Origin of the sequence: Mesorhizobium sp. B2-3-7 (assembly GCF_006442695.1) — a bacterium.
In the GTDB taxonomy this organism is placed as follows: Bacteria; Pseudomonadota; Alphaproteobacteria; order Rhizobiales; family Rhizobiaceae; genus Mesorhizobium.
On record NZ_VFVV01000001.1, the window covers coordinates 387,790 to 445,460 of the forward strand.

At 64.1% G+C, this 57,671-nt stretch carries 48 protein-coding genes, 1 tRNA gene and 1 pseudogene (2 of these 50 only partly in view); 26 read left to right on the top strand and 24 right to left on the bottom strand.

The window, feature by feature from the left end; genetic code table 11:
- A protein-coding gene (locus FJ940_RS02010; RefSeq protein WP_140563895.1) for a MurR/RpiR family transcriptional regulator crosses the window boundary here: on the bottom strand, window positions 1–913 show its 5' portion. 32 nt of this gene lie to the left of the window's left edge; the window shows 913 of its 945 coding nt (coding positions 1–913); its start codon is at window positions 911–913; the stop codon falls past the left edge of the window.
- Window positions 914–1,240: 327 nt separating this feature from the next.
- On the opposite strand from FJ940_RS02010, the gene FJ940_RS02015 reads away from it, so the two are divergent.
- The 5 genes from FJ940_RS02015 (at window position 1,241) to FJ940_RS02035 (ending at window position 7,102) form a co-directional block, all read left to right on the top strand.
- Window positions 1,241–2,074: an ABC transporter ATP-binding protein gene (locus FJ940_RS02015; RefSeq protein ID WP_140554767.1), complete on the top strand. Its 834-nt coding sequence runs from the start codon at window positions 1,241–1,243 to the stop codon at window positions 2,072–2,074.
- On the top strand, window positions 2,071–2,925 hold the full coding sequence (locus tag FJ940_RS02020; RefSeq protein ID WP_140492076.1) for an ABC transporter permease: 855 nt from the start codon (window positions 2,071–2,073) through the stop codon (window positions 2,923–2,925). Before FJ940_RS02015 ends, FJ940_RS02020 begins: the two co-directional genes overlap by 4 nt.
- Window positions 2,926–3,014: 89 nt before the next feature.
- Window positions 3,015–4,187, top strand: a complete 1,173-nt coding sequence (locus FJ940_RS02025; RefSeq protein ID WP_140514055.1) for an ABC transporter substrate-binding protein — start codon at window positions 3,015–3,017, stop codon at window positions 4,185–4,187.
- 172 nt (window positions 4,188–4,359) lie between these two features.
- Complete coding sequence (locus FJ940_RS02030; RefSeq protein ID WP_140492069.1) at window positions 4,360–5,451, top strand: Gfo/Idh/MocA family oxidoreductase; 1,092 nt, start codon at window positions 4,360–4,362, stop codon at window positions 5,449–5,451.
- 214 nt (window positions 5,452–5,665) lie between these two features.
- A complete protein-coding gene (locus FJ940_RS02035; protein ID WP_140655031.1) occupies window positions 5,666–7,102 on the top strand; it encodes an amidase in 1,437 nt (478 codons plus the stop codon).
- A 239-nt stretch (window positions 7,103–7,341) separates the two neighbouring features.
- Here the strand turns inward: FJ940_RS02035 and FJ940_RS02045 are convergent, their stop codons facing one another.
- Entirely contained in the window at window positions 7,342–8,586 is a 1,245-nt protein-coding gene (locus FJ940_RS02045; RefSeq protein ID WP_140655034.1) for a Xaa-Pro peptidase family protein, read from the bottom strand.
- A gap of 149 nt (window positions 8,587–8,735) precedes the next feature.
- Window positions 8,736–9,308, bottom strand: coding sequence for an invasion associated locus B family protein (locus FJ940_RS02050; protein WP_224646169.1), 573 nt, complete (start codon window positions 9,306–9,308; stop codon window positions 8,736–8,738).
- 275 nt (window positions 9,309–9,583) lie between these two features.
- On the opposite strand from FJ940_RS02050, the gene FJ940_RS02055 reads away from it, so the two are divergent.
- The 6 genes from FJ940_RS02055 to FJ940_RS02080 all read left to right on the top strand — a co-directional run bounded on the left by FJ940_RS02055 (window position 9,584) and on the right by FJ940_RS02080 (window position 25,633).
- Window positions 9,584–22,033, top strand: a complete 12,450-nt coding sequence (locus tag FJ940_RS02055) for a hypothetical protein (protein ID WP_246670967.1) — start codon at window positions 9,584–9,586, stop codon at window positions 22,031–22,033.
- 205 nt (window positions 22,034–22,238) lie between these two features.
- Complete coding sequence (locus FJ940_RS02060; protein WP_140655037.1) at window positions 22,239–22,751, top strand: tail fiber protein; 513 nt, start codon at window positions 22,239–22,241, stop codon at window positions 22,749–22,751.
- 12 nt (window positions 22,752–22,763) lie between these two features.
- Entirely contained in the window at window positions 22,764–23,267 is a 504-nt protein-coding gene (locus tag FJ940_RS02065) for a tail fiber protein (protein WP_140655040.1), read from the top strand.
- A 14-nt stretch (window positions 23,268–23,281) separates the two neighbouring features.
- Window positions 23,282–23,809 (top strand): tail fiber protein, encoded by a 528-nt coding sequence (locus FJ940_RS02070; protein WP_140655043.1) that lies wholly within the window; start codon window positions 23,282–23,284, stop codon window positions 23,807–23,809.
- Window positions 23,810–23,837: 28 nt separating this feature from the next.
- Window positions 23,838–25,079 (top strand): hypothetical protein, encoded by a 1,242-nt coding sequence (locus FJ940_RS02075; protein WP_181171732.1) that lies wholly within the window; start codon window positions 23,838–23,840, stop codon window positions 25,077–25,079.
- 11 nt (window positions 25,080–25,090) lie between these two features.
- Entirely contained in the window at window positions 25,091–25,633 is a 543-nt protein-coding gene (locus tag FJ940_RS02080; RefSeq protein ID WP_181168545.1) for a GNAT family N-acetyltransferase, read from the top strand.
- Window positions 25,634–25,779: 146 nt separating this feature from the next.
- Here FJ940_RS02080 and FJ940_RS02085 read toward each other — a convergent pair whose 3' ends face one another.
- Window positions 25,780–26,055 (bottom strand): hypothetical protein, encoded by a 276-nt coding sequence (locus FJ940_RS02085; protein WP_140492044.1) that lies wholly within the window; start codon window positions 26,053–26,055, stop codon window positions 25,780–25,782.
- A 498-nt stretch (window positions 26,056–26,553) separates the two neighbouring features.
- On the opposite strand from FJ940_RS02085, the gene FJ940_RS02090 reads away from it, so the two are divergent.
- Complete coding sequence (locus FJ940_RS02090) at window positions 26,554–27,351, top strand: SapC family protein (RefSeq protein ID WP_140655046.1); 798 nt, start codon at window positions 26,554–26,556, stop codon at window positions 27,349–27,351.
- Between the two features lie 51 nt (window positions 27,352–27,402).
- On the opposite strand, the gene FJ940_RS02095 is transcribed toward FJ940_RS02090, so the two are convergent.
- From FJ940_RS02095 to FJ940_RS02130, 8 genes are all read right to left on the bottom strand, one after another.
- Complete coding sequence (locus tag FJ940_RS02095) at window positions 27,403–27,966, bottom strand: type 1 glutamine amidotransferase domain-containing protein (RefSeq protein ID WP_140514067.1); 564 nt, start codon at window positions 27,964–27,966, stop codon at window positions 27,403–27,405.
- A 297-nt stretch (window positions 27,967–28,263) separates the two neighbouring features.
- Window positions 28,264–29,097, bottom strand: coding sequence for a transporter substrate-binding domain-containing protein (locus FJ940_RS02100; protein WP_140514068.1), 834 nt, complete (start codon window positions 29,095–29,097; stop codon window positions 28,264–28,266).
- Window positions 29,098–29,117: 20 nt separating this feature from the next.
- Complete coding sequence (locus FJ940_RS02105; RefSeq protein WP_140492032.1) at window positions 29,118–29,777, bottom strand: amino acid ABC transporter permease; 660 nt, start codon at window positions 29,775–29,777, stop codon at window positions 29,118–29,120.
- Window positions 29,774–30,418, bottom strand: coding sequence for an amino acid ABC transporter permease (locus tag FJ940_RS02110; protein WP_140514069.1), 645 nt, complete (start codon window positions 30,416–30,418; stop codon window positions 29,774–29,776). Before FJ940_RS02110 ends, FJ940_RS02105 begins: the two co-directional genes overlap by 4 nt.
- Complete coding sequence (locus FJ940_RS02115) at window positions 30,415–31,176, bottom strand: amino acid ABC transporter ATP-binding protein (protein ID WP_263483292.1); 762 nt, start codon at window positions 31,174–31,176, stop codon at window positions 30,415–30,417. The genes FJ940_RS02110 and FJ940_RS02115 overlap by 4 nt, the downstream gene beginning before the upstream one ends.
- A 39-nt stretch (window positions 31,177–31,215) precedes the next feature.
- Window positions 31,216–32,385: an FAD-binding oxidoreductase gene (locus FJ940_RS02120; RefSeq protein ID WP_140514070.1), complete on the bottom strand. Its 1,170-nt coding sequence runs from the start codon at window positions 32,383–32,385 to the stop codon at window positions 31,216–31,218.
- Window positions 32,386–32,447: 62 nt separating this feature from the next.
- Window positions 32,448–33,746, bottom strand: coding sequence for an aspartate aminotransferase family protein (locus FJ940_RS02125; RefSeq protein WP_246670966.1), 1,299 nt, complete (start codon window positions 33,744–33,746; stop codon window positions 32,448–32,450).
- Between the two features lie 86 nt (window positions 33,747–33,832).
- Complete coding sequence (locus FJ940_RS02130) at window positions 33,833–35,494, bottom strand: aldehyde dehydrogenase family protein (protein ID WP_210242421.1); 1,662 nt, start codon at window positions 35,492–35,494, stop codon at window positions 33,833–33,835.
- 177 nt (window positions 35,495–35,671) lie between these two features.
- Between FJ940_RS02130 and FJ940_RS02135 the strand changes: the two genes are divergently transcribed.
- Entirely contained in the window at window positions 35,672–36,514 is an 843-nt protein-coding gene (locus FJ940_RS02135) for an IclR family transcriptional regulator (protein ID WP_140559189.1), read from the top strand.
- A gap of 197 nt (window positions 36,515–36,711) precedes the next feature.
- Here FJ940_RS02135 and FJ940_RS02140 read toward each other — a convergent pair whose 3' ends face one another.
- Complete coding sequence (locus FJ940_RS02140; RefSeq protein WP_140492012.1) at window positions 36,712–37,473, bottom strand: IclR family transcriptional regulator C-terminal domain-containing protein; 762 nt, start codon at window positions 37,471–37,473, stop codon at window positions 36,712–36,714.
- Window positions 37,474–37,596: 123 nt separating this feature from the next.
- On the opposite strand from FJ940_RS02140, the gene FJ940_RS02145 reads away from it, so the two are divergent.
- The 3 genes from FJ940_RS02145 to pcaF are packed head-to-tail and all read left to right on the top strand — an operon-like array spanning window position 37,597 to window position 40,196.
- Entirely contained in the window at window positions 37,597–38,319 is a 723-nt protein-coding gene (locus tag FJ940_RS02145; protein WP_140559188.1) for a 3-oxoacid CoA-transferase subunit A, read from the top strand.
- Window positions 38,316–38,987 (top strand): 3-oxoacid CoA-transferase subunit B, encoded by a 672-nt coding sequence (locus tag FJ940_RS02150; protein WP_140580235.1) that lies wholly within the window; start codon window positions 38,316–38,318, stop codon window positions 38,985–38,987. Before FJ940_RS02145 ends, FJ940_RS02150 begins: the two co-directional genes overlap by 4 nt.
- Window positions 38,988–40,196 carry a 3-oxoadipyl-CoA thiolase gene (gene pcaF, locus FJ940_RS02155; protein ID WP_140655055.1) on the top strand — a complete coding sequence of 403 codons (1,209 nt, stop codon included), beginning with the start codon at window positions 38,988–38,990 and terminating at the stop codon, window positions 40,194–40,196.
- A 242-nt stretch (window positions 40,197–40,438) separates the two neighbouring features.
- Here the strand turns inward: pcaF and FJ940_RS02160 are convergent.
- Window positions 40,439–40,513: transfer RNA gene (locus FJ940_RS02160), tRNA-Gly, on the bottom strand.
- A gap of 217 nt (window positions 40,514–40,730) precedes the next feature.
- Between FJ940_RS02160 and FJ940_RS02165 the strand changes: the two genes are divergently transcribed.
- The 4 genes from FJ940_RS02165 (at window position 40,731) to FJ940_RS02180 (ending at window position 43,402) form a co-directional block, all read left to right on the top strand.
- Window positions 40,731–41,228: a prolyl-tRNA synthetase associated domain-containing protein gene (locus FJ940_RS02165; protein WP_140655058.1), complete on the top strand. Its 498-nt coding sequence runs from the start codon at window positions 40,731–40,733 to the stop codon at window positions 41,226–41,228.
- A 78-nt stretch (window positions 41,229–41,306) separates the two neighbouring features.
- Window positions 41,307–42,299 (top strand): thioredoxin, encoded by a 993-nt coding sequence (trxA, locus tag FJ940_RS02170; protein WP_140563882.1) that lies wholly within the window; start codon window positions 41,307–41,309, stop codon window positions 42,297–42,299.
- Between the two features lie 163 nt (window positions 42,300–42,462).
- Window positions 42,463–43,134: an LON peptidase substrate-binding domain-containing protein gene (locus FJ940_RS02175; RefSeq protein WP_140514078.1), complete on the top strand. Its 672-nt coding sequence runs from the start codon at window positions 42,463–42,465 to the stop codon at window positions 43,132–43,134.
- A 19-nt stretch (window positions 43,135–43,153) separates the two neighbouring features.
- A complete protein-coding gene (locus FJ940_RS02180; protein ID WP_140514079.1) occupies window positions 43,154–43,402 on the top strand; it encodes a Trm112 family protein in 249 nt (82 codons plus the stop codon).
- A 380-nt stretch (window positions 43,403–43,782) separates the two neighbouring features.
- On the opposite strand, the gene FJ940_RS02190 is transcribed toward FJ940_RS02180, so the two are convergent.
- Genes FJ940_RS02190 through FJ940_RS28655 form a run of 3 tightly spaced genes read right to left on the bottom strand, consistent with a single transcriptional unit; the run spans window position 43,783 to window position 49,644 of the window.
- Window positions 43,783–47,139 (bottom strand): error-prone DNA polymerase, encoded by a 3,357-nt coding sequence (locus FJ940_RS02190; RefSeq protein ID WP_140655061.1) that lies wholly within the window; start codon window positions 47,137–47,139, stop codon window positions 43,783–43,785.
- Window positions 47,136–48,611 (bottom strand): DUF6504 family protein, encoded by a 1,476-nt coding sequence (locus FJ940_RS02195; RefSeq protein WP_140554750.1) that lies wholly within the window; start codon window positions 48,609–48,611, stop codon window positions 47,136–47,138. The genes FJ940_RS02190 and FJ940_RS02195 overlap by 4 nt, the downstream gene beginning before the upstream one ends.
- Window positions 48,553–49,644, bottom strand: a complete 1,092-nt coding sequence (locus FJ940_RS28655) for a hypothetical protein (protein WP_140655064.1) — start codon at window positions 49,642–49,644, stop codon at window positions 48,553–48,555. Before FJ940_RS28655 ends, FJ940_RS02195 begins: the two co-directional genes overlap by 59 nt.
- Window positions 49,645–49,892: 248 nt before the next feature.
- Here FJ940_RS28655 and FJ940_RS02210 point away from each other — a divergent pair, with 248 nt between their 5' ends.
- Window positions 49,893–50,315 carry a metallopeptidase family protein gene (locus tag FJ940_RS02210; RefSeq protein WP_140491980.1) on the top strand — a complete coding sequence of 141 codons (423 nt, stop codon included), beginning with the start codon at window positions 49,893–49,895 and terminating at the stop codon, window positions 50,313–50,315.
- Between the two features lie 19 nt (window positions 50,316–50,334).
- Here FJ940_RS02210 and FJ940_RS02215 read toward each other — a convergent pair whose 3' ends face one another.
- A complete protein-coding gene (locus FJ940_RS02215; protein ID WP_140524507.1) occupies window positions 50,335–50,964 on the bottom strand; it encodes a TetR/AcrR family transcriptional regulator in 630 nt (209 codons plus the stop codon).
- 170 nt (window positions 50,965–51,134) lie between these two features.
- On the opposite strand from FJ940_RS02215, the gene FJ940_RS02220 reads away from it, so the two are divergent.
- Window positions 51,135–51,812, top strand: a complete 678-nt coding sequence (locus FJ940_RS02220; RefSeq protein ID WP_210239597.1) for a hypothetical protein — start codon at window positions 51,135–51,137, stop codon at window positions 51,810–51,812.
- Here the strand turns inward: FJ940_RS02220 and FJ940_RS02225 are convergent.
- Window positions 51,799–52,005: a DUF1737 domain-containing protein gene (locus FJ940_RS02225; RefSeq protein WP_140493464.1), complete on the bottom strand. Its 207-nt coding sequence runs from the start codon at window positions 52,003–52,005 to the stop codon at window positions 51,799–51,801. The genes FJ940_RS02220 and FJ940_RS02225 overlap by 14 nt on opposite strands.
- A gap of 55 nt (window positions 52,006–52,060) precedes the next feature.
- Window positions 52,061–52,957, bottom strand: a complete 897-nt coding sequence (locus FJ940_RS02230) for a CoA ester lyase (protein WP_140580240.1) — start codon at window positions 52,955–52,957, stop codon at window positions 52,061–52,063.
- A 63-nt stretch (window positions 52,958–53,020) separates the two neighbouring features.
- On the opposite strand from FJ940_RS02230, the pseudogene FJ940_RS02235 reads away from it, so the two are divergent.
- Together FJ940_RS02235 and FJ940_RS02240 are read left to right on the top strand one after the other, a co-directional pair.
- Window positions 53,021–53,143, top strand: a pseudogene (locus FJ940_RS02235) (ATP-binding protein); the annotation flags it as partial.
- Window positions 53,144–53,171: 28 nt separating this feature from the next.
- The gene (locus FJ940_RS02240) at window positions 53,172–54,338 is read left to right on the top strand and encodes an FAD-binding oxidoreductase (protein WP_140625340.1); all 1,167 of its coding nucleotides are present in this window, start codon (window positions 53,172–53,174) and stop codon (window positions 54,336–54,338) included.
- 60 nt (window positions 54,339–54,398) lie between these two features.
- Here FJ940_RS02240 and FJ940_RS02245 read toward each other — a convergent pair whose 3' ends face one another.
- From FJ940_RS02245 to FJ940_RS02260, 4 genes are all read right to left on the bottom strand, one after another.
- Window positions 54,399–54,902 (bottom strand): SRPBCC domain-containing protein, encoded by a 504-nt coding sequence (locus tag FJ940_RS02245; protein ID WP_140580242.1) that lies wholly within the window; start codon window positions 54,900–54,902, stop codon window positions 54,399–54,401.
- A gap of 42 nt (window positions 54,903–54,944) precedes the next feature.
- Window positions 54,945–55,391: an SRPBCC family protein gene (locus tag FJ940_RS02250; RefSeq protein ID WP_140580243.1), complete on the bottom strand. Its 447-nt coding sequence runs from the start codon at window positions 55,389–55,391 to the stop codon at window positions 54,945–54,947.
- A complete protein-coding gene (locus tag FJ940_RS02255) occupies window positions 55,391–55,702 on the bottom strand; it encodes a metalloregulator ArsR/SmtB family transcription factor (protein ID WP_210241463.1) in 312 nt (103 codons plus the stop codon). Before FJ940_RS02255 ends, FJ940_RS02250 begins: the two co-directional genes overlap by 1 nt.
- 90 nt (window positions 55,703–55,792) lie before the next feature.
- Entirely contained in the window at window positions 55,793–56,212 is a 420-nt protein-coding gene (locus FJ940_RS02260; RefSeq protein ID WP_140491962.1) for a GNAT family N-acetyltransferase, read from the bottom strand.
- A gap of 154 nt (window positions 56,213–56,366) precedes the next feature.
- Between FJ940_RS02260 and leuD the strand changes: the two genes are divergently transcribed.
- Entirely contained in the window at window positions 56,367–56,972 is a 606-nt protein-coding gene (gene leuD, locus FJ940_RS02265; protein ID WP_140491959.1) for a 3-isopropylmalate dehydratase small subunit, read from the top strand.
- A 69-nt stretch (window positions 56,973–57,041) separates the two neighbouring features.
- Window positions 57,042–57,671 carry the 5' portion of a hypothetical protein gene (locus FJ940_RS02270; protein WP_140655067.1) on the top strand. It continues 282 nt past the right edge of the window, so the window shows 630 of its 912 coding nt (coding positions 1–630); its start codon is at window positions 57,042–57,044; its stop codon lies off the right edge, out of view.

Consider the following 57,671-nt stretch of genomic DNA (forward strand, 5'->3'; position numbering starts at 1 on the left):
TGCGGTGGATCTGGGCATTGTATTTGATGCGGCGGACCGTCTCGCGGGCCGAGCCGTCGAGCTTGTAGGCGGCAGCCACCGCCATGAGGTCGATCATGGCCAAAAAGGCGAAGCGCGATGCCGTCGGCTTCAGCGTATCGGGATATTCCGGCACCGCTACGGTCAGCCTGACGTCGCCGACGCGCGCGAGCTCGGTGTCGGGCGCCGTCACGCAGATGGCATTGGCGCGGTAGTGCTTGGCGAGTTCGACCGCCTCGATCACCTCGCGCGTGCGCCCCGTCGCCGAAATGGCGATCACCAGGTCGCCGGGCTTCAAGGTCGAGGCGGTCATGCGCATGAGATAAGGGTCGCATTGCGCGCTGATCGATATGCCGTAGCGAAACAGCCGGTACTGCGTTTCCTGCGCCAGCGCCGAGGAACTGCCGCCCAGTCCGAACACCGTAACCTGGCGCGCCTTGGCGATCAGCTCGGCGGCCTTCTGCAGCTGGACCGGATCGAGCTGCCGCTCGGCCTCCTGCAGCGCCCGCCGCGCTTCGCCGAACACCGCGTTCCAGAACGGCATGCCGGTGTCGTTCTCCCTGGCTGGCGAAGTGTCCAGATAGAGCGCGCCGACGACGAGGCTCTGCGCCAGCTTCAGCTTGAAATCACGCACGCCCTCGCAGCCGATGGCGCGGCAGAAGCGGGTCACCGTCGGTTCGCTGACGCCGGCACGCTGGGCAAGGGCGGCGTTGGAGGCATCGACCGCGTATTTGACGTCGTCGAGCACGACATCGGCGACGCGGCGCTCGGCCGGACGCAGCTCGGCATAGGTATCCTTGACCAGCGAGATGATGTCGGGAATGCGCCGCACAGGCTCACCCCCGTCCGCCTCGCCATCCGTCATCAGGTTTTCCCGGCTGTCAGCTTCGGTCATGAAGTGGCCTTCCCTGGTCCCTTGTCGACCTCTTACCATGCTTGCACGCTGTCGTTCCATGTGCACGGCCCCGCTGCAACTGCTGCGTGCCGTTGCGGCATGTCACCCGGCTTTGCCCATCTGCAACGCCCGCCTTGTTGTGCCACTTTTCCCGAGTATGTAGGAAAGCAACACGCATTTCAAGATAAAGAAAAGACAATGAAAGCAGACATATAGTGGAATAGGCGGCTCTCAACGACGGAACGATCGCGCTCTTCGCTTGACACCAAAGTAGGATAGTTACACACTGACTTTGGCAGTCGATTGGACGCACTCTCCGAGGGGCGGATGAACGCGGGCGAAACAACAGCGCCGAAGCTTGGTGTGCAGGCAGCGACCAAGATCTATCACACCGCATCCGGCGACCTCCTGGCGCTGGACCGCTGCAGCCTCGACGTCCACGCCAATGAAATCGTTTCGATCGTCGGCCCGTCCGGCTGCGGCAAGACCACGCTTTTGTGGTCGATGTCGGGCTTGCACAGCCTGACCGGCGGCGAGATCCGGCTCGACGGCGTCAAGATCACCGGGCCGCATCCCGACATCGGCATCGTGTTCCAGGAAGCGAACCTGCTGCCTTGGCGCAATCTCGATGCCAACATCCGCTTTCCCTTCGAGATCAAGGGCGAGAAACCAGACCGCGCATGGATCGCGCATCTGCTCCACCGCGTCGGGCTCGACGGTTTCGGCGGCAAGTTCCCGCGCGAGCTTTCGGGCGGCATGCAGCAGCGCGCCGCGATCGTGCGGGCGCTGGCGCCAAAACCCTCCGTGCTTTTGATGGACGAGCCGTTCGGCGCGCTCGACAGTTTTACCCGCGAGGAGATGAACCGTCTCGTCGAGGAGATCTGGCTCGACACCAAGACCACCATCGTCTTCATCACCCACAGCATTGAGGAAGCAATCTTTCTCTCCGACCGCGTGGTGGTGCTGAGCGCGCGGCCCGGCCGCGTCGCCAGGGAGTATCGCGTGCCGTTCGCGCGACCGCGCTCGCTGGAGATCATGGCGACGAAAGAGGTTTTCGACCTCACCAACCGGATCAAGATGGACATCGTCGGCGAGCGCGCCAGGCCCAAGGCACCGGAGCAGGAACGCGTCGGCGCCGAGATCGTGAGGATCAGGCCGTGAGCGACGCCATCCCGGAATTCTCGAAATCGAAATCGGGTGCCAAGTCCGGCGATGGGCAGGACGTCAGCCTGACCAATCTCTCGGCCTTCGCCAGCGGCCCCGGCATCAAGTCGGGCAAGGAGGTGGCGGCGATCATAGCTGTCGCCGTGATCATCATCGGCGGCATCGAATTGGCGCTGCGCCTGTTCCATGTGCCGCTCTATATCATGCCGCCGCCAAGCTCGATCGCCTATGCGCTGTTCGACGAGTTCCCGCTTATTGCGCCGCATCTCGGCTATACGCTGGTCGAGCTGGTTTCCGGCTTCGCCATCGGAGCCGTCGTCGGCCTGGTGCTGGCCGCCGTCATCACCCAGTTTCCCTTCGCCGAAAAGATCGTCGCGCCCTACATCCTGCTTCTCGTCACCACGCCGATGCTGGCGCTGGTGCCGCTTTTGATCCTTCGCTTTGGTTTCGGCTACACGCCGCGCATCATCGCGGTGGCGCTGGCCGCCGGGCCGATGGTGATGATAAACGCAGCCACCGGCTTTCGCCGCGTCGACAGCGCCAAGATCGCGCTGGCGCGCTCCTACGGCGCCAGCACCTTGCAGATATTCTGGAAGATCCGCGCGCCGATGGCGCTGCCTATGATCCTGGTCGGGCTGATGATCGGCGCCATCTTCGGCCTGCTGACCGCAGTCGGCGCGGAGATGGTCGGCGGCGGCTTCGGCCTCGGCAACCGGCTCACCACCTATTCGTCGATGATCCAGATGCCGCAATTCTTCGCCGTGGTGCTGATCCTGTCGACGCTCGGCATCCTGATTTACGTGCTGTTCTTCCTGATCGGCAAGAAATGGGCGAGCTGGGAGGCTTGAGCACGAGATCATGAACGCCCCGGAGCGGGCGAGGAGCGGGCGAAAGGCCATCGATCAACAAGAAGGTCAATCAACAAAAGGGGAATGCCATGACCGACCAGAACTCATTCCAGACGGCGACAAGAACGGGCATCAGCCGCCGCACCTTCCTGCAGGTGACGGCAGCCGGCGTCGTGACCGCCACCGCGCTCGGTGCATCGGGCTTGAAGGCCAGGGCGGCGGCCTATGAAAAATTCACCTGGATCTCGCCGCGCGGCACGCTCGAAGTGCTCGACGACTATCCTTATTGGGCAGCCAAGAAGGCAGGCTATTTCGACGGGCTCAGCACCGACATGCAGCCAGGCCCGTCGGACGGCACGGCGACGGTGAAGTTCGTCGATGTCGGCCAGGCCGATATGGGCTTTCCCTCGCCCGGCGTGTTCTCCTTCGCCATCCAGAACGGCATGAAGCTGAAGTCGGTGTTCCACATGGGCGCGCGCGACACGTTCTCCATCGCCTTCCGCAAGGGCGAGGGTACGAACGACTTGAAGAAGCTCGAAGGCAAGACCATCCTGCTCGGCTCCGCCGCCTGGCAGTCGATCACCGATCCGCTGCTCGCCGCGCAAGGCGTCGACATCAAGAAGGTCAAGTATGTCGAGGCCGGCTGGCCGACGTGGGGCACCGCGCTCGCCGGCGGCCAGGGCGACGCTGCCTTGTCGTGGGAGGGGCTGCGCGCCGAATGGATCGCCAAGGGCCTCGACTTCGAATACTGGCTCGGCGTGAAGAATTCCAAGCTGCCGGCCAACACCTTCGTCGTGCGCGCCGCCGATCTCGAAGATCCCGACAAGAAGGCGTTCCTGGAAAAATATCTGCGCGGCTGGGCGATGGGGCTGGAGTTCGGCTACCAGAACCCACGCGCGGCGGTCGAAGCGGTGTTCGAGCAGTTCCCGACATTGGCCAAGAACCTCGGCCCCGAGCTCGGCACCACCTCGATCCTGCAGCAGATCAACGTCTTCCGCGGCGACATGGACAAGCGCGGCGGCTGGGGCTCGCACGACATGGCGAGCTGGCAAGGCTTCTTCGACGAGATCCACAAGATCGGCCAGATCACCAATCCGGTGAAGGCCGAGGATGTCTGCACCAACGAGCTGATTCCGGCCGCCAACGACTTCGACAAGGCCAAGGTCAAGGCCGATGCCGACAGCGTCAAGCTGACGGAGGGCTTTGCCGCGCTCGATGTCGAGAAGATCAAGGCGCATCTGTTCGATTCGGCGGTGAAGTAAGAGCTGCAAAAAGAGGTCGTTCATTGCCCTGTCTTGGCTCCTTTCCTCTCCCTCCGGACAGGGTAGAGGAAAGGGCAGGCGGATGAGGGGCGGCGCCAACCTGAAGTGATTGTTCTGGATGCCCAGGCGCGGCAGCAGCTCGCCAGGTCCTATCAAAAATTGGGAGGCTGAATTGGCCGACAAAATAAAAGTGCTGGTTGTGGGTCTCGGCAATATGGGCGCCTCGCATGCCAGCGCCTATCACCGCTCGGACGGCTTCGAGATCGTCGGCATCATGAGCCGCTCGATCAAGAGCAACAAGAAGATTCCAGCCGAATTGTCCGGCTATCCGCTTTACGAGGATTTCGATCAGGCGCTCGCGGTGACCAGGCCGGACGCCGTGTCGATCAACAGCTGGCCCAACACCCATGCCGAATACGCGCTGAAGGCGATAGCGGCCAACTGCCACGTGTTCATGGAAAAGCCGCTCGCCACCAACATCGAGGATGCCGAAAAGGTCGTCGCGGCAGCGCGGGCGAAGAACCGCAAGCTGGTGCTTGGCTACATCCTGCGCGTCCACCCGTCCTGGATAAAATTCATCGAGGTCGGCAAGACGCTGGGCAAGCCGCTGGTGATGCGCCTCAACCTCAACCAGCAGAGCAGCGGCAGCGCCTGGCACTGGCACAAGAACCTGATCGATTCGCTGATCCCGATCGTTGATTGCGGCGTGCACTATGTCGACGTCATGTGCCAGCTCACGGGCGCCAGGCCGGTGCGCGTGCACGGCATCGGCGCGAAGCTCTGGGCGGAAGCCGACAAGCAGAATTACGGCCATCTCCACGTCACCTTCGATGACGGTTCGGTCGGCTGGTACGAGGCAGGCTGGGGGCCGATGATGAGCGAGACGGCCTATTTCGTGAAGGACGTGGTGGGGCCGAAGGGCGCGGTGTCGATCGTCGCCGGCCAGCAGGCGAGCAGCGCAGCGGAAGCGGCGGAGGTGTCGAACTCGGCCGACATCGACCGCCACACCAAGACCGACGCGCTGAAGATCCATTATGCGGCGGTCGACGCCGACAAGAACTTTGCGAAACCCGACGAGATCGTCAGCATGGAAGACGAGCCCGGCCACCAGGAGCTCTGCGACCGCGAGCAGGCCTTCTTCCTGCGCGCCATCCGCGAGGATCTCGATTTGACCGAGCAGATGGACGCCGCCGTCAACAGCCTGCGCATCGTGCTCGCCGCGGAACAGAGCATCGAATTGGGGCGCACCGTCGAGCTGGCGTGAGACAAGCGCGCTGCTGGGGGCAGCAGTTTCAGGTCGGTGCCCCTCACTCAGCCCTCTCCCGAGAAGAACGGGAGGCGGTCGCCAGCATCAGAGCGCTTTCCTTCTCCCCGTCATGACGGGGAGAAGGTGCCGGCAGGCGGATGAGGGGCGGCGCCAACGTCGGCCCGAAGCGATAGCTCGGGCGCGGCGCGAGGCAAAGACTGGGAGGAGAGACATGGTCACCGACAGCCTGCTGAAAACCTATGCGAACTCCGATGCGCTGGATCTTGCTGACTTGGTGCATCGGGGCGAGATTTCACCTGCGGAAATGGTCGAGGCGGCGATCACGCTGGTCGAGCAGCTCAACCCGGCGCTGAACGCGGTCATCCATCGCCTCTACGACATGGCGCGTGCCCAGGCGCAGACGGTCGACAGATCAGCACCTTTCGCCGGCGTGCCATTCCTGCTCAAGGAACTGGCCTCGTCCTGGACCGGCGCGCCGAACACCAACTCTTGCCTCTACCTGAAAGATGTCGTCGCCGATTTCGACACCGAAGTCGTGCGCCGCATGAAGGCGGCCGGGCTGGTGCTGGTCGGCAAGTCGAACGCGCCCGAAAACGGCTGGTCGATCACGACGGAACCGAAGCTCTACGGCACGACGAAGAACCCGTGGAAGGAAGGCATCACGCCAGGTGGCTCGAGCGGCGGCGCGGCGGCGGCCGTCGCTTCGCGCATGGTGCCGATCGCCGAGGCTAGCGACGGCGCCGGCTCGATCCGCATTCCGGCCTCCTGCTGCGGCATCGTCGGGCTGAAGCCGTCGCGCGGCCGCGTCAGCCTGGCACCGTTCGGCGACTATTGGTATGGCGGCGCCTACTTCCTGTGCTGCTCGCGCAGCGTGCGCGACACGGCGGCCTATCTCGACGCGGTGGCCGGCGCCTTGCCGGGCGACCCCTATACGCCGCCGGTCCCCGACGCCTCCTGGCTCAGCCTGTCGGCACAGGCGCCGAAGAAACTGCGCATCGGCTTCACCGTCACCCCGCCCAACGGCACGGCCATCGATGCGGAAGTGAAGGCCGCCGTGCTGGCCACCGTGGCGGCGCTGGAGCGGCTGGGACATGACGTCGAGGAACACGACATGCCGCTCGATGCCGATGCCATGTGGACCACCTACACCAACATGACCTGCGTACAGACGGCGGCGACCTTCGACTATCATGAAACGGTGATCGGCCGGCCGGTGACGCCTGATGATGTCGAACCGGTGACCTGGGCGATCATCGAACGCGGCCGTGCGACCAGCGGCACCAGGCACATTTCCGATGTCGAGCAGCTCAGGCAGGTCGGCCGCGACATCGTCGGCGACCTTTCGCCCTACGATCTCCTCATCACCCCGACGCTGACGCAACTGCCGCGTCCGTTCGGCTATTACGATATGTCGGAGACCGACATCGACCGCTACAACGCCAAATGGACGGATGCGGCGTTCGCCTTCCCCTTCAACATCTCAGGCCAGCCGGCCATCTCGCTGCCGCTCGGCTGGTCGAAAGACGGCGTACCGATCGGGGTGCAGCTTGTCGGCCGCTACGGCGACGAGGCGACGGTGCTGGCCGCGTCGGCGCAGCTCGAGCGGGAAATGCCGTGGAGGGACAGGCGGCCGCCGGTGAGCGGTTAATCGCTCGCGGCAGGGCACCCATCGCCGAGTTCTGTGGCGCCCCCCTCTGTCCTGCCGGTCATCTCCCCCTCAAGGGGGGAGATTGGAAGTTTCGGCGCCGGCTCATCTTGTTCTTGCAACGTTGAAAAATGGCGAAAGCGGGAGCGATAGTCGATCTCCCCTTGAGGGGGAGATGCCCGGCAGGGCAGAGGGGGGCGCCGTAGGGCGCTGACAGTGACACCGTCACGATCCCGCCCTCGCTATCCTATCCTCTCCAACCGCCTCGGCAGCCGGTTCATGGCGACGGGCCCGTTCGGCGTGATCAGGAATTGGTCCTCCAGGTTGAAGCTGGCGAGGCCGTCGATGTAGAGCGGGATCTCGAAGGCCAGCACCATGCCGGCTTCGACCACGACATCGCTCTCGGCCGCAATGAACGGCCATTGCTCCGAAAACACAGACTGCCCGACACCGTGGCCGAAATGCCCACGGCGGTAGGAGCGCAGGCCTTGCCGCGTCAGGCTGTCGGTGGCGGCGCGGTGCACATGGCCGAGCGAATTTCCCGGCACGAGTGCCGCCAGCCCGTCCTCGAAAGCGCGCTCGGCGATCGCGTGCAGTTCGACCTGGTCGGCGGAAGCGGGGCCGAAAGTGAAGTTGCGCGACATGTCGGAGGCATACCCGCCGACCGTGCAGACCATGTCGCATTTCAGCGGATCGCCGGGCATCGCCTTGGCATCGGCACCTTTGGCCCGGGCGCCGAGCGTCACATATTCCGCCGTCGCGACCGGATGGGAGAGGCCCGCCGCCGCCGCGGCCACGCCTTGCCGGTAGAGCGCGACGAGATCGGCCTGGCGCATGCCGGCCATCGCATCCACCTGCAGCCGCTCCAGCCCTGCTTCAGACAGGATAATGCCTTGCTGCAGGAGCTCGATCTCGCGTTGCGACTTGATCGCCCGCAGCCGATCCAAGACCGACGAGCCGTCGACCATCCGGCAATGCGGCAGCAGCGCCTGCATGGCCGCGAAATCGGCGGTCGGAACAAAGTCGAGGTCGACGCCGAGCGTTGCGCGCTCCAGTCCGAATTCGGCAAGCAAAGCTTGCAACTGGCGCACCGAGCCGGCGAGATCGAAGGTGGCGGGGCGCGCGAAATCCGGCGCGCGGGCAAGCGAGACAAGGCCGGCCTCGATGCGCTCCGCCAGAAGAAGGCCGCGGGTTTCCGTCTCGACCGGCGCGGATTCGATCCAGATCGGGTGCGAACGCACCACCGCTTCGGGCGCTGCGATCCGCAGCTGCGCCGCGTTGAAATCCGCGACGACGACGCCGATCGGCAGGTCCTGCCCAGCCGGGATGACAACGAAGCCGGCGCCGGCACGCCGGAACAGCCCCGCCGGTCCGATCGACACGCCGGTCGCATAGTGGAAGGCCTCGGGCGCTGAGAGCACCAGCGCCTGCAGGCCGGCGCGTTGCATCAGTTGCATCGCGCGCTGGCGGTCGACAAAGCCGGTCATGGTTCTCTCCGGATGGCTGAAGCGACATCGGAGCATTGCGGAAGCGGACAATCAAGCGGCACGATGCCGGTAGTCTCCGCCACAAGATGGAACCTGTCGTGGCCTGGAGCATTGCCCGGCGACGGCGGCGGGGGAGCGCGCCGAGCCCGCTACTTGATCGATTCCAGCTTGGCGAGGGCGGCGGTGAAGCCCGCCAGCGAGACCGGGATGGTGACCGGCTTGCGGGTCACCGATTCCATGCCGATGTTGAGATTGGTTCCCGACTTCATCGCCTTGATCAGCTCCGGCGGCAGCGGGGTGGCGGCATAGGCGCCGTTCTGGTCGCTGGTCTGGATGGCGATCGTCGTCTTCTGGCCCTGATCGATCTGGTAGCTGGCGCCGGAGGGCAGGAACAGCCCGTGCGGCAGGGCAAGCAGCATGGCGAGAGAGCCGTTGCCATTGTCGCGGCGCACGGTCACAGTCAGCACGCGCTGCCCGGTCTTGGCTTCGGTCAGGTTCTGCGACACCTGGCATTGAAGCTCGCTGTTGGCCGCGCCGCTTGAACAGTTCACCGCCCATGGATTGGCGTCGGCCGGCTTGGATTGAGCGGCCGGGGGCTGCGCCGGCTTGGCGTCCTCGGCAAGCGCCGGCCCGGTGACCGATGCGATCAGCCCCAGGGCGCCCAGTGCTGCGGCCAGATTTAACAGATTAGCACGCGCTAAAATGGCTGCCATGTTCTTCATGCCCCGCATTTTTCTCGAAACGGCAGGTATTTTCCCACCGGCGGCTTGATACAATACTCCTGACTGTTCCGGAAGCCGCGCACAGGCGAGGAGAGCTGGCAAAATTACTGTTGCGGTATTGCAACAAGTCAGAACTTTACGGCGCAACAACAGCAGTCGCGACGTTGGGGACTCGCTATACAATGGAATTCGCGCAAGGATTGGTGCGGGGGCGAGCAGTCCCCAAAGGGCGGCCAGGGATGGGAACTACCGAGACGTCTCGGCAGGTTGGGGAGATGGCGGCGCGCGGCGAGGATTTCCGCGTGCGCGTGGCCTATGGTCGCTCGCGTTTTGCAAGGCATCTCTGGAAGACGACGGCGCTTTCGACGCTGGCGGTGGCGCTGTCAGGCGTGGCCGCCTATGGCGACGACGCCCTCTGGCAGCCGCAGATACGCGCCATCATCGGCGCCGACAACAATGGCGGCAACGCCGCGCTCGAAGGCTTCATCCCGATCAAGCAGACGGCCGAATCGGTGCTGTTCCTGGATGTCAGGGCCAAGCACGATTTCAAGGACGCGTTCGGCCAGGATGTCGGCCTGGGCATTCGCCGCATCGTCAATCCGGACCTGATGCTCGGCGGCTACGCCTATCTCAACGTCGAGAACTACAACTCCAACCAGTTCACGTCAGCCACGCTCGGCGCCGAGGCCATCACCCCGCATTTCGACGCGCATGTGAACGTCTTCGTGCCGATCAAGGGCGACACGACGGACCATTCGGTCTCCTCGACCCTGTCGATGGTCTCGAACCAGTTGATCGAGCAGATTTCGGTGCTCGACCATCGCGACTACGCGGCCTGGGGCATCGAGGGCGAGATCGGCGCGCGGGTGCCGCTCAACCTTCCCGACAAGCATTCACTGCGGCTCGACATAGGCGGTTACCACTTCGAGGATCCGCATGGCGACGACAGCGGCGTAACCGGGGTCAAGGCCGGCATCGAATATGAGATCGGCGATGTCTTCGGCACCGGAACGGCGCTGACCTTCACCGGCGAGGTGCGCAACGACAATCGCGACGACACCCAGTTCGCCGGCAGCGTGCGGCTGAGCATCCCGTTCAATCCCGGCCAAGGCGGCGCGGACAGCGGGCCGGAGCCGGTCTATCCGGTCAGCGAAGGCCTGCGCAAGCGCGTCAACGAGCGGGTGCGCGGCGACATCGGCGTCAGGATCCAGAGCCATGAGCTGCCCGGCGGCTCGACGACGCGCGTCGCCATCAACGCCGCCACCAATGCCGCCTTCGGCAAGTTCTACTACGCCGATGGCGGCCTGGCCGGCGCCGGCACGCTGGCCGATCCGACGACGCTGGACGACGCAGTGACCAAGGCCGGCACCGGGGGTTTCGTGGTGGCGCTGGGCGGCAACGGCAACATCACCACCACCGGCACGACGCTCGCACACGGCCAGGCCGTCATCGGCGGCGGCCAAAGCGTCACCGCGAGGCTATTCGGCGGCGGCACCGGCACCTTCAATCTGGGCGGCAGTAACGGCACCATCCAGGGCACCAGCGTGGCCAACAACGTGATCACGCTCGGCAACGGCGACACGCTGAACGGCATCACCATCACCGGCGGCGCCGACGGCATCTTCGGCAACAACATCACCGGCGCCACGCTGACCAATGTCACGGTGACAGGCGCCGGCGGCAACGGCGCCGCCTTCACCGGCAACTCGACCGGCATCACCGGTTCCAATTTCACCGCCACCGGCAACGGCCTTGACGGCCTGCACATCGAAGGCGACGGCACCTACAATTTCGCCGGCACGACGCTGCTCCAGGGCAATAGCGACGACGGGCTGGATGCCACCGGCCATGGCACCTATACATTCGCGACGCTTAGCGCGAAGGACAATGCCGACCGCGGCATAACCGTTCAGGGCACCTCGACATCAGGCAGCTTCGCCACCACCGGCGGCACCGTGTCGGGCAATGGCGGCGTCGGCGTCTTCATCGATCCGATCACGGCGCATGTGGTGCTGGATTCGATCGACCAGACCGGCGGTCCGTCGGGCGTCGTGCTCGATCACGTGGCGGGCAGCTTCGCCGTCACCGGCGCCACGACCATTTCGGACACCACCGGACCGGCGATCGCCATTTCCAACTCACCGGCGGCGATCCGCTTCGGCGATATCGACATCAGCGCTCCCGCCGGCGACGGCATCTCGTTTACCGGCGTCAACGCGGCGGTGGTGGCAGGCGACATCGTCATCTCGGGCCTCGGCGTCGGCACTGGCCTCGACTTCTCCGGCAGCCATACGAACTTCACCGCCCAGTCGCTCAACATCGCCGGCACGGGTGCGGCCGGCTCGATCGGCATCGACCTCGCCTCGCCGACCTCGGGCGGGGCATCGATCGTCATCACCGATGGCGGTGCGATCACAGGCGTCGGCACCGGCGTGCGCTTCGGCATTTCCGGCTCGCTGCTGAACTCGGCCAATGCCGAATTCTCCTTCGGCGGCGGTTCCATTGCCGGCAGCACCGCCTCGCTCGACGCGCGCGGCCTTAACCAGACGCTCGGCCACTACGCCTTCGGTTCGACCACCTTCAGCGGCCCGCAACTGTTCGACCAGCAGAATGTCATCTTCGTCGGCGCGGCCGCGACCGGCTCGGGCACCGGCTCCTCGCTGCTCGACCTTGCCTCGATTGCCGACGCCGATGCCAACCCCGACGGCACCGCGATCTTTGTGCTGGTCAATCGCGGCACCATCGACGACACCGACGGGTTCTCGCTGAGCGCCGGACAGACGCTGGCTTCCTTCGGCAACGGCCGCACATTCTCGCTCGGCGGCATCCCGGTTAACGTAACGGGCGACAACATCGCGCACACCAGCGCCATCTCGGACGGCGCGGGCGCGGCGACGCTCACCAGTTCGGCCGGCGCGGACACCGTCACGCTGGCCAACAACAGCGCGCTGCTCGACTTCAACGTCTCGAACGCCAATCCGGGCGGCGGCAACGGCATCCACGGCAACAACGTCACCGGCGTGACGATAAGCGGCGTCAATGTCAGCGGAGCCGGCCTGGACGGGCTGCTGTTCGAAGGCGCCATGAACGTCGCGGCCAACAATGTGACCTCGACGAGCAACGCCAGCGAGGGCCTGCATATCGACGGCGACGGCAGTTATGCCTTCACCGGCACGACGACACTGTCGAACAATGCCGGCAATGGCCTGTTCGTCGGCGGCGACGGAACATATGCATTCCAGACGCTGAACGCCTCCGACAATTCCGGCTTCGGCGTCAACGTCCTCTCCACCACCGGCACGTTCAGCACCACCGACGGCACGATCTCCGGCAATGGCGCGGCCGGCGTCGCCTTGCTCGGCGCCAATCTCGACGTCACGCTGGCCAGCCTGACGCAGGACGGTGGCCTGTTCGGCGCGACGTTGGCAGGCGTATCGGGAAATTTCACCGTTTCCGGCGCAACGACGATCAGCAACACCGTCGTCGGCGGCCTCGGGATCTTCGACAGCACCGCCGATTTCACGTTCGGAGCCGTCGATATTTCGGACATCACCGCCCCCGGCGGCATCGGCATCGACGTCCAGAATTCCGGCGGCGCGGTCACCTTCGGCGGGCCGGTCATGCTGACCCATATCGGCAGCGAGGGCATCCTCGCCACCGACAACACCGGCACGCTCACCTTCAGTGGCCCGGTGAGCATGACCGGCCCCGGCGAGGGCGTCTGGCTGGAAAACAACACCGGCGCCGTTTCGTTCGGCGGCGCCGTCACCATCGACCAGCCGCTCGGAAGCGGCATCGACGTCGTCGGCAGCAACGGCGTCATCAGCTTCGACGACATCGACATCACCGGCCTGTGCAATTGCTCCACCGCGCTCGACCTCTCGGGCAGCACGTCGACCTTCACCGCCGCCACGCTCGACATCAGCGGCAGTTCCGGCGGCTCCTCGATCGGCGTCGACCTGTCCGGCACCAATGGCGGCTCGGTGACCATCGGCAGCGGCGTCATCACCGGTGTCGACACCGGCGTCCAGATGGGCACCAACGGCCTGGCCGGAACCACCGCCAGCACGGCGTTCTCGTTCGGTGCGGCCGGCGGCGCATCGATCACCGGCGTCATCGCCTCGCTCGACATGCGCGGCCTGCTGCCCGGCAGCGGCACCTATGCCTTCAACGGCACGCATCTGGTTGGACCGCAGCTGTTCGATGCAGCCAACGTCGTCTTCGTCGGTTCGAGCAGCACCGGAACGGGCGACGGCTCAAGCGTCGCCAACCTGATCGATGCCGCCGCGGCCGACGATCTGACCACCAATGCCAACACGACCTTCGTGCTGGTCAAGACCGCGGCCGTGCAGACCACCGACACCGATGCCAACGGCTTCACGCTGGCCAGCGGCCAGTCGCTGGTCTCCTTCGCCAACGGCGCCACCATCAGCCTGGGCGGGCCGCCGGCCAATGTCACCGGCACGGCGGTCGTCACCGGCGCGACACAGGCCGATCCGTTCGGCTTCGGTGGCGCGACGCTGAACAACGGCGGCGGCAACACCATCGACCTCGCCAGCGGCAACACCGTCTCCAACCTCAGCGTCAACAGCTCGTTCCTGGCGATCGACGGCACGGCGTCGATCAACGGCCTCACCAGCACTGGCGTGACGATCGTGGGCGGGACCATCGGGCTTTACCTCGGCAGCGCGTCGGGCGCGATCACTGTCAACGATCTGACCATCCAGGGGTCGGTGCCGACCGGCGTCGTGCTGGCCAACACATCCGCGACGGTCGACTTCACCGGCACCACGACGATCGCCGGCGGCAGCAATATCGCGCTGCTGGTCAATAATTTCGGCGGCACCGCCAATTTCGCCGATCTCGACATATCAGGCGGCAGCGGCCTCGGCATCGTGATCCTCAACGGCTCAAGCGGAAGCCTGACCTTCGGGGCGGCCAGCTCCATCGCCAATACCGGCGCCAGCGCGATCGTTATCGGCAGTTCGTCGGCCGACGTCACCTATGACGGCACGATTAGCCAGAGTAGCGCGGCAAAAGCCGTCAGGATCGACGGCACCACCGGCGGCCTGATCACATTCGGCGGCGCCATCACTTCGACCGGCACCGGCGGCCTCTTCGATATCGGGGAGATAACCGCTCCCACCGACACCGCGATCCGCTTCACGGGTCCGCTCACGGCGACCGGCGGCGGCGGCGCGTCGATCACCAGCCTTGGCGCCGACTCGACATTCGAGGTCAGCGGCACGCTGTCGATCACCGGCACGACCGGCGCCGCGCTGTCCATCTCGAATGCGGCCGGCAGCGCCACCTTCGGCACGACCAATGTGACGCTGGGCGCGACCAGCACTACCGGCATCGATTTCTCCGGCACCAACAACGACGTCAGCTTCGGCACGACCACCGTCAGCGGCCTCGGCGCGGGCGCCAGCCAGACCGCCATCGACTTCTCCGGCTCGGCCACGACCGCCGATTTCGGGCTGACGACGATCACCGGAAACGACGCCGCGAGCTCGCGCGGCATCGACCTGACCTCGACCACGGGCAACCGCACCATCACCTTCCTGACCGGATCGTCGATCTCAGGCGCCGGCATCGGCGTCGATCTGTCGTCCGGCCAGACGGCGGCGACCAGCGCCAACGCCAGCTTCACCTTCGGCGACGGCGAATTCGCCGACGCCAACGGCCGCAATTCGACGATCACCGCGGCGGCGGGCAATTTCACCGTCAACACCGTCGGTCTCGCCGCGCTCGGCAATTATGATTTCGATGACGTGCTCTTCACCGGCAGCGCGAATCTGGCCAGCGCCGTCGGCGGGGTGTTCATGGTGTCGCAAAATGGCGGCGTCATCGCCGCCGGCTCATTTGGGCTCAGTACGTCAGTCAATACCATCTCGGTTGCCGATGCCGATCTGAAGACCGGCACCCAGACCTTCGCCTTCGTCGGCACGGTCGACCTCAGCGGCACGCCGTTCACGCTCGATTCCGGCCAATCGATCACCGGCTTCGGCAACGGCAACGCCATCACCACGACCGGCACCATCCAGCCGGTGAACGTGCAGGGCAATCTCGGCGCCACCGGCGGCGACGTCACCGGCGACGAGGGCGTAGTCAAGAGCACGGGCAGCGATACCCTGCATCTGCTCGGCAGCAACCAAGTGCGCAACATCGCCTTCGACTTCACCGGCGGCAGCGGCTCGGTCTTCACCATCGACCAGAGCGCGGGCAGCTTCAACAATGCCGGCGGCATCGTCATCGAAGGCGTCACGGTCGGCAATGTCGGCGCCGGCCAGACGGCGTTCAAGGTCGCCGGCCTCGACAGCAATTTGTCGATCACCAACAACAACGTCAACGTCGCCGGCACGCTGCTCGACGTCGACGGCGGCGCCGGCAACATCACCGTGACGCGCGGCATCTTGCCCAACAGCGGGCCGGCCGGCACGCTGACCGGCGGCGGCATCTCGATCGCCAATCACGGCGGCGGTCTGATCAATTTCACCGACAAGGTGACTGTTGGCGGCAACGGCGTCTCGCTCACCAACAACGCCGGCACCGTCAACTTCACGGATGTGGACATTTCCACGAACGGCGCGACGGCGTTCAGCGCCAGCGGCGTCGGCACGGTCAATGTCCTGACGGGTACGGTCAATGCCACCAACGCGCAGGCGGTGGCCCTCGACGGCATCGCCGGCAATATCGATTTCGCCTCGACCAGCGCGTCGTTCGGTTCCGGCAGCGGCATCGACCTGCAGAACCTCAGCGGCACGTTCAATTTCGGCACCGGCACGCTGACCAACACCGGTTTGGGCACGGCCTTCAATGTCGGCTCGGGCACCAATGCGAGCGGCGGCAACGCGAACATATCCTACGCGGGCGCCATCGTCAGCAACGGCACCGGCGCGGCGGTCTCGATCCAGGAACTGACCGGCGGTTCTGTGACGCTGTCGGGCAACCTGACCGATGGCCTTGCGGGCGCCGGCGGCAATATCGTCGTTGCCGGCATCGACAACGGCACGGCGGCGACCGTGACCTTCTCGGGCGCGACCAAGCAGATCAGCTCGGGCGCGACGGACGGCGTCAGCCTGATCGGCAACCCGAACGCCACGATCGGCTTCGGCAATGGCGGCCTTGACATAACGACGACGGCAGGAGCGGGTTTTGGCGCGGGCTCCGGCGGCACGATCAGCATCTCCGGCACCGGCAACACCATCACGACAACGACTGGAACCGCGCTCGATCTCGACGGCGCATCGGTCGGCGCGGGCGGCGTTATTTTCGATTCCGTTTCGGTCAATGGCGCGGCGACCGGCGTTTCGCTCAACAATATAGTCGGCGGCGCCATCGATCTCGGCGCGGTCGACCTGCAGAACATCACCTCGCGCGGTGTCGACATATCCGGCACGCTCGGCTCGACCTTGGGCTTCGACAGCCTGAACATCGGGCTCAATGCAGCCAATGCGGTCGGCTTCGACCTCAACGGCGCTGCGCTCGGCACGAGCAACATCAAGGCCGGCAATTTCGACGTCGACGGCGGCAGCTTCGCCGGCACTATCGGCATCGACATGGCCGGCACGACCGGCACCGGCACGATCCAGCTCGGCGACACTGCCAACAACAATCCGGCGGGCCAGACCTCGAAAATCGAAAATGTCGGCTATGGCGTCCAGTTCTCCAGCGCCACCAACGCCAGGCTGGTGTTCGGCGACGGCGCTGGCCTGGCCGAATCGACGATCGCGACCACCGGCGGCCAGGCCATCCATGCCATCGACATCCTGCCGACCAATGGCGACTACAATTTCAACGACGTCACCTTCACCGGCGACACGTCGAATCTGTCCGCTTACAAGGTCTACTACGTCACCACCGACGCCACCGGCGGCGGCGACGGCAGCTTCGTCAATCCAGGCACCTATGCCAACGCCCAGGCGTCCACGGCCAATGTCATCGTGCTGATCGACAAGAACGGCACCGGTAGCCAGGAAACGATCGACCTGAGCGGCACGTCGTTCCAGCTCGATGACGGGCAGGTGTTGCTCGCCTTCGGGCAAAACGATACGGCCATCGATGTCTCGCAGCTCGGTGTCGACACCAGCAGCGGCGCGTCGGCGGCATTCCACTTCACCACGGTGCAGAATTCGCCGATCATCGCCGCACCGGCCGGCATCGACACGCTGCGGCCGATCCTGCAGAGCAACACTGCCGGGTCGGTGATCACCCTGGCGACCAGTGGTACCAGCCCGATCACCGGCGGCATCGAGAATCTCATCATCCGCAACACCGGCACCGGCGCCGGTGTTGCCGTCGATGCGTCGGCCGCGTCGAGTTTCTTCCTCCGCAACAATGACATATCAGCCGGCGGCAGGGCGCTCGACTTCTCCACGACCGGTGCGGCGGCCAACACGCTGCTGCTTTCGATCGACGGCAATACGCTGCGATCGACGGGATCTGCGCTGGCCGCGTCCTTCGCCGGCCAGAACATCAGCGCGACGGACAATTCGATCGCCATCCGCTCCTTCGCCGGCAACACGGTGCTCGGCGGCACCGGCGGCGGCATTGCCTTCGACAATGTCACGTTCGACTCCACTGGCGCCGGCGGCACGGTCAGCGCCGGCACGCTCGACGTCGGCACATCAGGCGCGCGCGTCCAGGGCAACGGCCTTGCCTTCACCAGCACCAGCGGCACGCTCGATCTCGGCACGTTCACCACGTTCAATGATGGCGGCACTGGCGTCCTCGTCGACACCAAGGGCCCCCCGGCCACAACCTTTGCGCTGAACAGCAGCGGCGGCACCGTCGACACCATCAACGGCGTGGCGTTCAATCTCGATCCGCTGACCGTCAGCATGATCGTAAACAGCGTCAACGCCAGCGGCGGCGCCAGCGGCATCATCTTCGACGGCGTCGCCGGCACGTTCACGGTCACGGGCGCGACCACCGTCACCGGCACGACGGGCTTCGGCATCAATGCCACCAGCACCAATACAGGCACCTTCAGTTTCAACGAGGTGACGGTGAACAACACCGCCTCGACGGGCGGCGGCATCGGCTGGGAGAGCGGCACGCTCAACGTCGGCGGGCTCGCCGACATCGATACGACCAGCGGGGCCGGCCTGTTCCAGGGCGGCGGCACCACCAGCTTCAATGGCGGGCTGACAATCGACACCACCACCGGCGCCGGCATTACCGGCCCCGGCGGGACGATCAACATCATCGCCACCGCCGGCAGCGAAACGGTGAATTCCACCAGCTACAAGGCGATCGATCTCACCAATGCCGCCCTCGACGTCGCGCTCGACTCGACGTCGTCCGGCGGCGGCGGTGTCGTCCTGACCAATGTCACCGGCACCGCCGGCCTCGGCACCGGCACGCTGAGCGGCGGCGGTGGCACGGCATTCAGCGTCGGCGGCGGCACCGTAACCACCACCTATGGCGGCAACATCACCCAGGCGGGCAACGCCGCCCTGGTGTCGGTTTCAGCAGGCCATACGGGCACGCTGACCTTCTCGGGCACGCTGTCGGCGAACAACGGCACCGGCCTGCAGTTCGACAATGCCGACGGCACCTACAATTTCAACGGCACGACGACGTTGAATGGCGGCGACGCCGGCATCGATATCGTCAACAATTCGGGCGGCACGTTCAACTTCGGCGCCGGCACTTCGATCACCAACCCGAACAGCACGGCCTTCAACGTCGACGCAAGCGCGGCGAACATCACCTATAGCGGCAACATCACCCAGGCCGGCAATGCCGCGCTGGTCGCCATCGCCGGCCACACCGCGGGAACGATCACCTTCCAGACGGGCACGCTGTCGGCAACCGACGGCCCCGGCCTGCAGTTCGACAATGCCGACGGCATCTACAATTTCAACGGCACCACGACGCTCAATGGCGGCAATGCCAGCGTCGACATCCTCAACGATTCCGGCGGCACGTTCGGCTTCGGCGTCGGCACCTCGATCACCAGCCCGAACGGAACCGCGTTCAGCGTCGATGGCGGTAACGCGACCGTTACCTATGCCGGCACGATCACACAAGGTACCGGCGGCCAGCGCCTGATCGTCGTCGCCGACACCACCGGCGGCGCGGTGAACTTCACCACCGCCCTGGCGAATGGGCTCAACGACACCAGCGGCACCGGCATCGTGGTCGACGGTGTCGCCGGCAACGTCACCGTGAACAACGCCAGCCTGACCGGGACGACCGGCATCACCATCCTTGGCGATGTGGCGAACAACGCGACCGGTACCTATACGTTCAACAACGTCGCTATCGACACGGTTGCCGGCGCGCTGACGAACCATGCGTTCGCCGTCGACGGCGACCAGGGCACGTTTACCAACGACGACGTGAGCGCCACGATCAATCTCAACAATGTCGACATCACCAACCCTGGCGGCAACGTCGCCAACATTCGCGGCATGGCTGGTGGCTCGGTCAATTTCGACAACGCCAGCTCCATCACCCGAAACGATGGCGGACTGGGCATCGTCGCGCTCAGCAATTCCGGCGGCACGATCAATTTCGGCGGCGCGTCGAAAACGCTCTCGACCGGCGCCAACGCCGCGGTGTTACTGACCAGCAACCCCGGTGCGACCATCAACTTCAACAATGGTGGCCTGGCGATCACCACGACGAGCGGCATCGGCTTCGGCGCCACGGGCGGTGGCACGGTGAGCATCACCGGCTCCGGCAACACGATTTCGACCGGCAGCGGCGCGGCGGTCGACATGGACGCCGTCGCTATCGGCGCCGGCGGCATGACCTTCGCTTCCACGAACACGAGCGCCGGCGGCGGCAGCGCCGTGATCCTCGACGCTGTTACCGGCGGACCGGTCAACCTCGGCGGTGGCGCGCTGGTCGGCGGCGGCAGTGCCACAATCCGCATCGGCGACGGTGCCGGCAGCGCCAACACCGGCGGCACGGTGGCTTTCACCTATGCCGGCACCATCACCAGCGGAACCGGCCAGGCGGTCAATATCCAGGATCGCGCCGCCGGCGCCGGCAACATCACGCTGTCGGGCAACATCAGCCACAATGTGGCCGGCCAGACCGGCGTCCTCCTCGACGACAACGCCGCCGGTACCATCACTTTCTCCGGTGCCTCCAAGTCGATCACGTCGGGCAGTTCGGCCGGTGTCAACCTGACCGACAACACCGGCGCGACGATCAACTTCACCAATGGCGGGCTGGTCATCAACACCACCAGCGGCACCGGCTTCGGCGCCACGGGCGGCGGCACGGTGACGGTGACAACCGGCGCCAATCCGAACACGATCACATCCGGTACCGGCACCGCGCTCAACGTCGCCAACACGACGATCGGCGCGAGCGGTCTCACATTCCGGAGCATTTCGGCTAACGGCGCCGCCAACGGCATCGTGCTCAACAACACCGGTGCCAGCGGCGGGTTGACGGTGACGGGCGACGGCGGCGGTGCGAACAATGGCTCGGGCGGCACCATCCAGAGCTCGACAGGCGACGGCGTAAGCCTGACGTCAACCCAGGACGCCCGTCTCGCCTACATGAACCTCACCAATAATCTGGGCGACGGCATCGGCGGTTCGGGCATCAACGGCTTCGTGCTGAACCGGCTCAATATTTCGGGCAACGGCAACGACGCGGCGACCGACGAGTCCGGCATCAATATAACGCAGTTGACCGGAACCGCCTCGAACGACGCACATGCGACTTCGATCAGCAACTCAGTGATCAGCAACAACAACGAGTTCGAAATTCAAATCTCGAACTCTTCCGGCACGCTGACGAACCTCCAGCTTGTCAACAACACCATTTCCAGCAATGGTTTGCCAATCAATGGCAACGCCAGTTCGCCCCATGGCAACCTCGTCAACTTCCTCGGCTTGGGAACATCGACGATGGGGCTGACGGTCGCTGGCGGCAGCTTCACCGGAAATTGGAACGGGGATATCGCCAATCCTCCTCCGACAACCACCGGCACAGGCGTCTTTGCCAACTCCGGCGGCACCGGCATGACCGTGAACGTGTCGGGAGCAATGTTCACCAACAACAATGCGGGCGTCGATGTGTCCACCGATCCGGCAGCGACATCGCTCACCTTCGACATCGAAAACAACACGTTCATCGGAACGCGTTCAACGGCCATCAATCATTTCGACAATGGCAACGGGCCTTTCAACAGGACGGTGAACGGAACGATCAAGAACAACATTATCGGCAATAATGCGGTCACCAATTCAGGTTCGTCCGTCGGCAATGGCATCAGCATCCAGAATGAAGGTGCCATCAACGGCAAGTATCTGATCGACGGTAATCAGATCTATCAGATCGCGACTGCCAACGGCATCAGCGTCAATGTCGGGCTAGCCGGTCTGGCTACGGGTGGCGGTGAAACTGACGTCACCATCACCAACAATACGTTCGACCATATCAATGGCAGCCGCGCGATCACCATCCAGGACAACCAGCAAGCGGGTTTCGGACCTTTCCCCACCATCTGGGCCAATATCCAGGGCAACTCTTTTGCGAACGTAGCCGGGCAAGCCGGAAATGGCCAATTCATGCGCATAAAGCAAACCGCCGGCACGGTGAGGGTGACGCAGGATGCCGCAACAGCGTCCAATGTTGGAACTGAACTTGACAACGCCAACGGCTCAACCGACCCGACAAAGTTCAGCATCTCCGGAACGGTGACATTCTCGGGGGGGCCTGCGCCGTTGCCGACGACCAATCCGTTGCCTTGACCAAGACGAATTGGTCCAGCGAAATTCGATCACGGCAGAGCAAGTTATAAACTGGCTTGCAAAGTAGTTAAATCGGTTGTTCAATAAGAACTGACAAGCATTCCGTGATTAACAGAAATCTTAACTACTGACGAGCTCATGTCGCAGATATTTTCTAGCGATCGTGGATTTCTTACGCTCGAAGCAATGCGCGGGTGGGGCGGTGATGGCGGAACCATTTCTTTCTGAAATCAGAATCATGTCTTTTGTTTTCGCGCCCAAGGGCTGGGCACTGTGCGACGGGCAGCTTCTGCCCATCAACCAGAACCAGGCGCTGTTCTCACTGCTGGGCACCACGTTCGGCGGCGACGGACGCGTCAACTTTGCGTTGCCCGATTGTCGCGGACGCATTCCAATCCATGTCGGCAGCGGTCACGCGCTTGGCGAACGTGGCGGCGAGCAGGCCCATACGCTTTCCATAGCGGAACTGCCGACGCATGTGCATGTCGCGAACGCGTCCAGCACGCAGGGCAACTCGACCAATCCGAATTTCGGCGGCGTCGGCTATGTCCTCGCGAAGGATCCAGGGAATGTTTACGGCCCGCCCGGCAACCTGGCCGCGTTGAACGCCGGGAGCGTATCTGGCATTGGCGACAGCCAAGCGCATCTCAACATGCAGCCCTTTTTGACGCTCAGTTTCTGCATCGCCTTGCAAGGCATTTTCCCGTCGCCGAACTGAGGAAACGCGATAATGGCACAACCCTATATTGGCGAGATCCGTATGTTTGCCGGCAATTTCGCGCCGGCCGGCTGGATGTTCTGCGAGGGACAGCTTTTGCCTATCTCCGAGAACGAGACCCTGTTCCAGTTGATCGGCACCACCTATGGCGGCGATGGCGAGAGCACCTTCGCAATGCCGGATTTGCGCGGTCGTCTTCCGCTCCACCAAGGCAACGGCTTTGTCCTTGCCGAGACCGGCGGCACCGAAGAGACCGTGCTGACCATCTCGCAGATACCGACGCATTCCCACGCGTTTCTGGGAAACACGGGCAACGGATCGCAAGCTTCGCCGCAGAACAACGTTCTCGCAAGCTCGACGTTGGTCAAGCTTTATGCGCTGGAAACGGCTGACGCCAACATGGCAACGTCAGCCATTTCCTCGATAGGCGGCAGCCAGCCGCATACCAATTTTCAGCCCTATCTGTGCGTGAACTTCATCATCTCCCTGTTCGGGATTTTTCCGTCGCCGACTTGAAGAAGGATACTGTCATGGCCGATCCGTTCGTCGCCGAGATCCGCATCTTTCCGTTCAATTTCGCGCCCAAGGGCTGGGCGTGGTGCGATGGCCAGCTGTTGCCGCTGTCGCAGAACACGGCACTGTTCTCGCTGCTCGGCACCACTTATGGCGGCAATGGCACGTCGAACTTTGCGTTGCCCGATCTGCAGGGCCGCTCGCCCATGCACCCAGGACAGGGGCCTGGACTTTCCCTGCATTATCTCGGCGAGGCTGGCGGCTCGGAAACCGTGACATTGCTGGAATCCGAAATTCCGATGCATAATCATGCGATGAGGGGGACTGTTGAAGATGGAACGCAAGGCACACTGACCTCCGGCATTACTCTGGCAACGTCCATTGGCGGTGCGGTTTTTCAATCGACCACAAACGCCAACCTTGTGCCCATGAACAGTAACGCCTTGACGCCCGCCGGCAGTGATCAGCCGCATAACAATCTCCAGCCTTATCTCACCTGCTATTTCTGCATCGCGCTGCAAGGCGTTTTCCCGCCGAGAGGCTGAACTCCGAGCCAACAGGGCAATACCGATCATGGCTACCGAAGACGCTCATCTACCATCCCAGGCGGTGCCCCATGGCCACATGCCCGCCGGCGCGACGTTTTTCGAATTGTCGCGGCTGATGGTCGTCGGCATCGATTCGGCCAAGGGACAATTGATCCAGAAGGCACAGACATCGCCGAACGGACCATGGCCGTCGGCCTGGTCTGTCATCGCGCCCGGCGCCTGGGTGATCATGACCGCGGGTCTCACCAAGGATGGTCGCGTCGCCGTGGTCGCGCAGCCTTCGGGCACCACCAGCCTGTCCTTCATCACCGAGGACGCCAACCAGATCGGCCCGATCGACAAGTGGACCGCGCCGGTCGGCATCGGCGCGCCGCCCGGCGCCTTCAGCTACCAGAAGCTTTCCATGGCGCGCGATGCCGATGGCCGCATCGAGATCTTCCTCACCGACAATCTGGGCCGCGTCTGGTGGATCTACCAGAACCCGGATGTGATCGTGCAGGTGCAGAAGACCATCACGCCGCCCGGCACGACGACACCGATCGTCGTCACCGTCGACGAGCTCAGGCCGCCTGCCCAGCCGTGGAGCGCCTGGATTCAGCTGACCGGCCAGCTTGTGGCGATCACCGCGCTGCGCCAGGCAGACGGCCGCATAGCGCTGTTCGGCATCAACTCCGCCCTCCATCTCTATCGCTGCCAGCAGGCCAAGGCCCAGGCGCTGACGGTCGCCGACTGGACGCCATGGGTGCAGATCGACGCCGGCTACCCCTTCACGGAAATGGCACCTATCATCGGTCCGCTGGGCGGCACCAATCTGTTTGCCATGACGCAGCAGGGCCAGGTCCTGCACACCAAGCAATTGCCGGCCGGCTCCGACACCTGGACGGCCTGGGCGACGCCCGGCTACAGCAGGGTTCCCAAATATACGCTCTGCGCCGGCATCCAGGGCGACGGCGACATCATGCTGGTCGCCTCCGACCAGCAGCATGCTCACTCCTTCAACGCCCAATACGACGCCGCCACCCAGAACTGGTCGGGATGGCGCGATTTCAACGCCTCCGGCGCCAACACCCGCCTGTCGCTCGACTACAATGCCGATGGCCGTCTTGCCTTGTTCTCGATGATGATCCAGAACGACGGCACGAATGGTCTGTGGACCATCAATCAGATGGCCATGGACAGTTCGGAATGGGAGTGGACCTGGACGGCGCTGGCCACCAGCAACCTCAAGCAGATTGCCGTGGTGCGCGACCTGACGCCGCCGGTGTGACGTCAGGCAGCATGACAGAAGCGAAACAGGCGCAGCGGCTCCCGACCTGGCCGCGGTCGCGGCAGGCCGGCCTCGCTTTCCGCGCCGCCGCGGAGGCCGACATGCCGTTCCTGGCGCGGCTCTACTCTTCGACGCGCATGGAAGAGCTCGCCGTGACGGACTGGAGCGAGGCGCAGAAGGCCGCCTTCCTCGACATGCAGTTCCAGGCGCAGCACGCGCATTACCGCAAGCATTATCCCGAGGCCGACTGGCTGGTGGTGGAGCGGGCCGGACAGCCCATAGGCCGCCTCTACATCGAGCGCTGGCCGAGCCAGCACCGCATCATCGACATCGCCTTGCTGCCGGCCCATCGCCGCAAGGGCCACGGCGCCGCACTGCTGCGCGACCTCATCGACGAGGCATGGTCATCGGGCAAATCGGCCTCGATCCATGTCGAGAAGAACAATCCGGCCAGGCGGCTCTATCTCGAGCTCGGCTTCGCAGCGGTCGAGGACAAGGGTGTCTACGATCTCATGGCATGCGCGCCGCCGCGGGGTGGCGCAGACAGTGGGTGAACGGGGACGCCATCCGCTTCGTCATTCCCGGGCCGAGAATCCTGTTCCGGTCGTCGCACAATTCGGCGGTGCTTGTTCGGTATCGATCCTTCGCGCCAGCGTCTCACAAATCGCACCGCTGCTGCGCTCACGCCTGCTTCCAAACTCTAATTGAACACCGCCTCATACAGCCGCCCCGTAGCGTCGGCGGCCACGGGCACGATGAAGATATCGTGGGTCGCGCCACTGCCGGCGAAGCGGTAAGTCGCCTGCGGCAGCGCGGTTTCGCGCGGACCCTTGAACAGCAGCGAGAAACCGCCCCCCGGGCGCGGGCTGGAGGCGATGCGGTTGACCGCGCTCAATTCGAGCGCGATCTGCCTGCCGCCGGCCTCGACGGTGAATGCCTGTCCGACCGCCTGTTCGAAATCCGATGCCGACGCCATGCCACCCCGCCTCAAAGCGCTTGCTGAGCGGGCGGCCAAGGGCAGACCCGCTCCGGTTCCTCATATCCTCGCAATTTCCGGACGCAAGACCGCTACGGCTCCCGGATTTTGCCATGCGAGGCCACTGTCGCCGCTTCGCGGCAAGCTGTCCATAGAGCCATTCCAGGAAAAGTGTGTACGGTCTTCCCGGGAAAGCGCGCAGCGCTTTCCCTGGGGAATTGCGCAAAAACAAAGAGATAGCGCGGCTCGCCGTTTCCGCGAAATGGTGAACCGCTCCAGGGCCGGCATGGTTGCGGGCGTCCCGCAAGGCGATTAGGGCGCAAACGCCAAAATACAGCAGCGCGTGTCCTTTTATGCGCGCCGGCGACGCTGTAGTACTTTGTCCCTGCGCAGGATTGCTTCGAAGCAAGGCCGGCGCGACAAGAACAGACCCCGCTTTGGGAATTCAATGCTGGACGGGCCGGCCTGGTTGGCCGGCGCGAGGAGGAAAACGGACACATGGCTGACAGCGGTGCGAAGACGGAAACGGCGGGCGAGACCTTGCCGCTGTTCTATTCCAGGCCCGAGGCGCTCAATCCGGCGCGGCACGGCTCGCTCGGCCTGACGGCGCGCAGCGATTTCTCCTTCGCCCGCTCGGCGCATGCCATCCCTGTGGTGGCCTCGGAAATGCCGGCGGCGATGCGCTCCTACCCAATCGTTTTCATCGGCGCCGCCAAGGCGCCCGTCATCATCACCGGCCTGCGCCAGGACGAGAACCTGTTCGTCGACGCCGACGGCAACTGGGCCGGGCCGCACTACATCCCCGCCTATGTCCGCCGCTATCCCTTCATTCTCGCCGACGATCCCAAGCAGCCCGGCCGGCTGACGCTGTGCGTCGACCGGGCGAGCGAGCGCGTCATCGACCAGCTGCTGGCGCCGTTCCGCGACGACAAGGTGCTGCCGTTCTTCAGCGGCAACGAGGCGACCGAGGCGACGAAGCAGGCGCTCGCCTTCTGCAACCAGTTCCAGATCGACTTCAGGGCGACCCGCGAGATGGTCGACAAGATCGACGCGCATGCCCTGTTCGCGCCGCGCCAGAGCAAGGTGACGCTGGAAGGAGGCGAGGTGCTGAACCTCACCGATTTCCAGGTGATAGACGAGGCTGCCTTCAACAGATTGAGCGACGAGGCCTTCCTCGACCTGAGAAAGTCAGGCGCGCTCAGCCTGCTCTACTGCCACCTTGCTTCGACCAACAGCTGGACGTCGCTGGTGCATCAGGCGTCGCTGCGCAAGACGGAGGGGGCGAAGAGCGCCTGAACAACCCACGCCGCGATCCTTCGCGGCGCGGCTGGGGAACAAGGTTCGGTGCTAAGCCGCGGCCCGCCTGTCGTGCCGCCCTTCCCTGATCTCCTCCGTGAGCTTGTCGCAGAAGGCCTCGAGATCGCCGGGATTGCGACTGGTGACCAGCCCCTGGTCGGTGACGACCTCGCTGTCTTGCCACAGGCCGCCGGCATTGATCACGTCGGTCTTGATCGACTTGTAGGATGTGACGCGGCGGGCTTTGATGATCCCGGTCTCGACCAGAAGCCAGGGCGCATGGCAGATCGCGCCGACGACCTTGTTGGCCGACCAGAACGAACTGATGAAATCCAGCGCCTTGCGCTCGACCCGCAAGAGGTCGGGATTGATGACGCCGCCGGGCAGAACGATCGCATCGTAGGCATCGGCGCGGGCCTCGTCCAAGGTCTTGTCGACCGGAACTTCGCGGCCCCAATCCTTGTGGTCCCAGCCCTTGATCTTGCCGCTTTCGAGCGACACGATTTCGACCTCGGCGCCGGCCTGGCGCAGCTTGTTCAGCGGTACCTCAAGCTCGGACTGTTCAAAACCATTCGTCGCAAGGATGGCGACGCGCTTGCCGGAAATATCCTGCATCGTTTTTCTCCATGATTGGATTGGATGCAGGGCTAACGAGCCTGAACCGGTACCGTTCCTCGCTGTAACCTTATGTGACCGGAGGGATCTGTGGTGCGCTGTACTGCACCACGGGTCTCCTTTCCTCATCAGCTCTCCTTAGTGAAGGACTGTTACCCTTTTCGTGTCTCAGACTCGGGGTGCACTACGAAATTCTGCTCGCGGATCGCAGCCGCGCGGCAAACGTACAGGCCGCCCCCCGCACCCGGTTTTCTTCCTAGAAGCGGGGCAGGCAGGGCGGCCCTTCATACCAGCGGCTTACTCGATGACGCGGGCTTCACCGACATCTGCGGCCGACGGATCCAGCCCGTAAGCCTTGAGCGCTTCGGCGATAGCCCCGTTCTTCCGGTAGACATCGAGCGAAGCGTCAACCGCCTTAACGAAGCCCTCATTGCTCTTGTCCAGCAGGAAGGCGGTCTGCGACGGGTTCATGGTCGCATCGATGCGCGGATCCGGCTTCAGGACATGCACCTTGTAGTTCTGCCCTTCGTTCTGAATGACAGCGGAGCCGAAGCCGTCGAGCGCCGCCTCAATACGACCGGCATGAAGGTCCTGAGCGAGGTTCAGCGACGACGGATAGGTCTTGGAGCCTTCGTAGAGCTTCTCCATGTCCTGGACCCACAGATATCCTTCCACGGTGCCGACCTTCTTGCCCAGCAGACCGTCGACGGTATCAATGCCGTTGGTCGAGGTGACGGACAGTTGGTCGAGATAGACCGGCGTGGACAGAGCGACGACCTTCGCGCGGGCGGCGGTACGATAGAAGCCGCCAAGCGCGATGTCCGCGCGCCGCGACTGAACTGCGGAAACCGCGCCTGGATATGTGAATATCTCATAAGCGATCTCCAGGCAGTTCTCCTTGGCAAAACGCTTCACGAGATCGCCGTCGATACCCGCGATGCCGCCGTCTTTTTCGAGCGAATACGGAGCGGTGTTGGTGAGCGCGACGGTGAGTTTGCCCGCCGACACGGTTTCGAAAGCATGCTGCGGCTTGCAATCCTGTGCGGACGCGACGCTGGCACCCAAGGCCGTGGCAATGGCTGCGGCCGAGATGATCTTACTCCAATTTTTCACTTTGCTCTCCTCTGACATTGATGGTTTTTGATTGCAGGTCAGCCGAGATGGCTGCCCAGCCTACGTTCGGTGTACGAGACCAGCCACCCGAACGGGACGGTGATGGCGAGGTAGAACAGGCCCGCCAGGATCAGGACATCGAGGTAGAGGTAGGTGGCCGCACCCACGCGATAGGCGCGCGCCAGAAGTTCGGGGATGGCGATCGTGTATGTAAGGGCCGTCGCCTGGAAGATGAGAATGGCAAAGCCCATCAGCGCGGGTATTGCGAACAGGATTCCCTGGGGGACCACCACGAAGCGCAGGATGTCCCGGCGGGTCATGCCGAGCGCCAAGCCCGCCTCGATCTCACAATGCGGAACCGCGTTCAGACCGGCCCGAAGGATCTCGCTGGTGTAGGCGCCTGTCGTTAGCGCCAACGCAATCACGCCAGAGGTGAAGGCACTTACGGTCATCCCCGAAGCAGGCAATCCATAGTAGACCATCTGCAGGACGACGAGTGCAGGCGCGCCGCGCCCGATCTCGACCAGTACCACCGCGAAATAGCGGACGAGCCTGTTTCCAGAGGAGGAGGCAAGCGCAAGAACGAGACCGATAGGCAATCCGAACAGCAGCGCCAGGCCCGCCAACTGGAGACTGACAAGAACTCCTTGGAAAAGCTGGGGGGACCAGTCCAGCCAGTTGGCCAGCATCTCGCTCATTTCGCTTGCCCTCTTGAGCGCAGCCGCTCGTCCACGGCGCGTGCCAACACGACAATGGGTATCGACAGCGCGATGTAGAGAAGCGCAGCGAAAATGAACGGCATGAAGCTGCCGCCTCCGCCTTGGGCCTGCTGCGATGCGTACATCATCACGTCGCGGACACCGATCGTGGAGGCCACGGTCGTGTCTTTGAGCAGGCTGACAAGAAAGGTCGCCATGGGCGGAACCGAGACGCGCAGGACCTGCGGCGCCAGGATGTAGCGCAGCGTATCCAGGCGCGTCATACCGAGCGCCGTGGACGCCTCCCGCTGGCCCTTCGAGAGGGCCAGGAAGCCACCCCTGTAGATTTCAGCGAGATAGGCCGTTGATACCAGCCCCATACCCAGGATGGCAGCCTGATAGGAACTGAGAACGATCACTCCGCTGCCCAATCCGAAGAAGATAATGAACAGCCAGACGATCGGCGGGATTCCCCGGACAACGTCGATGTATATGCGCGCCGGCATGCTTAGAAGGAGCCACCGGGAACGTCGCATCAGCACCAGCGGCACGGCTGCGATGGCCCCGACTGCGAAAGCGCCGAAGGTCACCAGCAGCGTGGCCGGAACGCCTCTGAGCAGTGAAACCAGCAGGTCGATCATCTGCGATCGACCACGGCACGGAAGAACTGCCGCGTGCGCGGCGACGACGGGTTGCGGATCACGGCATCAGGCGGACCCTGCTCGATGATCTCTCCATTGGCCATGACGATCACGCGGTCGGCGACGTCTGCGGCAAAGGCGATCTCGTGCGTGACGATGATCATTGTCATGCCTTCCTGGGCGAGCTCGCGCATCACGGCCAACACCTCAAGCCCGAGTTCGGGATCCAGGGCGCTCGTGGGTTCGTCGAAGAGCATCACCTTGGGGTCAAGAGCCAGGGCGCGTGCGATCGCGATACGCTGCTGCTGGCCACCCGACAGGCGCGCCGGGTAGGAGTGCGCCTTGTCCGTAAGGTGTACGCGTTCGAGCAATTGGGCGGTGCGCGCGTCCGCCTGCTCCCTGGTGCGCCCCAGAACCCGCATCTGCGGCAGCGAAATGTTGCGCTGCACGGTCATGTGCGGAAACAGGTTGAAGGACTGGAAAACCATCCCGGTGGAACGTCGGAGCCTCAACAGCTCTCCGGCGGACAGATTGCGGTCGACCGAAAACCGGATGGCGCCCACTTCGAGGGTACCGGATGACGGCTGTTCGAGCATGTTGATCGCACGCAGCAGCGTGCTCTTCCCCGCGCCGCTGGGTCCGACGATCGCCACGACCTCGCCGCGCGTAATGTCGAGCGAGACGTTTTTCACGGCGTGATGGCCGCCATAGATCACGTTGATGTTCTTGATGCGGACGATGTTTTCTGCCTCGGGCATGGCTTCTTTGTCCTTGCGCTAACGCCGGTGTCCTACTGGTCAAGCCGCCGCAGTATGTACGGCGGGGACGTTTCTTTCCGGCGTTGGAGCGAGACTCTCGGTGCCTGGGATCGATGCGGGAGAGCCCTTGAGCACCCAGTCCGCGACGATCAGGCCTATCACCGGCGCGAGCTGGATCCCGTAGCCGCCCGCACCGGCCGCGGTGATCAGACCGGGCTCGGACTGATCGACTGGTCCGACATGGGGACGGTGGTCGGCGGTGACAGGGTAGAGGCCTGCCCAGCCCCGGCCGAGCCGGGCGCCCGGCAGATCAGGCACGCGCTCGATCAGCATCTCGGCCAGCATGACCTTGGACCCTTCCTCGCACTGCTCGTTGTAATTGTCCGGATCCTCGGGCGAGGGCGAACTTACCTTGTGTATCTCGGCGATGAGCTCGCTCGCTTTCTCGTGCCGAAAGTTGAGTCCGGTGCCCTGCCCGTTCACCAGATCCATGACCATCGGCATTGTGTAGGGGAGCGGCGCGTCCAGGTGGATTGTCAGCGCCTCGTGGCGCTCGGGGTGGATGTGAAGCGTCTGTCCAAGCATCTCGGCAACGCGTGGCGCCCAGGCGCCTGCCGCGTTCACGACGAAGTCGCAGCCGATCGGACCCTTGCTGGTGTCCAACCGATAGCCACCGGATGTCCGCGCGACACCAAGCAGCTTGCGGAACTGGAAAACCTCGGAGCCGAGCTTCTTCACCTCTTGCGCCAGCAACGTGCACATTTCGTGGGGATCGAGGAAGCCGTCGTCCGGCCCGAAGATGCCGCCTTCGAGCCCATCTGAACTCAAGTGCGGCACGAGCTGCTGGAGCTCGTTCGCCTGGTAGACCCTGGACCTGAAGCCGGCATCGCGCTGGATCTCCACCGAGCGGGCGAACAGTTCCATCTGCTCGGAGGTGCGCGCCAGACGCAGATAGCCGATAGGGTTGAAGCCGAGACCGAGGCGCTCCTGCCATCGACGGATGCGCTGCACGGATTGCATGCGCAGCTGGATCTCGAACGAATCCGTCAGCTGTGTGCCAACGACGCCGACCGAGCGGCCGCTGGATCCTGACGCAATGGATTGTGCGTCGATGACGGTGACGCGAGCGCCCTGTTCCGCGAGCGCGTGCGCAGAGCACATGCCGAGGGTGCCTGCACCGATGACGACGACGTGAGGAGAAGCTGTCATGTGACTTCCATCTGTTGCTGCGTCGTCCCGTGCCGGATGGATCCGGCGCCGGACGCGCTACGTCATTGCTTCGCCGCGATTGCTGCGAGGGCGCCGTCGATTGCGGAAAGGATTTCGCGTGCGTCTTCCTCGGTCATCGAGGTGGAAAGCGCGAAGAGTCCGTAACTCGCCGAAAGCACGCCGCGGTCGAGCAGACCCTTGTGGAACAGGTCGAGCTTCGTGCGTTCGGACGCACCCGGATAGACCGACCGATAGTCCGTGATCGGCAACGCCGTGAAATGGACTTTGAAGAGCGAGCCGAGACCGACGCACTGCCCGTTGAGGCCGTGGCGAGCAAGCGAGGCCGTGATGCCGTCGCGAAGCAGGCTGCCGATAGCGTCCAGATGCGCGAAGCTGGCCGGGGTCAACGCGCGCATCGCCGCCAGACCGGCTCGCATCGTCACCGGGTTCGCGGTGAAGGTGCCGCCATGCGGCAATGCAGGCTTGCCTCGCGTTGGATCGAACACCGCCATCACGTCGGCGCGGCCGCCGACGGCGCCGACCGGGAACCCTCCGCCGATGATCTTGCCGAGAGCCGTCAGATCGGGCGTGATGCTCCACAGGCCCTGCGCCCCCGAATAGCCAAGGCGGAGCGAGATCACCTCGTCGAAGATCACCAGCGAGCCGGCGGCATGAGCGATCTCGACCATCGCGTCGAGATAGTCCTTCCGCGCGGGAATAAGTCCGGCGCGGTTCGGCATCGGGTCGATCAGAACACCCGCTATCGTGTCGCCATGCGCGTCGAAGACGGCACGCAACGCCTCCGTGTCGTTGAACGGCACCGCGATGACGTCGTCGAGAACTCCCTTCGGCGTGCCTTTCGCGTATGCCGTCGAGGCAGGCATGTCGCCCCAGTTGGCGGGCGAGCTGTCCAGGCTGACTTCCGCGAAATCGTAGGAGCCATGGTAGGCACCTTCGATCTTGACGATCTTCGGCCGTTCGGTGAACGCCCGAGCCGCCTTGATCGCCATCATGACGCCTTCCGTGCCGGAGTTGGCGAAGCGAACCTGCTCGACCGACGGGAGGCGCTCCACCAGCAGTTCAGCAAGATCAAGTTCGCTCTCGGTGGGCGCTCCGAAAGCCGATCCCCGGGGCATCTGGTCCACCACCGCCGCCGTGACGGCGGGATGGCCGTAGCCATGGATCATGGCCGTGAAATTGTTGATGCAGTCGTAGTAGACGTTTCCATCGACGTCCCAGACGCGGCAGCCCTCGCCGCGCTGGGCATAGATCGGAAACGGGTCGATGAAGACCGTTGTCCGGGTGTTCCCTCCCGGCATGACCTTGCGGGCCCGTTCGAACATCTCGCGGGATTTCGACATTGAATCTGGATAGTGGCGCATAATCTTGTAAACCGATGAAGGAGACAGCCTTGGATGGCCGCGGCGAAGAGCGCGACCTCTTTCGATCACCTGGTCATGATCGTGTGGCTCTGCTCGCGCAGGTACTGTGGCAGGAACCACGAGCCGAGACCGCCCTTGCCGCTGACCCCGGTGCCCTTCCAGCCGCAGAATGGCTGCGCGCCTGGCCATGCACCCGTCGTCGCGCCGCTCGCACGGTTGGCGTAGAGAACCCCTGCTTCGGCGGTGTCGAGGAAGTGACGCAACTCTTCCTGGTCGTTGGTAAAGATGCCGGCGGATAGTCCGTAGGCGATGTCGTTGCCCTCTTCGATCGCGGCATCGAGACTATCGAAACCGCGGACGACCACGAAAGGCATGAAGAGTTCGTCGCGGGTCAGCCGGCCCGGACCATCAAGTTCGACGACCGTCGGCAGGACGTAGTTGTCCGCAAAGCCCTGGCCCAGGGCGGCGCCCCCAAAATGCACCTTGCCTTTGCCCTCGACTTCCGACAGCGCGGCATGGAAACGGGCGACTGTGGCGTCGCCATAGACAGGGCCCATAAAAGTCTCGGCGTTGCGAGGATCTCCGACCACCAGCTTTGCGGCGAATGCTACCAGCTTCTCGATGAATTCCGCCTTGACTTTCTCGTCGACATACACGACCGAGCATGCGGAGCACTTCTGGCCTTGCAGGCCGAAAGCGGAGCGCGCCACCCCCTGCGCCGCACGGTCGAGGTCGGCCTTGCTGGTTACGTAGGCGGGGTTCTTGCCACCCATTTCGGCGATGACGGGCTTCATGTGGGGCAGCGTTGCCATATGACGGAAGATGCTCATGCCGGTCTTATGGGAGCCCGTGAATGCAACGCCGTCGATGCCGTTGTCGGTGGCAAGAAGGCGCCCCACCTCTCCATCGCCAAGCACGATGTTGAAAACACCTTCGGGCAATCCCGCCTTGCGAAGCGTTTCGGCAATCAGCAATCCGGTCAGCGCGCAACCCGGCGACGGCTTGTAGACCACCGCATTGCCTGTCAACAGCGCACCCGAGACCATGCCGATCGACAAGGCGAGCGGAAAGTTGAAAGGAGCGATGACCGCGAAGACGCCATAGGGCTTCATGACGCTCGTAGCGGTCTCGTTTTCGACCAACATGTTCATCGGCCGGACGAACCCGTTGTTCGCCTTCATCTCCGATGCGTAGTACTCGACCATGTCGAGGCATTCCTCGGCTTCGCCGACTGCCTCGAGGCGGGACTTTCCGATCTCGTATAGCGCTGCCAAACCAAGGTCATACTTCCGCTCCGCCAGCGCCTCTCGCCAGCGGGCGCCGAATGCAAGGCGATCGTCCAGCGTCGAACGGTTCCAAGCCTTCGCGCCGGCCCGGGCAGCCTGGATCGCCGACTTGACGTCTGACGGGGTTGAAACCGGGAACTTGCCGAGAGAGATCTTCTTGTCGATAGGGCTCAGGATTTCTTTCCGAGCGCCAGTCGCAAACGGCGTCGACCACTCGCGACCCAGTGTGTTCTTCTCGAAATCCGGGATCATTGCGTCGAGGTGAGCGTGAACCGGGGAAAAATCCACTCCGATGTTCGAGTAGGTCACACGCGGGAGTTCAGCCATTTCAAGTTCCTCCGAAAATCGGTATTTAGTCCGATAATCAGGATTTGGCTTGCGAGTCAATCGAGGGGACCATAAAATGGGTATAATACCGAATTTCGGAATTTGCGAGGACATTTCCCGGTTCGGATTGCTAACCGAGCCCGACCGATCGGGGCGTGCGGCCGTTCGGCTATTCCACGCAGCTCCGGGCTCAAGGCGCGGCGGAATAACAAGGGACCGACCTTGCCCCTCATGTCTGTTTTGAACGATAACCTTCTTGCAGTTGCAATTGTCAGATCGGCGTAGGTGCCCTTGAATACGAAATCAAAGAAGCCGAGCGCCAAGGACAGCCCCCTCGAGCGCTACATCTCGATCATGGAGACGGTCGCGCCGTTCGAGCATGGCCTGACGGCGATCGAACTCGAAACGACGCTTGGATTGCCCAAAACCACGATCAACAGGCTGCTGCATGCCTTGATCGAAAGCGGGATGATCACCGCCGAGAGCGTTCGCAATCGGACATACCGTCTCGGCGATCGCCTGTTGCAGCTGCTACAGATGTCTCCGGATAGCGGCTGGCTGACGACGCTCGCGCAGCGACCGCTTCAGGATTTGGCCGACCGCACCGGCCAGTCGGCGTTCCTGTCGAAGTTCGACGGTACCGAAGTGCGCTCGGTCACCTGCGTCGCGCCCGACACTCCGGTCCGGACCTATGTCATGCCGGGCATGGCCATGCCTGTAAATGCGACCGCTTCGGCCAAGGCGATCCTTGCGTTTCATCCGCAGGAGACCGTGAAGAGGATCCTGGCGACGGAGCTGCGCAGCTACACCGATCGGACGAAAACGAAGATCGCGGAGTTGACCAGGGAATTGGCCGACGTTCGGGAGCAGGGTTACGCCATGGACCTGGCCGAGCATGTTCCGGGCCTGGGCTCGATAGCATTTCCGATAAGGCCGACGAGCGGTGAGGTGATATACGCGGTGGGACTTACGGGACCCTACGGTCAGATCATAGAGCAAAACTTCAAGCAGCATTGCGCAGCGCTCGCGGAGGCCGCCCAGCGCATGGCGAAGCTGGCGCAGATGCACGCCTACAACGGATCGGCTATGGCCGCAAAGAATGCCGCCGCGGATCAGCGACAGGGCGGTGCGTGAGCGGCCGGTCACTTGCGCGAAGACACGTCGCGCTTTGAACCGAGAATGTAGTTTCGCGATCTCCGTCTCGACGGCGGCGAATGTCCGGCTCCCACCCTCCGATCCGCGACCTTGATCTTCCATCGACAAGATCATGGGTGGGAACATGCTCTCCTATCTCGAGCGACTTGGACGCTAATTCCCTCCATGGCAGCGCCCTAACGCAGCACTGCCCGCAGTTCAGCTTGGAGTGCACGCAACGGCTCCAGGTAGAGCGCAACGAGATTGCCGACACCCACTTGTGTCGCCGCAACGCCAACGTTCACGGCTGCGATCACCGTCCCGCGCACGGTCATCAACGGCACGGCGATCGAGCGCAATCCGAGCTCGACCTCCTGATCGATCAACGCGAACCCTTGCGTCCGCACCCGCCCCAACTCCGCAAGGATGGTGTCGGGGTCAGTCAAGGTGTGAGCAGTCCGCGCCGGCAGGGCATGGGAAGATAGAAGATGTGCAGCGCGTTCCGGAGGCATGGCTGCCAGGAGCACGCGCCCCATGGAAGTGCAGTATGCCGGAAGCCGCGAGCCGGGCATCAGCGCGATCGACATCACCTTTCGCTGCGCCGCGCGCGCGACGTAAACGACGTCGGTGCCGTCCAGAATCGAGACGGACGAGCTTTCGCCGAGCCGCTCCGAAAGGTCATCCAGCAAAGGCTGCACCAGATGCGGCAGCGGCATGGTTGCCAGACAGGCTGTCCCGAGCCTCAACACGCGCGGAGTGAGCGTGAAGAACTTTCCGTCGTAGTCGGCGTAGCCGAGATGGGAAAGCGTAAGGAGACAGCGTCTGGCTGTCGCCCTGTCGAGACCGGACGCATTCGCGACGTCCGTGATCGACTGCCGTGGCCGTTCCACCGTGAACGTCTCTATGACGGACAACCCCTTGGCCAAGCCACCCATCGTGTCTCGTTCGGAAATGGGCATCCATTCACCTTGTGCGATATGTCAACAAACGAATGATATCGCACAAGCCGGCTTGCCGAAAGATCTCGTCTGCCGATACGTGTGGCGGCGAAATCCATCTTGGTGCCGGGAAAGGCAGGTTACGTGGACAAGACAATCGCGAGCCTCGCGGAAGCAGTGGCAGTCGTCCAAGACGGCATGACCGTCATGATCGGCGGCTTCGGCGGCGCAGGTGCTCCGATAGAGCTGATCCACGCCCTGATTGACCATTTTCGCGCTACCGGCGCCCCGAAAAACCTTACGATCGTCAACAACAATGCAGGGAACGGACGGATCGGCATCGCCGCCATGATCGACAATGGCATGGTCGCCAAGATGATCTGCTCGTTCCCGCGCTCGTCCGATCCGCGGGCATTCACCGAGCGGTACCTCGCCGGGAAAATCGCGCTCGAACTGGTTCCACAGGGGACCCTGGCCGAACGAATCCGCGCCGGTGGCGCGGGCATCCCGGCTTTCTACACGCCGACGAGCTACGGGACCGACCTCGCGGCCGGCAAGCCTGTGGCCGAGTTCGAGGGGCGCCACTATGTGCAGGAACGTTGGCTGAAGGCGGATGTGGCCCTCATCAAGGCGGAACTTGCCGACCCTCATGGTAACCTCACCTACAGGAAGGCGGCACGCAACTTCTCGCCGCTGATGGCGATGGCCGCACGCACGACCGTCGTTCAGGCGCGCCGGATCGTCCAGCCCGGTGCGATTGATCCTGAGCTGGTCGTGACGCCCGGGATCTTCGTGGACCAGGTGATCGAGGTCTCGAACCCGATGCAGGAAGAGACGCTTATCCGCCAAGGGGTCGCATACGCATGACAGTCAAGCTGACCAACGCGCAGATTGCATGGCGCGCCGCGCAGGACATTGAGGACGGCGCTTATGTGAACCTCGGCATAGGCTTTCCCGAGATGGTGGCGAGCTTTCAGCCGCCTGGGCGCCGGGCGATCTTCCACACCGAAAACGGCATCCTCAATTTTGGCGAAGCCCCGGCGGCAGGCGACGAGGACTGGGATCTGATCAATGCGGGCAAGAAGGCGGTCACGCTCAATCCGGGCGCTTCGTTCTTCCACCATGCCGACAGCTTCGCGATGGTGCGTGGCGAACATCTCGACGTTGCCATTCTCGGCGCCTACGAGGTGGCCGAGACCGGTGACCTTGCGAACTGGAGCACAGGACCCAAGGGCATACCAGCGGTCGGTGGTGCCATGGATCTGGTGCACGGAGCAAAACGCGTGGCCGTCATCACCGATCACGTCACCAAGGACGGTCGTCCGAAACTGGTGAAAGCCTGCAGCCTTCCCCTGACCGGCGTGCGCTGCGTGACGAGGGTCTACACGAGCCTTGCGGTCATAGACATCATCGATTGTCGTTTCGTGCTGCGCGAGAAGCTGCTTGCGATGAGCTTCGATGAATTGCAGGCGCTGACCGGCGCAGAGCTTAAGGTCGATGGCGAAATCAAATCCTTGGCGGCACCGGAGCTCTGAATGACCGAGGCCTTCATCTGCGACTACATCCGCACCCCGATCGGCAGGTTTGGCGGTTCGCTGTCCTCGGTCCGGGCCGACGATCTCGGCGCGGTGCCGCTGCGAGCGCTGCGGCACCGCAATCCAGGCCTGGACTGGTCCGCGGTGGATGAGATCATCTTTGGCTGCGCCAACCAGGCAGGCGAGGACAACCGCAATGTCGCGCGCATGTCATCGCTGTTGGCTGGACTGCCGATCGAAGTCCCCGGCAGCACCGTCAACCGCCTGTGCGGTTCTGGAATGGACGCCGTGGGCATCGCTGCACGGGCCATCAAGGCCGGCGAAGCCGACCTGATCATCGCCGGTGGCGTCGAATCCATGAGCCGCGCGCCGTTCGTGCTTCCGAAGGCGGGCGAGGCGTTCTCGCGCAACGCCGAGATTTACGACACCACGATCGGTTGGCGCTTCGTCAATCCATTGATGAAGAAGCAGTACGGCGTCGATTCGATGCCGGAGACGGGTGAAAACGTTGCGGAAGCCTTCAAGGTCAGCCGCGCCGATCAGGATGGCTTCGCCGCACGCAGCCAGGCCAGGACCGCCGCCGCTCAGGAAAATGGCCGGCTCGCGCTGGAGATCACGCCGGTGACTGTGCCCCAGCGCAAAGGCGATGCGATCGTGGTTGATCGCGACGAACATCCACGCGCCGGAACGACAACCGAGTCGCTCGCCAAGCTTGCAGCGCCGTTCAAAAAGGAAGGCGGCACCGTCACCGCGGGCAACGCCTCTGGCGTGAACGACGGCGCGGCAGCGCTGATCATCGCGTCCGAAGCCTCCGTCAAGGCATTCGGGCTCACACCGATCGCCCGGATTCTGGGCGTCGCGACGGCCGGGGTTGCCCCACGGATCATGGGAATCGGTCCGGCTCCGGCGACACGCAAGCTTTGCGCGCGGCTCGGCATCGCGCCTTCGGACTTCGATATCATCGAGCTGAATGAAGCATTTGCCTCCCAAAGCATCGCCGTGCTCCGCGAACTCGGGATCCCCGAGGACGCGGAGCATGTGAACCCGAACGGCGGAGCGATCGCGCTCGGGCACCCGCTTGGGATGTCGGGCATTCGCATCACCGGCACTGCCGCGCTCGAGTTGCGGTCCCGAAAAGCACGACTGGCCCTGGCCACGATGTGCATCGGTGTCGGACAGGGTATCGCGATCGCTCTGGGCAGTGCGTAGCGGAGATGGTGCGACAGTCCGAGTCAGGCGGATTGCATCGATCCGCAGCAAAGCAGCCACGGGTATGGATCGGTTGACGTTTGTCAGCTTGTCGATTCGCTAACAGACCAGAGCTATGGCGAGCCGACAAGATCGTGCCTTGGCTCGCCAAGTCATGGGAGATATCAATGACCTACGCGCAAAAAAGAAGCGCCGCACTAGGCGGCGCTTTCTTTTAATTGCTTAATTCCCCAAGAGGAAACTGGAGCGGGTGAAGCGATTCGAACGCTCGACCCCAACCTTGGCAAGGTTGTGCTCTACCCCTGAGCTACACCCGCTCGCGCGGCTTTGGGCCGCAAGCCGGGCCTATATGGCTGAAGAGCGCGGCGATTGCAACAGGGAAATCGCAGGCTTTTTTCAATGCGCCGGACGAGGCCGGCAAGGCCGCCGGCGGCAGCCGGAAGGATTCGGCGCCGCGTCGCGCGGCGGTCTTGTCTCGACCATGTCATTGGCCCTAAACGGCATGGCTGGAAACCAGCCGAAGACGAGAACCCCATGCCCAGGACCGAAGCCGAGCTCTTTGCCTTTCTTGCCGAACTCGGCATCGCCGTTTCGACGAAACGCCATCCGCCGCTCTATACGGTCGCCGATTCGCAGGCGCTGCGCGGCGGAATCGCCGGCGGCCACACCAAGAACCTGTTCCTGAAGGACAAGAAGGACGCCTTCTTCCTGGTCACGGTCGGCGAGGATGCTGTCGTCGACCTGAAGCAGATCCATCATGTGATCGGCGCCGACGGCCGCGTTTCCTTCGGCAAGCCGGAGATGCTGATGGAGCTTCTGGGCGTCGCCCCGGGCGCAGTCACGGTGTTTGGCCTGATCAACGACACGCAGCACAGGGTCAGGGTCGTGCTCGACGAGGCGCTGATGCGGCATGCGGTGATCAACGCGCATCCGCTGACCAATGAGGCGACGACGTCGATCGCATCGGGCGACCTCGTCAGATTCGTCGAGGCAACCGGGCACGATGCTGCTATCTTGAAAGTCTCGGCATGATCGCCACATGGATGGCGAAACCGGTTTCCAACCAAGGACAGTGCGCCGATCCGCTGGCGCCACCGAAAGGGCGACGACATGAGTGACAACAATCCGTTTGGCGGCTCCTTTGGCAACAGCGGCGGCCAGTATGCCACGACGGTGCAGTATGGCGGCGGCGCGGAACCGCAGAAACCTGCGGCCGGCGCCGCCCCCGCCGGCGACGTCATCAAGGATACGACCACCGCGGCCTTTGCCGCCGATGTCATCCAGGAATCGCGCCGCCAGCCGGTGCTGGTGGATTTCTGGGCGCCGTGGTGCGGGCCGTGCAAGCAGCTGACGCCGCAACTGGAAAAGGCGGTCCGTGCCGCCGGCGGCAAGGTCAAGCTGGTCAAGATGAACATCGACGACCATCCCTCGATCGCCGGCCAGCTCGGCATCCAGTCCATTCCCGCGGTCATCGCCTTCAAGGACGGCCAGCCGGTCGATGGCTTCATGGGCGCCATCCCCGAGAGCCAGATCGCCCAGTTCATCGACAAGGTCGGCGGCAAGGGCAATGGTGCGGCTGATGTAACCGAGGCGCTGGCGGCGGCGGCCGAGGCGCGCGCTGCCGGCGACGTGCAGACGGCGGCCGACATCTATGACGCCGTGCTCGAGCAGGCGCCGGAGACGATCGAGGCGATAGCGGGGCTAGGCGAATTGCTGTTCGAGGCCGGTGATACCGAAGGCGCCGAGGCGATGCTGGCGCGGGCGCCGCAGGCCAAGGCCGATGCGCCGCCGCTGGCCGCGCTGCGCGCCAGGATGACCTTGGCCGCGCAAGCGTCCGAACTCGGCAACCCGGCGGAGTTCGAGCGCCGGCTGGCTGAGAATCCCGGCGACCATCAGGCCCGCTTCGATCTGGCCATGGTCCAGAACGCCAGGGGCGAGCGCGATGCGGCCGCCGACAATCTCCTGGCCATCATCAAGGCTGACCGCGGCTGGAACGAGGACGGCGCCAAGGCGCAATTGCTGCGCTTCTTCGAGGCCTGGGGCATGACCGACGAGGCGACGCTTGCCGCGCGGCGCAAATTGTCGTCGCTGCTGTTTTCCTGAGCCGGCGCGGCCGAATGGTCGCGCGGGGCTTGCACCCGGCGCCGGCCGCGCCAGATAGGACGAATCCGGCCCGCCTTTCCCTCGGGAAGCCAACAACCCCGGGCAGCGACAGGCGGATCGCGGCATGGAGGCGCTTCCCAGGCGAAGCGATCGGAGGAACGAGGTGCAAGCGGGAAACGCTCACTACCGGCTCGCCAGGGATCTGCCGTCGACCATCCCGGTCTTTCCGCTCGAGGGCGCGCTTCTGCTGCCGGGCGGCCGCATGCCGCTCAACATCTTCGAGCCGCGCTACCTGCAGATGGTCGACGAGGCGATCGCCGGCTCACGGCTGATCGGCGTCATCCAGCCCAGCCTCGACGGCGCCTTGCGCGACGATGGCGAGCCGGAACTCTGCAATGTCGGCTGCGCCGGCCGCATCATAGCGCTTTCCGAGACCGGCGACGGCCGCTACCTGATTTCGCTGCAGGGTGTGTGCCGGTTCCGTGTCACCCATGAGCTGACGGTCAAGACGCCGTTCCGCCAAGGCAAGATCGCCCCCTTTCTCGCCGATCTCGACGACGACCAGGCGGCCGCCGAGGTCGACCGGCCGGCGCTGCTGCGGGCGTTCCGCTCCTATCTGCAGGCCAACGACCTGGAGGCCGACTGGGAAAGCGTCAGCCGGGCCGAAAACGCCATGCTGGTCAACGCGCTGTCGATGATGGCGCCCTATGGACCGGCCGAGAAGCAGGCGCTGCTCGAAGCGGCCGATCTCAAGACCCGCGCCGAAACGCTGATCGCCATCACCGAAATGGCGCTGGCGCGCGAGAACGAGGATTTTGGCTCGAGCCTGCAGTAGGATGTTGAGAGAGGGCACGATGGCGGCGGATGGGCGTGACGGAAAGAGAGCGAATGTCGACCCCAGGATGCTGGAGCTGCTGGCTTGCCCGCTGACCAAGGGGCCGCTGGCCTGGGATCCCGAGCGCGGCGAACTGATCTCGCGGGTCGCCAAGCTCGCCTATCCCGTGCGCGACGGCATCCCGATCATGCTGCCTTCGGAGGCACGGAGCATCTCGGCGGAAGACGTGCTGCCGCCGCGGCTGGGCGGGCCGGCCGGCTCGACGTGAAAATTATCAAGGTCGGCATTCTACGGCGCCCCCCTCTGCCCTGCCGGGCATCTCCCCCTCAAGGGGGGGAGATCGAATGTCACCTCCGCCTTCGCCAATCTCCATTGTTGCAGGAATTGGCGGAGCGTTGAAACTGCCAATCTCCCCCTTGAGGGGGCGAGGAGTGGTCCATGAAGTGGACGCAAAGCCAATTGCTTGGCTTTGCGAACGAAGAGCGCCCGAAGCGACAGCGAAGGGCCGGGTCCGGCAGGCCAGAGGGGGGCTCGCCCGCCAGCGTCAAGTTTCGCACCGCTGCGGTGCGGAGACGTCGCGGCATGAATCCTCGCGCCGCGTCGCTTCGCTCCTTGCTCCGCCGGTGGATGACGAAGGCACCGATGTGCCTACTGAAAATTGCGGCCCCTGGGCATGACGCTTTCCGCTTCTTCCGACAGTGTTGCCAAATCCTGCCCGGCCGGTGGGTTCCGCATCGCGGGCCGGCCGGGACGATCCGGATCCTCCCTCGAGGCGTGCCCCTGAGAACCGGCGCCCGGCAAACTGGCCTGGTCGACCTTCTCCAGCAGCACCGTCAGCCAAGGCGTCAGATCCTCGATCTTCTCGGCGACGATGTGGACGACATCCGATTCCGACTGCAATTTGCCGGTGACCTTGACGAAGCGCGCGCCCATGACGATGGGCCGGAAGCGGTCGAAGGTCCGCTGCCAGAAGATGACGTTGGCAACGGCCTCGTCATCCTCCAGCGTCAGGAAGACCGCATTGCCCTTGCCGGGGCGCTGCCGCACCAGAACGAGCCCGGCGACCGAGACGCGCCGTCCGTCCCGCACCGAGCACAGCCTGGCATTGGGCGTCACGCCGGCCCGGTCGAGCCGTTCGCGCAGGAAGGCGACCGGGTGCGCCTTCAAGGACAGGCCAAGCGAGCGGTAATCGTGGATGACATGCTCGCCGAGCGGCATTTTCGGCAGCTTCGTCTCCGGCTCCAGCTCGCGTAGCCGCAGCGCCGGCCGGTCGAAAAGCGGCAGCTTTTCGGCGGCACTCTTGCCGTCGAGGGCGCGCACCGCCCAAAGCGCGGCGCGGCGGTCGAGGCCGAGCGAGCGGAAGGCATCGGCCTGCGCCAGTCTCTCGATCTCGGCGACATTGAGGCCGGAGCGCAGCCAGACATCCCGCACGGATGCGTAGCCTGAACCGCGCCGCTCGACGAAGGCGTCCATGCGCTCCTTGGAAAATCCCTTGATCTGCCTGAAGCCGAGCCGCACCGCGTGCTGCGTCGCGATGACGCCGCGCATTTCGGTATGGCGCGGCAGGATGCGGGCCGGGTCGAAAGCCGCCTGTTCCAGCGTGCAGTCCCAGACCGAGAAATTGACGTCGACCTCGCGGATGTCGACGCCATGGTCGCGCGCATCACGAACAAGCTGGGCCGGCTGGTAAAATCCCATCGGCTGTGAATTCAGGATCGCGGCGCAGAACACGTCGGGATAGAAGGTCTTGAACCAGCAGGAGGCATAGACCAGCAGCGCGAAGGAGGCGGCATGGCTTTCGGGAAAGCCGTATTCGCCAAAACCCTCGATCTGCTTGAAACAGCGTTCGGCGAAATCCCGGGTGTAGCCCTTGCCGACCATGCCGTCGATCATGCGCCGGCGGTAATTGCCGATCGTGCCGGTGCGCTTGAAGGTGGCCATGGCGCGGCGCAACTCGTCGGCCTCGCCAGGCTTGAAGCCACCGGCCACGATGGCGATGTTCATCGCCTGTTCCTGGAACAGAGGAACGCCCAGCGTCTTGTGGAGGATCGCCTCCAGCTCCGGTTTCTGATACTCGGGCTGCTCCTTGCCTTGCCGGCGGCGCAGATAGGGGTGGACCATGTCGCCCTGGATCGGGCCGGGCCGCACGATCGCCACCTCGATGACAAGGTCATAGAATTCTTTTGGCTTGAGACGCGGCAGCATCGACATCTGCGCGCGCGATTCGATCTGGAAGACGCCGATCGTGTCGGCGCGACCGATCATCTTATAGACCTGCTCGTCCTCTTCCGGCAGGGTGGCAAGGACATAGGGCTGCCCGTAAGGGTCTCGCGCCTGCGGATAATGGTCCGTCAGCAGAGTGAAGGCGCGTTTGAGACAAGTCAGCATGCCGAGCGCCAGCACGTCGACCTTGAGGATCTTGACCGCGTCGAGATCATCCTTGTCCCATTCGACCATCTTGCGTTCCTCCATCGCCGTCTTGACGATGGGCACGATCTCGTCGAGCCGGTCCCTGGTGATGACGAAGCCGCCGACATGCTGGGAGAGGTGACGGGGAAAGCCCATGATCTCGTTGGCACGCTCCATCACGTGCCGCGATATGGGGTCGGCGCGATCGAGGCCGCCGGCCCGGGCTTCCTTCTCGCCGAGCTCCGAGGTCGACCAGCCCCAGATCGAGCCGGAGAGCGATGCCCTGACATCCTCGGACAGGCCCATCGCCTTCGACACTTCGCGCAGCGCCGAGCGGCCGCGATAGCTGATGACGGCGGCGGCCAGCGCGGTGCGCTTGGAGCTGTATTTCTCGTAGATATATTGGATGACCGTCTCGCGCTTCTCATGCTCGAAATCGACGTCGATGTCGGGCGGTTCGTTCCTCTCCTCGGAAATGAAGCGTTCGAACAGCGTGTCGATCCGCTCCGGCCCGACCTCGGTGATGCCGAGGCAGAAGCAGACGACCGAATTGGCGGCCGAACCGCGCCCCTGGCAGAGAATATCCTGGCTGCGGGCGAATTTGACGATGTCGTGGACGGTCAGGAAATAACGGGCATAGTTCAGGCGCTCGATGAGCGCGAGCTCTTCCTCGATGCGCCTCGTCACCGATTGCGGCACGCCCGAGGGATAGCGCCTGGCCGCCCCCTCCCGCGCCAACCTTTCCAGCTCCGCCTGCGGGCCGAGCCCTGATTGCGTCGGCTCGTCGGGGTAATTGTACTGAAGGTCGCTGAGCGAGAAGGTCAGCTCCTGCGCGAAGCGCAGCGTTTCGGCCAGTGCCTCCGGGTGCCTGCGGAACAGGCGCGCCATCTCCAGCGGCGGCTTCAGATGGCGCTCGGCATTCGCCGTGAGTTCCAGCCCGACCTCCGAAACGGGAATGTTGAGGCGAATCGCGGTCAGCACGTCCTGCAGCGGGCGCCGCTCGGCCGTGTGGTAGAGGACGTCGTTGGTCGCCATCAAGGGCAGGCCGGCCAGCTCCGCCATCGCCGCCGCCTGCTCGATCCTGAAGCGGTCGTTTCCCGCATAATCGGGCGAAACGCCAAGCCGCAGGTTTTTACCGAAACGGTCCTTGAGCTCGCCAAGCAGGGCTAGTGTGCCCTCGGCCCCCGCCGCCAGGTCGGGCAGGACCGACAGCGACATCAGATCCCCCCATTCGAGAAGGTCGTCGCGCCGCAGAAGGGTCGCGCCCTTTTCGTTCTCCTCGCGCAGATTGGCTTGCGTGAGCATGCGGCACAGATGCCCCCAGCCCTTGCGGTTCCGCGGATAGGCGAGAATATCAGGCGTGTCGTCGCAAAAAACCAGCCGGCTGCCGGGGTGGTAGGCAAGCGTCTCGACCTTGGCCTGCTGCCAGGCGCGCACCACGCCCGCCACCGTGTTGCGGTCGGCGAGCCCGATCGCGGAGAACCCCATGAGCTTGGCCGCGACCACCAGCTCCTCCGGCTTGGAGGCGCCGCGCAGGAACGAGAAATTCGACTGGATGCCGAATTCCGCATAGGGAATGGCGGTCAGCGCGTTCATGCGAAGACCCCGTGCAGGAACCAGCGCGGCGGGATTTCAGAGCCGCCATAGAGACCTTGCCGGTAGAGCCAGTAGCGGCGGCCGTCGGCATCCTCGATGCGGAAATAGTCGCGTGTCGACGCCGCTTCGTCGCTCGAAAATTCACGCCACCATTCCGGCGCGATGCGTTCAGGGCCTTCGGCGCGGGCGACCCTGTAGAGCGCACGCCGCCAGCGGAAATTCAGCGGCGGTCCCTCGGGCATTTCGGTGGCCGGCACCTCAATCGGCTCGGGCGAGCGGAAAAGCCGGATCGGCCGCTCCGGCGGGAAGATGGTCATCGGCGCCTGCATCCTGTCCGGTTTCTTCGGCGGCGTGATGCGGCGCGGGGTTTCCGTGAAGGGGATGGTGGCGACGGCACGCTCGGGCAGATGGCTTTCCACGGCGACCGGCTTGAGAACCGCGCCCTCGCCGAGCCGGGCGCGGATGCGGTCGGCGAACAGCGCGATATCGGCGCCGTCGTCGGTCGTTTCGCCTGTCAGGTCGGCCTGCGGCATGTCGAAGGCCGCCGCCGCCAGCACCGAAAGCCGCACCAGGTCGAAGCCATAGCCGGCATCGATATGCTGCTCGAGGGCGGCCAGCCGCTCATGGAACAATTTCTGGATCAGCCGGGGTTCGCGCATCGGTCGCGACGTGCCGAGCGCGATGCGGCTGACGGCGCCGTCGACGCGGAACAAGAGCAGCGCCAGGCTTCTCGCGCCTTCGCCGCGCCGCTCGAGGTCGATCTTCAGGGTCGTCGCCAGCATGCCCACCAGCCGTTCTATGTCCTCTGTCAGCGTGACGGGCTCGGCCAAATGGCGTTCGACCGAAAGCGGCGCGACGGGCAGGCGCGGCGACACCGCCTCGTCGAGACGGCCGAGCGCCTGGTCGAGGCGCAAGAGCAGGGAGGCACCGAAGCGGCGGGCGAGCGGCGCGCGCGGCGCGGCCATCACCGCGCCCGCCGTGCGCAGGCCAACACTTTCCAGGCTGGCGCGGGTTTCCGGCGCGATGCGTAGCGCCGCCAGCGGCAAGGGCGCCAGGAGCGCTTCCTCCTCGCCGCCGGCAACGATGCGGTCGCCGCAGAACCGCGCCGCCGCCCAGGCGGCGCCGGGTGTCGCGGCAAGGCCGGCACGGACGTCGAAGCCCTGATGGAAGAAGCGCGACAGGATCTCGTCCAGCATGGCGCGTTCGCCGCCGAAAAGATGGGTGCAGCCGGTGACGTCGAGGAACAGGCCGTCGGTCCCGTCGAGCGCCACCAGCGGGGTATAGCGGTCGCACCAGTCCGCAAGGCCTTCGAGCAGGCGCCGGTCGGCTTCGGCATCGGCCTCCATTATGTCGATCGACGGATGCATGGCGCGCGCATCGGCGATGCCCATGCCGGGCTTCAGATGCAGCGCCTCAGCCCGCTCGTCGAGGGCTAAGATGCGCTGCGCGTTGCTGTCGCGATGGCTGATCACCAGCGGCCGGTGATCCGATGGCCGGGAACGCCAGGACCGCCCCAGGCGCTGCCGCAGGATCCGTTCGGCCGCGAGATAGGGAAACCACAGGGACAGGATTCTTTGCTCGTTCTTCCCCAATCCGTCTTTCATCGAATATGCGTTCATCGGGGTTCCACTCCAATATGAATTGTCCTGGCAGGGCCGTGCGGCTCTTGCCGATGCTGATGGTGAAGGCGGGGCGGCCGATCGAGCCGGCAAGCGGCCCGGCGACCGTGTCGCGCGGCCCTGCCGGCGCCGGCGAGACGATGAGGCGGACGGGCGCCGCCGTGGGTTCGGGTTCGGCCGCCTGCCGCAGCAGGAAGACCGGCCGGCCGGCGCTCTGCGCGCGGGCGTGCAGCCGGCGCGTCGCGGTCAGGTCCAGCCGCTGCGGATTGCCGCGGACTTCAAGGATGACGGCGGCGAGCGCCTTCATGCGGGCCGCCTCCTCGGCGACCCACAGCGCATCGGCGAGCCTTGGCGCCTCGGAAAACAGCAATTGCTCCGGCTCGATGCCGAAGGCGGCGTGAAGGCCCCGGGCATAGGGAAAACCCGCTTCGCGAAAAACCTCCTGAGTGCCGATCCACAGCACCGGCAATCGCGGCCCTTGCTTGAGAACCAGGCTGGGCTTGAGAATCAGGCTGGGCTTGAGGATCAGGCTGGGCTTGAGGATCAGGCTGGCGAGCGACAGGGCGAAGCCGGCGACGGCTCCGGCATCGCGGGTCTCGACGCCATGGATTTCGCTTAAGGCCGCTTTCGGCAGGCCACCGCTCAAATCGCCGCCCAAATCGCCACCGAGGGCGGCATCGAGACGGCCGACGCCGGTGCGCAGGAAAGCATCCGGCCTGGCTACGGCGATGCCGCGCCGGACCACGGTGCGGTCCGCGTCGGCCGTGCCGGCGTCGGAAGCCGCGCCGGCCGGCGCCTGCAGGCGCTCGGGCAGCGTTCCCTCGATCTTCGCGATCTGGCGGCGCAGGGCAAAAACAGTCTCCCGCGCCACGGCGGTCATCGCCATGACGGTCAGTGTCCACTCACAATTGTTCCTGTTATGTTCTTATAGATTCCAGAGGCGACCCGAAGAGTCAAGCAGACTCATGGGGAATTTATTCCTCTCCGATAAGAGGGCCAACATGGTCGGACAGCCGGCCGCGCCTCAAGCCATGCCAAACGGCTCCGGGTGCCGTAAGCAATCCTGGGGTTGGCCGCCGCGTCATTTGCCGATTGTGGCCCAAAAGCCTATATGCCGGGATCAAAGGACAAAGCATGGCCCGCATCTACAAGACCCGCATTTGGCACGACCAGCTTTCGCCGTCGATGGACGAGATCGAGTTCCTGGCGCTGGAGGCCTACGCCCATCTGCCCGAGGATTTTCGCAAGCTGACCGGCGAGATCGTCATCCAGATCGCCGAATTCCCCACCGACGAGATCATGGACGACCTGTCGCTGGAAACGCCCTTCGACCTGCTCGGCCTATTCGAGGGACGCGGCATTGCCGAGCGCTGGAACCCGCAGACCGGCGAAGGCCCGAACCGCATCACGCTCTATCGCCGCGCCATCCTCGACTACTGGGCCGAGAACGAGGAGACTTTGGGCGACATCGTCACCCATGTGCTGATCCACGAGATCGGCCACCATTTCGGCCTCTCGGACGACGATATGGAGAAGATCGAAGAGGCAGCCGAGTGACCGGTTCTACGTCAGGCCGTCATTTCACAATGAGTGTGATGAAATGTTTTAATACGTTCTGCACAGTCTGCTCCCCGGTATGTCCTGCCACTGCCCATTGCGCAAAATGTCCATCAATGTACATGCGTGCGAGCCCGTAGACGAGCGCCCTCGCGGCTATCTGGGTCTCTGCCATGTCGTCCGACCGGAGCATGTTTCGCCGCTGTGCTTCTGCCATTGACGCTTCCATCAGCGAACGCACCGCTTCATTATCGTGACGCAGCGACTCCGAAGCATCCCAATCAATAAGATTGCGTGTCGAGATGATCTGGAAGTGGGTGGGGTTTCGAATTGCCCAGCGCAAATAGGCGATTCCAACAGCGGCAAAGCGTTCGATCGGATCGTCCGTCGCAACCTTCTCGACCGCATTCGTGATCTCCGAGCGGAATCGGCTCATTGCCTGCTCCGCGACAGCCGTCATCAACGCGGTCTTGTTGCTGAAGTGACGGAATGGCGCGCCGGGGGAAACCCCGGCACGTTTTGCGGCTTCGCGCACGCTCACATTGTCGGGGCCGCCTTCCTCGACCAGTTGAACCGCGGCATCGATCAGGACCTCCCGCAAATTGCCATGGTGGTAACCAGTGCGATGAGGCGCCTTGGCTTTTGCCATCTCTTTCCCTTCGTTCCGTGGAGCAGCTTCCCGCCTCTGTAGCATGATTCCGCGATTTATGTAATCGCCGTTTACAATCCCGGCCAGAGGATGTAAGCAGTGATTACTGATGGGATCGGAACAGGCCTACGGTCTTCGCGGCTCCCGAACTCCCAGCTGAGGAGACGAACATGCTCGCCAGAACAGCCCCACCCCGCCCGCAATCGGTCATTTCGCATCAGAGTCCAGCCGAAGAACTTCAGCAGGAGAATTTCGCGATTGTTCAGTCGAGCGCGACTGTGCCCAGCCTCACGCTTTATCGGCTTGCCGCCGTCGCCGGGATGGGAAGCGCGCTTATTCTTCTGGTCAACGCGGCTAAACGCAGCTCGCTCATCGCGACCACCGATCTGACGCAACTTCTCGCACCAGTCGCCGAGATATTGGCACTTGGCCTCGTCGTGGGCCTGTTTCTTGCGTTTGGCCGGCGCGCGGGGCTGTTCGGCACTATCGCGTTTGTCATCAACTTCGTTGCGTTGGCAAGTTTGGTAGGCGTGGAAGCAGTGATCAATCTGGTATTTTCGAAGCTTCCGCTCACAACCATCGTCGAGCTGCGAGCCGGACCGCTCGGTCTGGCTCTGGTCGCCAGTTCGGTTCTTTTTCTGGTTGGAACGCTCGCGTTTGTAATCTCTCTCGCCGTTGCAAGAGGCGTGCCGCGCATTCCTCTCGCTCTTTATCTCATTGGCGCGGTGCCGATCGCGCTTCGTGCGTTCGTTCCGGAGCTGGCTCTTGACCTGGGCTTGGCGATGCTTGCGGCATCGATCGCCTGGCTGGCGGCGTGGCTGTGGATGCGAGGGGCTACCAGTCGCTGAGCTTGGTGTCCGGCCCGTATTCCTGGCCCTCGACATCCTTCACCACGGCCTGGCCGCAGCGCATGGTCTTGGTCTTCTTGTCGTAGGCGTAGGTGGGGGAGCCGAACAGGTGCCAGCCCTTGTTCAGCGCCGCCGTCACCTTGTGACAGAAGCTGGCGTCGTCCGGAGCGGTGAGAAAGCGGTAGAGTTTCATCATTCAATTCCTGTCGTCAGTCCATCGCCCGCGATCGGCAATCCAACACGGCACATCATGCGCCGACGGCCGCCGCCTTCGCCAGCAGTTTTTCGGCCTGCGCAAGGTGCAGCCGTTCGACCATCCTTCCCTCCAGCGCAATCACGTTCTTGCCGGCATTTTCCGGAAGCGCAAAGGCCTGCTTCACCGCGCGGGCCTTGGCCACCGCCTCCGCCGACGGCGCAAAGGCGCGGTTCGCCGCCTCGATCTGGGCGGGATGGATGAGCGTCTTGCCGTCGAAGCCCATGGCGGCCGCTTCCGTGCATTCGCGGCTGAAAGCATCGAGCGCGCGAAAATCGTTGAAGACGCCGTCGACGATATCGAGATCGCCGGCACGCGCCGCCAGCACCATCTGCATCAGCCACGGCAGGAGATAACGCCGGTCCGACGTCGCCATAATGCCGGTGTCCTTGGTCAGGTCATTCGTTCCGGCAACGAAACAAACAAGCCGCGAGGCAGGATCGCGGCCAAGTTCGGCGATGGCGCCGACATTGAGCACAGCCTTCGGCGTCTCGATCATCGCCCATAGTTTCACGCTGTCGGGGGCGGAATTGTCGTCGAGCACGTCACCCGCCTCGAGCACGTCGCGGGGCGTGTCGACCTTGGCCAGCAGGATGCCGTCCGGCTCCGCCTTGGCCGCCGCCAGCAGGTCGGCGCCGCCCCATTCGCTCGAGAGCGCATTGATGCGCACCACCATCTCGCAGCGCCGGCCACTATGGTTGGTATCAGGACGATTGCTGAAGATGCCGGCCAGTTTTTCGCGCGCCGCGACCTTCTCGGCCGGGGCGACGGCATCCTCCAGGTCGATGATGACGGTATCGCAGGCAAGCTGCGCCATCTTGGCCAGCGCCTTGTCGTTCGAGGCGGGAACATAGAGCACCGAGCGGCGCGGGCGGTAGAGATCGGTCGTCATGCCAGATCTATGCCGCCTGCCGCGGGTTGAGGCAAGGGAGCAGGCGGCATCGCGCGGTGCTCTACCGGGGGCACCGGCATGGGGCTCGGCATCGTGCTGGCCCTCCTGAAAGCGCAGGATGGCACGATCAGGCTGGTTGACTCCGAGCGCGGCACGCGCTTCGAGATTGTCTTGCCGGTTGCGTAAGGACGCCGGCAGCGGATCGGAGAAAAAAGTGCGCTACGACATCGTCATCATCGGCGGAGCCATCGTCGGCTCCTCGATCGCCTATTATCTGCGCGAGGAGGGCTTTTCCGGCAGGATCGCGCTGGTCGAGCGCGACCCGCAATTTTCCCACGCGGCGACAACGCTATCCATGGCCTCGATCCGTCAGCAATTCTCCATTCCGGAAAATATCCGCCTGTCGCAATTCACGCTGAAACTGTTCCGCCGGCTGAAGGAAGAATTCGGCGCAGACGCCGACATCGGTTTTCGCGAGGGCGGCTATCTCATTCTCGCCGGCGAGGCCGGGCTGCCGATCCTCAGGGCCAACCACGAGGCACAGCTTGCCGAAGGCGCCGACATTTTGCTGGAGGACGCCGAACAACTCGTGCGCCGTTTCCCTTGGCTGTCGGCCGACGGCATCACCGCCGGCGCCTATGGCCGCAGCGGCGAGGGCTGGTTCGACGCGCATGCCATGCTGATGCTGTTCCGCAAGGCGTTGCGCGAGAAGAAGATCGACTTCATCAATGCTTCGGTCACGGGCATCGAGCGGCAGGGTGACCGCGTTACCGGCGTCAGCCTCGACAATGGCGAACGGCTCGAGGCCGGCATCCTTGTCAATGCCGCAGGGCCGAATGCGGGCAAGGTCGCCGCACTCGCCGGGCTGGCGCTGCCGGTCGAGCCGCGCAAGCGCAACGTCTTCGTCTTCGAGGCGCGCGAGAAATATGCCGACATGCCGCTGCTGGTCGACCCGTCCGGCATCTATGTCAGGCCGGAAGGCTCGGTCTATCTCACCGGCGGCGCCGAGCCGGAGGAGGGCGACGGCCCGGCCGATCCCGCCGATTTCGACGTCGACTGGCCGCTGTTCGAAGAGGTGATCTGGCCGGTGCTGGCGACCCGCATCCCGGCCTTCGAGGCGATCAAGCCGACGCGCGCCTGGGCCGGTCATTACGACTACAACACGCTCGACCAGAACGCGGTGATCGGCCCGCATCCCGAAGTCGGCAATTTCCTCTTCGCCAACGGCTTTTCCGGCCACGGCCTGCAGCAGGCGCCCGCCGTGGGCAAGGCGCTGGCCGAGCTGATCGTCCATGGCGGCTACCGCACGATCGATTGCTCCCCCTTTGGCTACGAACGCGTTGCCGAAGGGCGGGCGTTCCGCGAGTTGAATGTGATTTGAGCCGAGTCAAGGTCCCTCTTTGACGCTGACATCAAAAGGGTCTGCACCGCCACCAGTCGGCTAAGCCGCCACTCGGCTTCCCGCACCCAAATACGCCTGTAGCCAGCCCAGCACGCGTCCCCAGCCCTCGGCATGTTCGGCCGCCGCTTCGGCCAGCCCGGCGAAGCCGCCATGGCAGATGGTGAGGCGCGTGCCCGCGGCGGTTGGTTCCAGCAGCCAGGCGACCGTCGTTTGCCGGCGGCCAAGCGTCGGGTGATCCCAGGCATAGAGCCTTGTCTGCACGATCCGCCGCGGCACCTCGATATCGAGGAATTCCCCGTTGGCCGGCAGCTCCCTGCCGTCGGCTTCACGGACCGTGACGGCCCATCGGCCGCCGGCGCGAAGGTCTGCCGACCATTTCACCATCCGGTAGGTGTCCGCGGACCCCCACCATTGTTCGACCTCGTCGGAGATCAGCGCGCGGAAGACGCGCTCTGCCGGCGCGTCGATCTCGGCCTGGGCCATAACGGTCTCGCCATTGGTCATGCTCTGCACGGCTGAAGTTGGCACTGGGACATGCAACATCGATGCCTCCGGATGATTGTTTCGGCTCGAAAACGATGATTTTCAGCCTTTCGACGCCGGCCGAGACAGGCCCTGCCCGGTTTCGAGCAGGCTTTTCAGGCTCGACAGGACGAGCGGCCAGCCATTGCCGACATGCTCCAGCAGCTTGTGCGGGCCGTCGGCCGCATGGGTGACGGCCAGCTTCATCATGTCGCCCTCCTGCTCGATGACGAAGGTGCAGGTGGTGTAGCCGTCGGCCTTCACGTCCGGCATGAACTCATTGCGCCATTTGATCACCAGGCGCCTTGGCGGATCGATCTCGAGGATCTCGCCGCTGTCGGTCACCCGGCCGTCGGCATAGACCATCTTCCACGCCGAGCCCTTTCTCCAGTCGCTCTGCATGCGGGCGCCGAGAAAATATTGCTGGTGGAATTCCGGTTCGGTCAGCGCCTGCCAAAGCTTGTCGGGCGTGGTGCGGATGTAGGTCACATAAACGAAGGCGTTGCTCATCAGTCTTCCCTTTCGAGGCGTCTCTTCAGGTCGCCGAGGGCGGAGAGCCACCCCCGCTCGAATTTGCCGATCCAGCGCTCGGCGATCTCGTTGATCGGAACCGGGTTGAGGTAGTGCTCCTTCTCGCGCCCCTTGCGGATTGTGGTGACAAGGTTCGCCTCCTCGAGGATCGCCAGGTGCTTGGTCACCGCCTGGCGCGTCATATCCATCTCAGCGCACAGCCCGTTCAGCGTCTGCCCGTTCCTGTCATGAAGGCTGTCCAGCAATTGCCGGCGGGTCGGGTCGGCCAAAGCGCGAAAGACGGCGTCCATGCTCATGGCTCTAATATGCAACCATTTGGTTGCATGTCAAGGCGACATGTCATGCCAACGGCTGCTGAATCCGGCCACAGGAGAAAAATGTCAGCGCGTGCGGGAGAACCAGAAGGCGTCGGCCATGCGCATCATGCCGATGCGCTCGTAGAAGCCGGCGGCGTCGGGCACGGAAACCAGGCTGATGGCGACGGACGGGCCGAGCTGCCGCCGCGCCTCGTCCATCAGTCCCTTGCCGATGCCGAGCCCCTGCGCCGATCCGGAAACGGCGAGATCGGAGATGTAGCAGACCCAGGAGAAGTCCGTCACGGCCCTGATGACGCCGACCAGCGGCTTGCCTTCGGTATCCAGCCGCGCGGTCAGCACCAGATTGGCGCCCGACAGCATCGCCCGCAGCCTGTCGGCATCGTCGACGGGACGGATCTCGCCAAGGCCGGAGTCCACCAGCACGCGGCGGAATTCGGCGACGTCGAGCGCGGGTTCGCGTGCATAGAGGATTTTTTCAGCCATCACAGCCAGACTGCACCATCGGGCCGTGAATTCGAAGCCGTTTGTGCGGCACCCCGTGCCGACGCGCGCGAACACCTGCCTTTTATTTGTCGCCGGCTTTGTGTAAACCGGGCGCCAGCAATCCCCCGCAATGCCAGGAAGACGGGCAAAGACCATGGAAAAATTCACCAAGCTCACCGGCGTCGCCGCGCCCATGCCGATCGTCAACGTCGACACCGACATGATCATCCCCAAGGATTATCTCAAGACGATCAAGCGCACCGGGCTCGGCAGCGGCCTGTTCGCCGAGATGCGCTACAAGGACGACGGTTCGGAGAATCCGGATTTCGTGCTCAACAAGCCGGCCTACCGCAAGGCGCAGATCCTCGTCGCCGGCGACAATTTCGGCTGCGGCTCCTCGCGCGAGCACGCGCCGTGGGCGCTGCTCGATTTCGGCATACGCTGCGTCATCTCGACCTCCTTCGCCGACATCTTCTACAACAACTGCTTCAAGAATGGCGTGCTGCCCATAACCGTCAGCCCCGAGGATCTCGACAAGCTGATGGACGATGCTTCGCGCGGCTCCAACGCCACTCTGTCGATCGACCTCGAGGCCAAGGAGATTCGCGGGCCCGACGGCGGCGTGGTCAAGTTCGACCTCGACGACTTCAAGCGTCATTGCCTGCTGAACGGCCTCGACGACATCGGCCTGACCATGGAGAAGGCCGGTGCCATCGCTTCGTTCGAGAAGAAGAACGCCGAGCTACGCCCCTGGGCCTGAACGGCGCGGCTGACGACATCGGCCCGGCCGTCGCTGGCCGGGTTTGCGGCAGCTGAAGGAGGAACAGTCATGACACGCCCGCTTCTTGCCAGTGCCTGCGCCCTGGCCATGACCGTGGCGACGCTGGCCGGCGCGCATGCGCAGGCCGAGACGCCACCGGCAGCAAGCGAGACGCCGGCCACGGATCAGGGAGCCGCCGACGTTTCCGACGACGACAAACAGGCGCCGGTGCCGTTCGAGGGCGGCCAGTTCACCATCACCCAGCAGGAACAGTATGGCGAGAAGGTGCTTGCCTATGACGGCAAGCATCTGGCCAGCAATTACGACGTCTTCTTCGACAAGATCGTCGAGGTCGGCGGCGTCAAGGTGGCGCTGTTCGACGTCGGCGACGGAGGCAATCAGTGCGGGCCGGCGACGGTGATCGTCTGGAAACCGGAAGGCGCGGAGATCCAGAGCACCACCGTCGAGCAGGACGAGTGCGGCGCCCCGCCCACGGCCGTCTCCGACAGCGCCATCTATTTCGTGCCTTATCTCCTGCCCGGCGATTCGAAGCCGGCATTGCAATGGTCGCCGACATCGGGGCTGACGATCGCGGGCAATCTGACCTACATGCCCGAACCCGGCACCGACTGGAAGGACATCGATCCGTCGAAATACGACAACATCATCGACGCCTTCCACAATGAGGCCGTCTACAAG

What these genes read in the sequence shown, in the direction of transcription:
- FJ940_RS02015 (WP_140554767.1), top strand. Translation starts at nt 1,241, where the DNA reads ATGAACGCGGGCGAAACAACAGCGCCGAAGCTTGGTGTGCAGGCAGCG.
- FJ940_RS02025 (WP_140514055.1), top strand. Translation starts at nt 3,015, where the DNA reads ATGACCGACCAGAACTCATTCCAGACGGCGACAAGAACGGGCATCAGC.
- FJ940_RS02035 (WP_140655031.1), top strand. Translation starts at nt 5,666, where the DNA reads ATGGTCACCGACAGCCTGCTGAAAACCTATGCGAACTCCGATGCGCTG.
- FJ940_RS02045 (WP_140655034.1), bottom strand. Translation starts at nt 8,586, where the DNA reads ATGACCGGCTTTGTCGACCGCCAGCGCGCGATGCAACTGATGCAACGC.
- FJ940_RS02050 (WP_224646169.1), bottom strand. Translation starts at nt 9,308, where the DNA reads ATGAAGAACATGGCAGCCATTTTAGCGCGTGCTAATCTGTTAAATCTG.
- FJ940_RS02055 (WP_246670967.1), top strand. Translation starts at nt 9,584, where the DNA reads ATGGCGGCGCGCGGCGAGGATTTCCGCGTGCGCGTGGCCTATGGTCGC.
- FJ940_RS02060 (WP_140655037.1), top strand. Translation starts at nt 22,239, where the DNA reads ATGGCGGAACCATTTCTTTCTGAAATCAGAATCATGTCTTTTGTTTTC.
- FJ940_RS02065 (WP_140655040.1), top strand. Translation starts at nt 22,764, where the DNA reads ATGGCACAACCCTATATTGGCGAGATCCGTATGTTTGCCGGCAATTTC.
- FJ940_RS02070 (WP_140655043.1), top strand. Translation starts at nt 23,282, where the DNA reads ATGGCCGATCCGTTCGTCGCCGAGATCCGCATCTTTCCGTTCAATTTC.
- FJ940_RS02075 (WP_181171732.1), top strand. Translation starts at nt 23,838, where the DNA reads ATGGCTACCGAAGACGCTCATCTACCATCCCAGGCGGTGCCCCATGGC.
- FJ940_RS02080 (WP_181168545.1), top strand. Translation starts at nt 25,091, where the DNA reads ATGACAGAAGCGAAACAGGCGCAGCGGCTCCCGACCTGGCCGCGGTCG.
- FJ940_RS02085 (WP_140492044.1), bottom strand. Translation starts at nt 26,055, where the DNA reads ATGGCGTCGGCATCGGATTTCGAACAGGCGGTCGGACAGGCATTCACC.
- FJ940_RS02090 (WP_140655046.1), top strand. Translation starts at nt 26,554, where the DNA reads ATGGCTGACAGCGGTGCGAAGACGGAAACGGCGGGCGAGACCTTGCCG.
- FJ940_RS02095 (WP_140514067.1), bottom strand. Translation starts at nt 27,966, where the DNA reads ATGCAGGATATTTCCGGCAAGCGCGTCGCCATCCTTGCGACGAATGGT.
- FJ940_RS02100 (WP_140514068.1), bottom strand. Translation starts at nt 29,097, where the DNA reads ATGTCAGAGGAGAGCAAAGTGAAAAATTGGAGTAAGATCATCTCGGCC.
- FJ940_RS02105 (WP_140492032.1), bottom strand. Translation starts at nt 29,777, where the DNA reads ATGAGCGAGATGCTGGCCAACTGGCTGGACTGGTCCCCCCAGCTTTTC.
- FJ940_RS02110 (WP_140514069.1), bottom strand. Translation starts at nt 30,418, where the DNA reads ATGATCGACCTGCTGGTTTCACTGCTCAGAGGCGTTCCGGCCACGCTG.
- FJ940_RS02115 (WP_263483292.1), bottom strand. Translation starts at nt 31,176, where the DNA reads ATGCCCGAGGCAGAAAACATCGTCCGCATCAAGAACATCAACGTGATC.
- FJ940_RS02120 (WP_140514070.1), bottom strand. Translation starts at nt 32,385, where the DNA reads ATGACAGCTTCTCCTCACGTCGTCGTCATCGGTGCAGGCACCCTCGGC.
- FJ940_RS02125 (WP_246670966.1), bottom strand. Translation starts at nt 33,746, where the DNA reads ATGTCGAAATCCCGCGAGATGTTCGAACGGGCCCGCAAGGTCATGCCG.
- FJ940_RS02130 (WP_210242421.1), bottom strand. Translation starts at nt 35,494, where the DNA reads ATGTCCTCGCAAATTCCGAAATTCGGTATTATACCCATTTTATGGTCC.
- FJ940_RS02140 (WP_140492012.1), bottom strand. Translation starts at nt 37,473, where the DNA reads ATGCCCATTTCCGAACGAGACACGATGGGTGGCTTGGCCAAGGGGTTG.
- FJ940_RS02150 (WP_140580235.1), top strand. Translation starts at nt 38,316, where the DNA reads ATGACAGTCAAGCTGACCAACGCGCAGATTGCATGGCGCGCCGCGCAG.
- pcaF (WP_140655055.1), top strand. Translation starts at nt 38,988, where the DNA reads ATGACCGAGGCCTTCATCTGCGACTACATCCGCACCCCGATCGGCAGG.
- FJ940_RS02165 (WP_140655058.1), top strand. Translation starts at nt 40,731, where the DNA reads ATGCCCAGGACCGAAGCCGAGCTCTTTGCCTTTCTTGCCGAACTCGGC.
- trxA (WP_140563882.1), top strand. Translation starts at nt 41,307, where the DNA reads ATGAGTGACAACAATCCGTTTGGCGGCTCCTTTGGCAACAGCGGCGGC.
- FJ940_RS02180 (WP_140514079.1), top strand. Translation starts at nt 43,154, where the DNA reads ATGGCGGCGGATGGGCGTGACGGAAAGAGAGCGAATGTCGACCCCAGG.
- FJ940_RS02190 (WP_140655061.1), bottom strand. Translation starts at nt 47,139, where the DNA reads ATGAACGCGCTGACCGCCATTCCCTATGCGGAATTCGGCATCCAGTCG.
- FJ940_RS28655 (WP_140655064.1), bottom strand. Translation starts at nt 49,644, where the DNA reads ATGGCGATGACCGCCGTGGCGCGGGAGACTGTTTTTGCCCTGCGCCGC.
- FJ940_RS02210 (WP_140491980.1), top strand. Translation starts at nt 49,893, where the DNA reads ATGGCCCGCATCTACAAGACCCGCATTTGGCACGACCAGCTTTCGCCG.
- FJ940_RS02215 (WP_140524507.1), bottom strand. Translation starts at nt 50,964, where the DNA reads ATGGCAAAAGCCAAGGCGCCTCATCGCACTGGTTACCACCATGGCAAT.
- FJ940_RS02220 (WP_210239597.1), top strand. Translation starts at nt 51,135, where the DNA reads ATGCTCGCCAGAACAGCCCCACCCCGCCCGCAATCGGTCATTTCGCAT.
- FJ940_RS02225 (WP_140493464.1), bottom strand. Translation starts at nt 52,005, where the DNA reads ATGAAACTCTACCGCTTTCTCACCGCTCCGGACGACGCCAGCTTCTGT.
- FJ940_RS02230 (WP_140580240.1), bottom strand. Translation starts at nt 52,957, where the DNA reads ATGACGACCGATCTCTACCGCCCGCGCCGCTCGGTGCTCTATGTTCCC.
- FJ940_RS02245 (WP_140580242.1), bottom strand. Translation starts at nt 54,902, where the DNA reads ATGTTGCATGTCCCAGTGCCAACTTCAGCCGTGCAGAGCATGACCAAT.
- FJ940_RS02250 (WP_140580243.1), bottom strand. Translation starts at nt 55,391, where the DNA reads ATGAGCAACGCCTTCGTTTATGTGACCTACATCCGCACCACGCCCGAC.
- FJ940_RS02255 (WP_210241463.1), bottom strand. Translation starts at nt 55,702, where the DNA reads ATGGACGCCGTCTTTCGCGCTTTGGCCGACCCGACCCGCCGGCAATTG.
- FJ940_RS02260 (WP_140491962.1), bottom strand. Translation starts at nt 56,212, where the DNA reads ATGGCTGAAAAAATCCTCTATGCACGCGAACCCGCGCTCGACGTCGCC.
- leuD (WP_140491959.1), top strand. Translation starts at nt 56,367, where the DNA reads ATGGAAAAATTCACCAAGCTCACCGGCGTCGCCGCGCCCATGCCGATC.